Raw genomic sequence first — 53,209 nt, 5'->3', positions numbered from 1 at the left:
GACCAGTCGCGACATCAGGAGGGCCCGCTTCGGCGGGCCCTCTTTTTTTTGGCCGCGGCGCCCCGTTCGCTTCCGCTATAGTGCCGCCGGATGGAACTCTTCCTGGGGCGGCCGCGCGGCCGCCGTGACCACCTCGATGCGCTCGACGGCCTGCGCGGCCTGGCCGTGCTGGTCGTGCTGGCCTCGCACCTGTCCAACCGCGGCCTGCACCTGCTGCCGGGCCTGGACCTGTCGGGCATCGGCAAGAGCGGGGTCTATCTGTTCTTCGTGCTCAGCGCGTTCCTGCTTACCCGCATCCTGATGGACCGCCCGGCCGGCGATTACCGGCAGGCACGGCTGTGGCTCGACTACGCGCTGCGACGGGTGCTGCGCATCTGGCCGGTCTACCTCGTGCTGCTGCTGGTCAGCTGGGGGCTGACCCGGGCCGGGGTGCAGGCCTGGCACTACCAGATCGACGATGCCTCGCTGGTCAATCACCTGCTGCTGCGGGAGGGCCAGAGCGTGCTGTGGTCGATCCCCGTCGAGTTCAGCTACTACCTGTGGCTGCCGCTGCTGGCGCTGGTGCTGGCCGCCCTGCGCGCCTGGCGTCCGGGCGTGGTCTTCGAATGGCTGTTCGGCGCGGTCCTGCTGGCAGCGGCGCTGTGGGCCTGGCCGCCTTCGCAATCGGTGCCCAACGACATCCGCCTGGGGCCGTACCTGGTGCTGTTCTTCTGCGGCGCGCTGGCGGCGCGGGCCGACCTGGCCCTGCGCTCGGGCACGCAGCCGCTGCCCCGGGGCGCCTGGGCGGCACTGGCGGTCCTGGTCCTGGCCGGGCTCGTCCTCACCATCCCGGCGGTCTGGGCGGCGATCCGCGGCACGGCCATGAACCCGGCCCTGAACCACACCTGGTTCCTGTTCTTCGGGCTGGCCTGGTCCGCCCTGCTGCTGGCGGTACTGCACGGCCCCAACGGGCTGCGAAAGCCTTTTGCCGCCTGGCCGATGCGGCTGGTGGGCGTGGTCAGTTTCAGCCTCTACCTGTGGCACATGCCGGTGCTGGACGGATTGCGGGTGCTCGGGGCGGACGATTGGCCGCTGGCACCGGTCTGGCCCCTGGCCGCGGCGATGGCGGCGGCCATGCTGTCCTACCTGGCGTTTGAACGCCCCTGGCGCGATGTTCGCCTGCGCCGGCCCCGTCCTGGCGCCTGAGCCGGGGCTGCTAAACTTGCGCGCTGCCGGCCGCCCGGGCCAGGCCCCGGGCGCGGAGATCGCCAAGGTATGCAAGACAACATGGAAAGGCTCAATTTCCGCCTCGAGCTGTTGGCGGGCATGGTCCGCCGCGAAGTGCTAGGCCGCTACCGGGGCTCGCTGTTCGGGGCGGCCTGGTCGCTGGTGTCGCCGCTGCTGCTGCTCGCGGTGTTCACCTTCGCCTTCCACGAGCTGCTGGGGGCACGCTGGCCCGGCGTCCAGGGCCGCGCCGGCTTCGCGATGATGGTGTTCGCGGGCATGGTGCTGCACGGCATGCTGGCCGAAATTCTCATCCGCTCGCCCATGGCGATCGCCGGGCAGCCGAACTTCGTCAAGAAGCTGGTGTTCCCCCTGACCGTCCTGCCCCTGGTCACCGTCGGCGCGGCATTGGTGCACGCCACGGTCGCCCTGGTGGTGCTGGTGCTGGCCTGCCTGGTGCTGGGCCCGGCGCTGCACTGGACGGCCCTGCTGCTGCCCCTGGTGCTGATGCCCTACCTGGTGCTGCTGTGCGGGCTGGCCTGGATCCTGGCGGCCCTGGGCGTGTACGTGCGCGACATCGCCCAGCTCGGCGGACTGGTCGCCACCGCCATGCTGTTCCTGAGCCCGATTTTCTACCCGCTGTCTTCGGTGCCGCCGTCCTACGCCGGCATCGTGGCCATCAATCCACTGACCTTCGTGGTCGAGGCTACACGCGGCCTGCTGTTCGACGGGCGCTTGCCCGACATGGCGCTGGCCGGCGGCCATTCGCTGGCGGCGCTGCTGGTGGCCCTGGGCGGCCTGATGCTGTTCCGCCGCCTGCGGCCGGGCTTCGGGGACGTGCTGTGAGCGCGCCGGTCATCAGCGCCCGCGGCCTGGGCAAGGACTTCCGGGTCTATGCCAAGCCGGGCGACCGGCTGGTCGAACTGCTCACCGGGCGGCCGCGGCACCAGGTGTTCCGGGCCCTGGGTGAAGTGGACCTGCAGATCCACGCCGGCGAAACCGTCGGCATCGTCGGTCGCAACGGCTCGGGCAAGTCGACGCTGCTGCAGCTCATCGCCGGGGTCCTGCAGCCCAACCGCGGTTCGGTCGCGGTGCAGGGCAGGGTGGCGGCACTGCTGGAGCTGGGCAGCGGTTTCAGCCCGGACTTCACCGGCCGCGAAAACGTCATGCTCAACGCCCAGGTCATGGGCCTGCGCCGCAGCGAGGTCGAGGCGCGTTTCGACCGCATCGAGCGCTTCGCCGACATCGGCAGCTTCATCGACCAGCCGGTGCGCACCTATTCGAGCGGCATGATGGTGCGACTGGCGTTCGCGGTCGCGATCAACGCCGACCCGGACGTGCTGATCATCGACGAAGCGCTCGCCGTGGGCGACGAAGCCTTCCAGCGCAAGTGTTTCGCCCGCATCGAGGAAATCCGCGAAGCCGGCGCCACCATTCTTTTCGTTTCCCACTCGGCCGCCAGCGTGGTCAACCTGTGCGACCGGGCCCTGTTGCTGGACGAAGGCGATTTGCTGATGGCCGGCCGGCCCAAGGACGTGGTGGCCCGCTACCAGCGCCTGGTGCATGCGCCACTGGAGCAGCGGCAGGCGCTTCGCGAGGAAATCCGCAGCTTCAAGCCGGTGTGGGATTCCGAACGCGAGGCCGCCGGCGAGCTGGCGCAGGACGTCGGTGGCAAGCACGAACCCGCCGCCACCCCGGAAGGCAAGCACGCCGCTGCCGACATCCGCGAATGGCCGATGGAGGCGCAGGAGCGCTTCGAGCCTGGCCTGGTGCCGGAATCGACGGTGGACTTCGTGCCGTCCGGGGCCCGCATCCACGACCTGCAGCTCGAGACCGCCGACGGCCGCCGGGTGAACGTGCTGGTGCCGGGCCACGCCTACGTGCTGCGCTACCGCGTGCACTTCGAGCGCGATGCGCACGCGGTCGAGATGGGCATGGCGATCAAATCGGTCGACGGCATCACCCTGTTCGGGCAATCGAGCCACGGCCGCAGCGGCTTCCTGGCCGGGGTCACGGCCGGCACCGACCTCGAGGTTGAATTCCGGTTCCTGACCCGGCTGCGTCCCGGTACCTATTTCCTGAACGTCGGCTGCCAGGGCCTGGACGACGCCAGCAACGAGCGGGTGTTCCTGCACCGCATCCTGGACGCCGCCTGCTTCCGTATCGAAGGCATGCCCACGGACCGCTACAAGGTGGGGTATTTCGACCTCAGCGACGAACCCGCCTGCCGCTGGCGGACGCTGCCGGGCTGATTTTTTCAGCGCCCGGCCGGCCCGGGTCGGGCCAGGCCACCGGACGCCATCGGGTATCATGGCGGCCTTGCCCGCACGCCCAGGACGCCCCCGTGACCCATCGCCCCGGCACCCTCGCCATCCACGCCGGCCAATCGCCAGACCCCTCCACCGGGGCGGTGATGACGCCGATCTACGCCACCTCGACCTACGTGCAGGAAAGCCCCGGCGTGCACCAGGGCTACGAGTACTCGCGCAGCCACAATCCCACCCGCTTCGCCTACGAACGCTGCGTCGCGGCGCTGGAAGGCGGCAGCCGCGGCTTCGCCTTCGCCTCGGGCCTGGCGGCCAGCTCGACCATCCTCGAGCTGCTCGACAGCGGCAGCCACGTGCTGTGCATGGACGACGTCTATGGCGGCACCTACCGCCTGTTCGAAGGCGTGCGCCGGCGCAGCGCCGGCCTGGACTTCAGCTGGGTCGACCTCAACGACGACGCGGCCTTCGAGGCCGGCATCACCCCGAACACGAAGATGGTCTGGATCGAGACCCCGACCAACCCGACGCTCCGGCTGGTGGACATCGAAGCCGTCGCCGCCAAGGCGCGGGCGCGCGGTCTGATCGTGGTCGTGGACAACACCTTCTGCTCGCCCATGCTGCAGCAGCCCTTGGCGCTGGGCGCGCACATCGTCATGCACTCGGCCACCAAGTACCTCAACGGCCACTCCGACATCGTCGGCGGCATGGTCGTGGTGGGCGACGACACCGAGCTGGCGGAAAAAATGGCCTACCTGCAAAACGCCATCGGTGGCGTGCAGGGGCCGTTCGACAGCTTCCTGGCGCTGCGCGGCCTCAAGACCCTGCACCTGCGCATGAAGGCGCACTGCGAGAACGCCCAGGCGATCGCGGAGTGGCTGGAAAAGCACCCCAAGGTCGAACGCGTCGCCTACCCGGGCCTGGCTTCGCACCCGCAGCAGGCGCTGGCGCAGCGGCAGATGAAGGGCGCCGGCGGCATGGTCAGCGTCTGGCTCAAGGGCGGCTTCGAAGCGGCCAAGGATTTCATGGGCAAGCTCGAACTCTTCGCCTGCGCCGAGTCGCTGGGCGGCGTGGAAAGCCTGGCCAACCACCCGGCGGTGATGACCCACGCCTCGGTGCCGGCCGAGCGCCGCGCGGCGCTGGGCGTGACCGACAACCTGGTGCGCCTGAGCGTCGGCGTCGAGGACGTCCAGGACTTGCTGGCTGAACTCGAGGCCGCGCTGGGATGAGCACGGCCGCCAAGAAGGCGGGTGCCGGTGTCCTGGTGCTGGGCATGCATCGCAGCGGCACCTCGGCCCTGGCCCGGGTGCTGGGCCTGTGCGGCGCCGACCTGGGCGCCCGCGTGCTGGGCGCCAGTGCCGGCAACCAGACCGGTCACTGGGAAGACGCCGTTGCCGTGGAGATCCACGAGCGCCTGCTGGCCGCCCTGGGACTGCGGTGGGACGACCCGGTGTCGCTCCCGGCCGACTGGCTCACCGGCGAAGCCGGCCGTCGCGCCGCCGCGGCCGTACACGATTACCTGCGCGACGATCGCGCCCGCACCTCGCTTTGGGCCGCCAAGGACCCGCGCCTGGGCCTGTTCGCCGAGGCCTGGGAGCGCGGCGCCGCCGGCCTGGGCCTGCCGCTTTCGGCCGTGGTGCTGCTGCGGCATCCCGCCGAAGTGGCGCGCTCATTGTCGGTGCGCGACGGCATCGCGCCCGGCCGCGGGCTGCTGCTGTGGCTCGAATACACCCTGGCTTCGCTCGAAACCGCGGCGCGCCTGCCGCATCGGGTCATCGGCTACGACCAGCTGCTGGCCGACTGGCGCGGCGTGCTCGCGACGATCGCCAAACTGCCCGGCTGCGACTCGCTGGCAACGCCGGGCCCGGAGGCCAGCGCCGAGGTGTCGGCCTTCCTTGACCCGGCGCTGCGCCACCACCGCGAGGCCGACGACGCGTCCCTGCCCGAACCCGTGCGCGAGGTTTGGCAGCAGCTGCGCGCCTGTGCGCAGGGTGCCGGTTCGATCACCGAGCTGCTGCCGATGCTGCGTGCCCGCCTGGCCCCCGTGCGCGAGCTGCTGCAGCCGGTCCTGGAAGAATCCCGGCTCGAGCGCAGGTTGCTCTGGGAGCGCATCGGTCGCGCCGAGGCGCCGATGGCCGCGGCAGCGCTGTCGCTGCCGGACAAGGTCGGGCAACTGCGCGAGCTGGTGCAGATCCAGCACGGCGGTTTGATCGAAGCCATCTCCGGCGACCTGCGTCGCATGCAGGACACCTGCGCCGCGGCCCAGGACCACGCGCTGCAGCTTTCCGAAGCCCTGCGTGCCCGCGAGGCCGAGCTCGCCGAGGCCCGTCGCGAGCTCTCGGTGCAGCAATACAGCATCGACCAGCTGTCGGAGCAGGCGCGCCAGCTTGAGCTGGTCAAGGCCTCACGGACCTGGCGCTGGACGCGACCGCTGCGCGTGCTGGGCCGCCTGCTGCGCGGCCAGCTCGGCGCCGACGACCAGGCCCGGCTGCGCACCCGCGTACGGGGCGCGATCGCCAAGGCGCCCCTGATCAGCGACAAGGCGCGTGCGTCCCTGGTGGGCCGGAACCTCGCCGAGGGCAGCCGGGCGCCGTCGGAGCTGCCGGGCCAGGGCGAGCTTGCGGGCGTCACGCTGGCCGCGGCCAAGGAAGGGCTGCCCGATGTGTTCGTCTGGTCCGTGATCGACTGGCATTTCCGCATCCAGCGTCCCCAGCACCTGGCGCGCGCGCTGGCCGGCAAGGGCCATCGGGTGTTTTATGTTTCCAACCATTTCCACGACGCCGCCGAGCCCGGGTTCCGCGTCGAACCGCTCGACGACAGCGGGCGCCTGTTCCAGGTGCACCTCAATCTCGCCGGGCGGCCGCCGATCTACTTCGGCATGCCCGCCGACGACCAGGTCGAAGCGCTCCGGGCGGATCTGGCGAGGCTGCTGGCCTGGACCGGTACGCAGGCGGGCGTGTCGCTGGTGCAGCACCCGTACTGGCTGTCGCTGGCGCGCGCCGTGCCGGCCGCACGCGTCGTCTACGACTGCATGGACCACCACGGCGGCTTCGAGAACAACGCCCCGGCCATCCTCGACGCCGAAGCCCGGCTGGTGGCCGACGCCGACCTGGTGGTCGTGACCTCGGGCTGGCTGGAAGCCGAACTCGGCCCGCGCGCCCGCGCCGTGGCGATGGTGAGGAACGCCGGGGAATATGCGTTCTTCCACCAGCGCCCGGACAAGGTGTTCGCCGACGGGCAGGGCCGCCGGGTCATCGGCTATTACGGCGCCATCGCCGAGTGGTTCGACCTGGACCTGGTGCGCGCGGTCGCACAGGCACAACCCGATGCGCTGGTGCTGCTGGTCGGCAACGACACCGCGGGCGCCGGCGAGGCCCTGGCCGACCTGGCCAACGTGCGCCTGACCGGCGAGGTGCCCTACGCCGACCTGCCGTACTGGCTGCATGGCTTCGACGTCTGCCTGCTGCCGTTCAAGGTGATTCCGCTGACCCTGGCCACCAACCCGGTGAAGGTCTACGAATACCTGGCCGCCGGCAAACCGGTGGTGTCGGTGGACCTGCCGGAGATGGCGCAGTTCGACGGCCTGGTGCGCGTCGCCGGCGACCCGGCGGCCTTCGTCGCCGCCGTCGGCGCGGCCCTGGCCGACGGCCCGGGCGAGGGTGCCGCGGCCCGCCAGGCTTTCGCCGCCAGCCAGACCTGGGAGCATCGTGCCGAAACCTTCGACCGTGCCCTGGCCGAGTTGAACGAGCCGCTGGTGAGCGTCGTCGTGCTGACCTACAACAACCTCGCTTTCACCCAGGCCTGCCTGGCCAGCATCGAAGCACACAGCGACTACGGCAATCTCGAGGTCATCGTCGTCGACAATGCATCTTCCGACGGCTCACCCGAATGGCTGCGGCAATGGGCCGAAGCGCCGTCGCCGGCCGGCCACCAGCGCCGGCTGATCCTCAACGAAGACAACCTGGGCTTCTCGGCGGGCAATAACGTCGGCCTGCGCGCCGCCCGCGGCGAGTTCCTGGTGCTGCTCAACAACGACACCTACGTCACCCCGGGCTGGGTGCGCGGCCTGTGCAACCACCTGCGCGCCGACCCGGGCCTGGGGCTGCTGGGGCCGGTGACGAACAACATCGGCAACGAAGCCAAGCTCGACATCGGTTACGACGGCATGGACGAGATGCTGGAAAAGGCCGCGCTGCACACCCGGGCCCACCCGGGCCAGCGCCGGCCGCTGCGCACCGCCGCGTTCTTCTGCGTGGCGATGCGACGCGACGTCTACCAGCGCGTGGGCGACATGGACGAAGACTTCGGCGTCGGCTTCTTCGAGGACGACGACTACTGCCGTCGGGTCGAACAGGCCGGACTGTCGGTCGCCTGCGCCGAAGACGTGTTCGTGCACCACCACCTGTCGGCCAGCTTCGACGCGCTCAAGGCCGAGACCAAGCGCGAACTGTTCGACGCCAACCGCGCCATCTACGAAAAGAAATGGGGGCCCTGGACTCCGCATGTCTACCGCTGAAGATCGCGGGACGACGCTGGCATCCGGGGGCCACCGGGACCACGGGGTGGGTTGGCGACACGTCGCCTGGGCCGCTGCGGTACCGCTTGCGGCGGCCTGGCTGGCGGCGGCGGCATTGGGCACGCGCTATTCGCCGTGGGGTTTGGCGCTCGATGGGTTGGTGCTGCTGACCCTGCTGGTCGCACTCCGGCTGTCCGCACGCGGGCCAATCGCGCTGTGGATGACGGGCGTGCTTTACGCGCTGCTGCTGGTCGCCGCGCCGGCGTTCAAGGTGGCACAGCTGCAGCAGCCGGTGCTGGCGGCCGACGCCACGGCGCTGGTGGCGTTGCTGCAGGTACTTTCCGGCTGGCGCCTGTGGCTGGCGGCGGCGCTGCTGGCCGGCGTCGCGCTGCTGGCGGCCTGGGCCTGGTGGCCCCGGCGCGGTGGCTGGCTCGGGCTGCTGCTGGCCGCTGGCGTGGCCGCCGGCTGGCTGCTCGGCGCCGCCTGGTTAGACGGCCAGCTTGACCGCGCCGCGCCGCTGGCCTCGCCCGACAACCTGATCGAACGCCTGGAACGACGGGGCGGCGGACTGTTCCTGATGGCCGACTTCGCCCACTACCGGCGCGAAAAGGCCAGCGTCCCCGGCGCGGCGGCGGTCGCCCGGGCACTCGACGGCCTGTCGCGCCCGCGCATGCTGGCCGGCCCCGGCTTCCGCCCGCGCAACGTGCACGTGGTCTTGATCGAAACCGCCTGGGACCCGCTGCAGCTGGGTCATTTCCGGTTCTCCCGCGATCCCTTCGATCCGCGCTTTCGCCGCGCGATGGAGCAGTCGAAGGATTCGGCCGTGCTGGTCCCGGGATTCGGCGGGGCGACCGCGAACGCGGAATTCGAGGCTCTCTGCGGCCTGCCGGCGACCCGCGACCAGGTCGCGTTCGAACACACCCTGGCCAAGCCCATGCCCTGCCTGCCGCGCCTGCTTCGCCAGGCCGGTTACCTGGCCACCGCCAGCCATCCCTACCATGCGGGTTTCTGGAGCCGCGACCAGGCCTACCCGCTGCTGGGTTTCGAACGCTACTACCCAGTCAACGCCTTCGAGCTCGACGACCTGGACGGCATGTTCCTGGCCGATGCCAGCACCTACCGGCAGGTACTGGCGCGGCTGGAGCAGGAAAGCGACCCGCGGCCGCAGTTCAACTACGTCGTCAGCCTGAGCTCGCACTATCCCTACGAGCGCGCGGCGCATCGTCCCGACCGCATCGCGGTGACCCCGCAGGCGCCTTTGCTGGAGGCCTACGCCAATGCCATCGCGTATTCGACGCAGGCGTTCATGGACTACGTCCAGGAAGTGCAGGCGCGCGATCCCGATGCCCTGGTGGTCGGCTTCGGCGACCACGCGCCGGTGCTGGGGCAGGCGCCGGATCCCTACGAGCTCTCGGGCATCGTCCTGCCGACCCGACGCGACTCGGTCGCGGAACCGCCGCTGATGGCCTTGCCGGCGCTGGCGCGCGTGCCCTTGCTGGTGTTCGATGGCCGCAAGGGCGTCGTGCCGGTGGGGGAAATCCCGATGTTCGCGATCTCCGACCTGGTGCTTTCGCGTCTGGGCGAAGACGCCCCGCGCACCTGGCTTTCGGCCTTCCGCGAAGCCGGCCTGCACGCCGATCGCACGCGGCTGTTCCTGGGCCATACGACGGTCCGCCGTGGCGGCCACTGGCAGCTGTGCCGGGGTCCGCACCCCGATTGCGAAGCGGCGCGGTCGCTGCGCGAGCGGCTGGTGACGCTGCGCCAGGACCTGGCGCGCGGCGACCAGCACGCCCTGTCCTGGCTGCAGATCGCCGGGCTGTCGGCACCTACCGGGATGCAGGTGGAAAAACGATTCGCCGACTGCGACCTGCAGGTCGATGCCTGGGGGCCGGACAGCCTGGTGCAGGGCCAGGACTTCAATCCCCAGGCCGACGGCAGCAACACCTTCTGGTTCAGGCTCGCCAGCGCGCGCGGACAGCCGCGGCTGCGCATCGGCCAGGACCTGGACGTGCCGCTCACCATCGCCGGTCTCAATGGGTCGGCCAGCCTGGACCCTGGCCAGCGTGACCGCCTGCGAGATGGCGATGCCCTGGCCTGGGTGTGCCCGGACGGTCGCCAGGGCCAGATCGGTCGTCTGTCGATGCAACCGGCCAACGTCACCGCATCGGCGCAGGCGGGTTGCGCCGCCGGCATCAAGGACTTTGGCCCACGCGAACTGCGCGCCGGCGAACCGTTCAACGTCCAGCCCGACGGCCGGCCGGCGGGCTGGCTGGCGCTGTCGCCGGGCTCGCAGGGGTTCGAACTGACGGTGGCGGGCCAGGTGGTCGATTATTCAATTTCAGACCAGGTGGCCAGCTTCACCGTGGACGAGGCCCTGGCGCCGGCGTTTGCGCAGCCGGGCCACATCCCCGTGGCGCTGGCCTGCGCCGGCAAGGTGGTCGCGCGCGCCCGGATCACGGTGCTCGACCCGGCGCCGCGCTAGGTCCTGCGCCTAGTCGCGAACCGCGTCCCAGCGATCCACCCGCAGCCAGCTGCGGTCCCGGCCGCAGCCGGGCCGGGCGCAGACAGCGTCCCAGATCATGTGGAAGCGCTCCGTTTCCGCGGTGGGATCGCGGCGAAGGTTGGCCCGGGCATGCCGCAGGGCAACCGGCAAGCCCTGGCCTTCCGGCAGGGCCCGTGCGCCGACGCGCAGCGAGTCGGCGCCGGCGAGTGCGGCGAAATACATGCGCGCCTGCGCCGTGCCGTCCTGGCAGGGGGCCTGGGTCCAGCGTTGGATCGCAGGACGGCCCGGGCGGTCCAGTTCCCAGGCCAGGCTGACCGCCGACATGTCAGGGGTGCACGCAAGCTGCAGCTCCAGCCAGCCGGTGGAGGCGTGCGTGGCGGCAAGCGGCAGCGCCAGGGCGATCTCGCCTTTCGCCGCGGGCAGCGACCGTGGCGTCAGGATCGCGGGCGCCAGCCGGTAGAGCGTGGCCGGGCCCGCCCGGGTGACCACGCTGGCCTGCTCGAGAACGCTGGCCAGGCCGGGCAGTTCCTCCGGATGCCGCACGACCAGGTGGGTGGCGCCACTGGCCTCGAGCATCGCCGGCCAGTCCCAGCCCTGCAGCCGGATGTCCCAGATGAACTGGCTATGCCAGCTGACGGCCGCCGACTGGCGTGGCAGCTCGGCCATGACCGCGTTGGTTGAATGGGCGTAGAGCAGGAAGTCGCCGGGTTCGGCGGTGTTGCGGAAATGGCGCGCCAACAGCCGTTCCGGCACGGTGCGCACGAGCACCGCGTCCCGGCCCTGGGTGGCCAGCACGCGGATCTCGCGCGTCATCAGCAGCCACGAACTGGTTGGCAGCAAGAGCACCTGGATGGCCACCAGGGTCGTCATGACCCCGGCCAGCAGCCGCTCGCGCCCGGCGGCCGGCGTGCCCGCCAGGCCGGCGAGCATCAGCACCGCCATCATCGGCATCAGCGGGTGCAGGTAGCGCAGGTACTGGATCTGGCTCAGCAGCAGGGCCGCCGACGCCAGCGTCGCCAGGGCCAGGGCGCGGCTGCGCAGGGGCTGCACCGCCAGCAGCAAGCCGCCCAGCAGTGCGATGGGCAGTACGCCCGCGGCACCGATGCGTCCGCCTTCGTGGAAAGTCGGCGTCTGGAAAACCCAGCGCCAGGGCAGGTCCCAGCCCAGGCCGCTGGTCCAGGTTGGGTCGATGAAATTTTCAGGAAGAAACCACGGCGAACCAAAATAGGCGTTCATCAGTGGCAGCACCGGGTTGCCGGCCAGGCCCCAGGCATAGGCATAGCTGGACCCGCCGGCCAGCACGCCCAGGCCGATCGCCACGGGCAGGTCGCGCCAGGGCAGGGCGGCTCGCCACTGCAGCAGCCACCAGACGAAAAACGGCAGCAGCAGCAAGCCGTTGCTGACCTTGCTGCCCATCAGGGTGCCGGCCAGGGTGGCGAGCAGCCAGAGCGGCGCGCGCCCCGGCGGCACACGCGCGACCAGCAGGCTGGCCACGCAGGCCATCATGGCCGGCGTGGCCGATTCCACCTGCAGGCTGCCCACCAGCATGTAGCTCATCGGCAGGCTGAGGTAGGCCGCCGCGGCCAGCCAGGACAGCCGCGGCGACAAACCCAGCGAACGCGCCAGGCCGCGGACCAGCCACGCCGCCATCAACAGCCAGGCGCAATTGAGGAAGCTGGTGCTCTCGTCGCCCGCCAGCAGCGAAACCAGCGCATGCAGTACGTCGGTGGACCAGGGCGCCAACGCCCAGACCTGGGTGCCGACGTCGAAGCGTGCATGGCCGAACTGCATCAGTTCCCAGACCAGGCCCAGGTGGTAGGCGATATCGTCGGCCATCTGCACCGGCAGCCAGGCGGGCGCGGACACGACGAAGGCCAGCAGGCAGACGGCGAAGGCCGTTCCCGGCGCCTCGTCGACGCCCTGGCGGAACTCGCTGGCCAGGGCCTGCAGGTCGTGTTTCACCTGTCGCCGGCGCCACAGCAGCAGGATCGCAAGCGCCAGCGCCCAGCTGCCGGCGTGGTGCACGGGGAAGGGCAGCAGCCAGCCCGCCACGCCCGCCAGCAGGCCCAGGCCGGCAACGACGCGCAGCAGCGGCGACGTGCCTGCCACCGGCGGCAGCAGCGTGCCCATGGCGACCGCGCCCAGCAGCAGCAGGGTCATGGCTGCCGCGTCGGGCAGTCCGGCCAGGGCCACGCCCGCCACCGGCAGGCTGGCCAGCAACACGGCGCTTGCCGCCCGGATACGCAGCCGCCAGGCCAGCAGGCCCGCCAGTCCGCCGGCGAGCAGGGCCAGCACCAGCGAATCCTGCAGGCGAGGGGCCAGGTCCCGGTAGTCGAAGGGATACACGACCATGCCCGCGGCCAGGGCAAGCAGGCCAGCGGCGAGTGCGAGCGTTCGGAGCAATGGCATACGGCAGGAGCCAGGGCGGCGGCGTTGCGCGATACTCTCAAATCGGACTGCACGGCAACAAGACAGGTACCTGCCTTGGCGACAAATGACGCAAGCACGAACATCGTTTCGCAAGCCCCGGGCAAGCGGCCCCGGGTGGCGGTGGTGATTCCCTGTTACCGGGTCCGTGCCCACGTGCTGGGCGTGATCGAGGCCATTGGCCCGGACGTCACCCGCATTTACTGCGTTGACGACGCCTGCCCCGAGGCCAGCGCCGACCACATCGAAGCCGGAACCCACGACCCCCGCGTCAGGGTGCTGCGCCACGACCAGAACCAGGGGGTCGGCGGCGCCACGATCACCGGCTATCGCCAGGCCATCGCCGACGGCATGGACGTCGTGGTCAAGCTCGATGGCGACGGCCAGATGGACCCTGCCCTGCTGCCGGAGCTGGTGGCGCCGATCCTTCGCGGCGAAGCGGACTACACCAAGGGCAATCGTTTCTGGGACCTGCGCCAGATCGGCCGCATGCCGCTGCTGCGGCGGCTGGGCAATCTCGGGCTGTCGTTCCTGGCCAAGGTTTCCAGCGGTTACTGGGACATCTTCGATCCCACCAACGGTTACACCGCGCTGCATGTCGCCGTCGCCGAACGTTTGCCCCTGGACCAGGTGAGCCGCCGGTATTTTTTCGAGACCGACCTGCTGTTCCGGCTGGGCACCCTGCGCGCGGTGGTGGTGGACGTGCCGATGGACGCGCGCTACGGCGACGAAAAGAGCAACCTCAGGGTCTCGCGCGTGCTGGGCGAGTTCGCCTTCAAGCACCTTCGCAATGCCGGCAAGCGCCTGGTCTACAACTATTACCTGCGCGACCTGCCGGCGGCGTCGCTGGAGCTGCTCGCGGGCGTGCTTCTCCTGGGGTTTTCGCTGGTTTTCGGGGGGTGGCACTGGTGGCTTTCGGCCAGCACCGGCCAGGCCGCGGCCACCGGCACCGTGATGGTGGCGGTGGTGACCTTCGTCAGCGGCCTGCAGTTCGTGCTGGCCTTCCTCAACCACGATATCGCCAACGTGCCGCGGCGGCCCCTGCATACGCTGCTGCATCGCCACCGGCGGATGTGACTAAAATCGGGCTCCCCCCGACCATGGTGTTCCTATGGACCCGCACGTGAGCGTCGTCGCCCCGCCGGACCCGACGGTGCGTTTTCGCTGCAATATCTGCGGCAACGATTGCCAATGCCCGCGCGACCGGCTCGAGCGGGAAACCGCCAGCTGCGATCGCTGTGGTTCGACCCTGCGCATGCGTTCGATCATCGGCCTGCTGACCCGCGAACTGTTCGGCGATTTGCGGCCGCTCGAGGAACAGCCGGTGCGCAAGGACATCCGCGGTGTCGGCCTGAGCGACTGGGTGGAATACGCCACGCGCCTGGCCCGGGTGGTGGACTACGACAACACGTTCTATCACCAGGAACCGCGGCTGGACATCACGCAGATCGGCGACGACATCGCCGGCAGCTGCGACTTCATCATTTCCACCGACGTCTTCGAACACGTGCTGCCGCCGGTGTCCAAGGCCTTCGAAGGGGCGCGCCGGCTGCTCAAGCCCGGCGGTTTGCTGGTGATGACCGTGCCCTACGCGCTGGAGGTCTCGCACACGGTCGAACACTTCCCGGACCTGCACGAATGGTGCCTGGAAGGCGATGCCGTCAGCGGCTTCCGGCTGCGCAACAGGCGCCGGGACGGCGTCGAGGAAGTCTTCGAAAACCTCGTTTTCCACGGCGGCCCCGGCAGTACCCTGGAAATGCGGCTGTTCTCGCGTGACTCGCTGTTGGCGGAACTGCGCGCGGCCGGCTTCAGCGAGGTCCGCATCGCCGACGAAGACCTGCCCGAGATCGGCGTGCACTGGCCCTGCCAGTGGTCGCTGCCGGTTTTGGCCCGGGCCTGATCGGATGACCGGCATGACACCGCGCGAATTCGTGCTCGACGAAGGTGGCGACGCCCGGCTCGAAACGGTGATGGAGCTGTCGCCCCGGTGGCGGGAACTGGCGCATGCGGGCGAGCGTTCGCGCGCGGTGGTACTGGTGCCCGGCGAGTTGTTGCGCAGCCCCTGGCTGGAGGCCGAGGTCGAAACCCAGGTCAGCCTGGTGGTGGCCCGCGGCCTGCCGCAGATCAGTGCCGATGGGCTGACGGCGGAACTGTGGCTGCTCTCCGACGCTGGCCCGGCGCGAAAACTGCTGTGCTGGACCCTGGACAACGAGGCCGACAACAACGGCGAGGCCGCGCTGCTGGTCACCCTGCCCCTGGCCGAGGGCCAGCGCTACGCGCTGGAACTTCGCTGTGGTCCAGGCCCCCAGGGCATTCCGGACGCGGACTGGCTGGCGGTGATCGAATGGGTGGTGGGGCGTTTCGACCGCGTGCCCCTGCTGCGGGCCCGGACCCACGCGGCCTGGCGCCTGGAAAACGAGTTGGCGCATTTCAGCGGCTCCTACGACGCCGCGTTCTACGCCAATCGCCAGAACCCGGCCGCCGTCGCACGACCCGAGGCGGCCCCGCTGCGGGAACTGCCGGCGCAGGCCAGCGAACGGCCGGCGCCGGACCTGGCCATCTGGGACGAACGATTGCGCGATTTGGCGCCGCAGCCGGCGGAAAACGCCTTCCACTACGCGCATCGCCTGCTGCGCCATTTGCTGCCGGTGCCGGCACCCGACTTTGCGGCGCGCTTGCGCATGCTGCAGGAACGCCGGCCGGGGCAGCCGCTGCGCATGCTGTCGCTGTGCGCCGGCAACGCCGCCGTCGAGCGTTCCCTGCTCGAACGCGCCGACGTGCCAGTGCGCCTGTGCCTGGTGGACGTGAACCCCGCGCTGCTCGAGCGCGCCGCGAACGGCATGCCGGCGTGCGTCGAGGTCGACCGGGTGCTCGGCAACGTCGACCAGGTCGGCCCGGACCTGGGCGAATTCGACGTGGTCAACATCACCTCCGGCCTGCACCACTTGGTCGAACTCGAACGGGTGCTCGCCGGCATCGCCGCGACGCTGGCGCCCGAGGGCGAGTTCTGGCTCATCGGCGAACAGATCGGACGCAATGGCAACCGGCTCTGGCCGGACGCCGCCGAGGCGGCCGACGCCGTCTTCTGCGCCTGGCCCGAGCAAAAACGGCGCAACGCCGGCACCGGCCAGGTGGATGCCCGTATTCCCAAGCAGGATTTTTCACGCGCCTGTTTCGAGGGCATTCGCAGCCAGGACATCGAAGGCCTGCTGGGCCGCTACTTCCTGCCGGTGGACGTGCACGTGCGCGACTGTTTCCTCTGGCGGCTGGTCGATCCGGCCTATGCCGGCAACTTCGACCTGGCCGACCCGGCCGACCTGGCGCTGGTCCGGGACGCGACCCGGGCCGAGGCCCTTCATTGGCTCGAAGGCGGGCGGGGCACGTCGGTCAACGGTGTCTGGCGATCCAAGCGCGATGTCCTGCGCGCGCCGCCGCTGCCCAGGGACTGAGCCGCCGGCCGGCCGGCGGTCCTAAAGTACGATCCCGGCCCTGGCGCCGCAGCCGGTAGAATGGCGGTTTCCAGACCTCCCGAGGACTCCCATGACGCGTGCTTCCAAGCTTTACCCGGACGCCCGGTCCGCGCTCGACGGCCTGGTGGCCGACGGGCAGACGCTGGCCGTCGGCGGTTTCGGCCTGTGCGGCATTCCCGAGGCCCTGATCGGCGCGCTGCGCGATTCGGGCGTGAAAGGGCTGACCGCCATTTCCAACAACGCCGGCGTCGATGGCTTCGGCCTGGGCCAGCTGCTGGAAACCCGGCAGATCAGCAAGATGATTTCGTCCTACGTGGGCGAGAACAAGGAATTCGCCCGCCAGTTCCTGGCCAACGAGCTCGAGCTCGAGTTCAACCCGCAGGGCACCCTGGCCGAGCGCCTGCGCGCCGGCGGCGCCGGCATCCCGGCCTTCTTCACCGCCACCGGCTACGGCACGGTCGTGGCCGAGGGCAAGGAAACCCGTGAGTTCAACGGCAAGCACTACGTGCTCGAGACCGCCCTGGTCGCCGACGTGTCGCTGGTGAAGGCCTGGAAGGCCGACAAGGCCGGCAACCTGGTGTTCCGCAAGACCGCGCGCAACTTCAACCCGGCCTGCGCCATGGCCGGCAAGGTCTGCGTGGCCGAAGTCGAGGAAGTGGTGGAGGTCGGCGCCATCGATCCAGACCACGTGCACCTGCCCGGCATCTACGTCGACCGCATCGTGCACAACCCCACCCCCGAGAAGCGCATCGAGCAGCGCACCGTGCAAGGAGCGAACTGATGGCCTGGACCCGCGATGAAATGGCGCAGCGCGCCGCCGCCGAACTCACCGACGGCGCCTACGTGAACCTGGGCATCGGCCTGCCGACCCTGGTCGCCAACCACATCCCCGACGGCGTCGACGTCTGGCTGCAGTCGGAAAACGGACTGCTCGGCATCGGCCCGTTCCCGACCGAAGAGGAAGTGGACGCCGACCTGATCAACGCCGGCAAGCAGACCGTCACTGCCCGCGAGGGCGCCAGCTACTTCGGCAGCCACGACAGCTTCGCGATGATCCGCGGCGGCCACATCGACCTGGCGATCCTGGGCGCGATGGAAGTCACCGACCAGGGCGACCTGGCCAACTGGATGGTGCCCGGCAAGATGGTCAAGGGCATGGGCGGCGCCATGGACCTGGTGGCCGGCGTCAAGCGCGTGGTGGTGCTGATGGAGCACTGCACCAAGACCGGCGAGCCGAAGATCCTGCCGCAGTGCACGCTGCCGCTGACCGGCGTCGGCGTGGTCGACCGCATCATCACCGACCTGGCCGTGATGGACGTCACCGCCGATGGCCTGGTGCTGGTGGAAACCGCGCCCGGCGTCAGCGAGGACGAACTGCGCGGCAAGACCGGCGTGCCCTTCCGCACGGCGGCCTGAGCCAGCCATGATCCGCCAGGTCGTCGGCTTCGGCCTGGTCGGCGGCCTGCAGCTGCTGCTGGACTGGGCCTGCTTCGTGGCCCTGACCGCGCTGGGCGTGGCGGTGCTGCCGGCCAACCTGGTCGGCCGCGTCGCAGGCGCCAGCCTGGGCTTCTGGGCCAATGGCCGCTTCACCTTCGCCAATCCGGGTGAACCGCCGCGCCTGGGCCGGCGTCGCCTGCTGCGCTACGTGATCTTCTGGCTGGCGATGAGCGCACTCAGCACGCTGGCGGTGATGGGCCTGGACCAGCTGCACGGCCTGCACGCGGCCTGGCTGGGCAAGCCGCTGGTGGATGCCGTGCTGGCGGCCATCGGATTCCTGGCCGCGAAATATTGGATCTACAGGTAACATCCGGATGGCCGGCAGGGGAGCCGGGATTTTCGGGGAAACCATGTCAGCTGAAGATTTCGTGGTGCCGGTGGATTCGGCGCCTGTCGAGCCGCCGGCGCAGCCGCCGGCCTTGCCGACCCAGCCGCCGCCGCACGAGCCGCGGCGCCTGCCGGTGCAGTTCCACGGCCGGGCCGGGGAATATTTCGGCATCTGGATCGTCAATGTCGTCTTGACCCTGCTGACCCTGGGCATTTATTCGGCCTGGGCCAAGGTGCGCACCGAGCGCTATTTCTACGGCAATACCCGCATCGACGGTTCGGCCTTCGAGTACCTGGCCACGCCGATCCAGATCCTCAAGGGCCGGCTGATCGCCTACGCGGTGGTCATCGCCCTGGGCATCACTGCCCACTTTGGTTTCCTGGTGGTCTATTTCCCGCTGGTCATCGCCATCCTGCTGCTGCTGCCCTGGCTGCTGCAGCGGGCGCTGCGGTTCCGGGCGCGCTATTCGGCCTGGCGCGGGCTGCGCTTTCGTTTCGTCAACGGCGTCGACGATGCCTACCTGAACTTCATGTTCCGGCCGCTGCTGATGATCCCGACGATGTACATGCTGCTGCCCTGGGTGCGAAAGCACCAGCAGGAATACATCGTCACCGGGCATCGTTTCGGCGGCCTGCGGTTCGGGTTCCAGGGCGAGCTCGGGCCTTATTACATCCCGTTCGCGATCACCCTGGGCGCGGGTTTCGCGGCGTACATGGTGATGATGGTGGCTATTTTCGGGATCGCATTCTTCATGGAAGGCGCGGGCACGGGCGGCGAGCCGTCCAGCGAAGCCCTGGTGGCGATGTTCGTTCCGATCATCTTCGTGTACCTGGCCCTGCTGGTGCTGCCGGTGTTCCTGCGCACGCGCTACACCAACCTGATGTGGGGCAATACCCGGCTGGGGCCGCATCGCTTCGCCTGCACGCTGCGGGCGCGCGACATCATCTGGATCTACCTCAGCAACGGCCTCGCCATCGTCTTCAGCCTGGGCCTGGCCGTGCCTTGGGCGATGGTGCGGCTGGCGAAGTATCGCGCCGCGCATTTCGAGCTGCTGGCGCTGGGCGACCTGGACGACTTCGTGGCCGAAGCCGAACGCGCCGAGAGCGCTGCCAGTGCCGAGCTCGTTGACGCGCTCGACCTGGACGTGGGCATCGGCCTGTGACCGAACTGCCGGGCACCTGGTACGACGGCCGCAGCAGCCGGGGCCAGCCGGCCCGGCTGCGTTCGCCGGCTCCGGGGCGGCTGGTGTTGGCCATCGCCGAGGGCGAGCGCGAATTCGACGCCGGCGAGGTGACGCTCAGCCCGCGCCTGGGCCAGCTGGCGCGCGAACTGCGTTTCGTTGGCGGCGGCCATATGGAACTCGAACACTCACCGCTGCTCGACCAGTGGCTGCCCGGCCGCAGCCGCATCGAAGCCGCGGTGGACTGGCTCGAACGCCGCCGCGCCGCGGTGCTGTCGGCGACGGCGGCACTGGTGGTTGGCGTCATCGCTTTTTTCCAGCTCGGCCTGCCCTGGATGGCGCGCGAAGTTGCCCCCCTGGTGCCGCCGCCGATCGAGCGCACCATTTCGAACCAGGCCCTGGCCCTGCTCGATGGCCACCTGCTGGAACCGACCCGCCTGCCGGCACCGCGTCGGGAATCGCTGCAGCAAAGTTTCTTCGACATGACCCGCGGCCTGCCGCGCGCCGACGGGCTGCGCCTGGACTTCCGGCACGCCCCGGGCATCGGCCCGAACGCCTTCGTGCTGCCCGACGGTCAGGTGGTGATGACCGACCAGCTGGTCACGCTGGCCAAGGATGATGAAGAGTTGCTGGCCGTGCTGGCCCACGAGGCCGGCCACCACGAACACCGCCACGGCCTGCGCCGGGCGCTGGAGAAGTCGGCGATGCTGGTGGTGGTGGGCTTCCTGTTCGGCGACGTGTCGGGCACCGGCGCGCTGTCGGTGTCGCTGCCGGTGCTGCTGGTCGAAAGCGGCTACAGCCGCCAGCACGAGCGCGAGGCCGACGAGTTCGCTTTCCGGCAGCTGGCGGCGAAAGGTTATTCGCCCGATGCCTTCGCCCGGATCATGGGGCGCATGAGCTTCGACGGGAAAATCGATTCCGGCCTCGGCCCCATCGGCTACCTGTCTTCGCACCCGCCCAGTGCAGAACGCATCGAGGCGGCGCGCGCCGCCGCGGCTTCAGGGTCCGCGGCGGACGAGGCCGTCGGCAGCGACCAGGCCGGCGAGTAGCGCCGACAATCGTGCGGTGATTGCGTCCCAGTGGTAGTCGGCCACCGCTTCGGGCGAAAGGTCGAAGCGCGCGCCGAGTTCGCCGCCGCGCTTGAGCGCGAGCAATTCGCGCAGGGTCGTGGCCAGCGCATCGGCGCGCGCCGGGCAGGCCAGGCCGCGGCCGGTGGACTGCACCAGGGCCGGGGCCGGGTCGCCGTCGTCATGGAAAACATGCAGCAGCGGCCGCGCGGCGCCGAAATATTCCTGCACCTTGCCCGGTGACTGCGCCGTGCCGGCGTTGCCGACGCTGACCAGCACGTCGGCGGTCATCTGCAGCGCCAGGGCGTCGCGGTGGCCCAGTTCACCCGCCAGGACGATGGCCTGCGGATGCCGCGTGGCGGCGGCGAGCACGGCCTCGGGCATTTCCGGTCCGGCGATCACCAGCTCGACGCCCGGCGTGGCGGCGACGGCTTCGAGCAGCGCGGCCGGATCGCGGAAGGGGTAAAAGCGGCCGGTGTAGACCAGGCGCAGGCCATTGCCGGCCGGCATCGGCACCGCGGCCTGCGGCGTGAAGCCCTGCGGCAGCACCGCGATGGCATGGGGCAGGGGGCCGTGGCGCTGGGCCAGCAGCGCGGCGGTGGCCGGGTTGGTGGCGCTGGCGGCGCCGGCTTCCCGCAGCGCGGCCGCTTCCAACCGGGCCGCAGGTCCGCGCCAGTGCCAGGGCGTGTACGGCGCCAGCACCGGGTCGGCAAGATCGGCCAGCCAGGGAATGCCGAGCCGGGTGAGCTGGCGGCCGACCAGCAACGAGGCGGCGGGTTCGTGCATCACCAGGGCGACGTTGGGACGCTGCGCCGCGCACAGCGCCTCGAGCTGGCGCCGGGCGTCGCGCACCCACAGCGCGCGGCCGTCGGGGAAACACAGCGCATCCATCGTGCGGCGCAGCCGGTTGATGGCGCGGCCTTTCCAGTTCAGTGCTGCTGGCGAGGCATTGACGCTGCCGTCGGCGGTGGGCTGCGCCTCGTCATCCACTTCCGAATGTCGACGACGCGCAACCAGGCGGTCGATACGTTCTTCCAGCCAGCCGGGCGAAGCCCGCAGCACGCGCACGTTGGCCGGCAGCGCCGGTTCGGCGAAGCCGGGCAGGCGGCTGCGGGTCAGCACCCACACCTGGTCGGCTTCGTCGGCCAGGCGCCGGGTGAAGGCCATCGCCCGGATCGCCTGCGGGCTGCGCGCCGGCGGGAAATCATGGCTGACCACGAGGACGGTGCGTCCGCGCAGGCTGGGTTGGCTTGGCGACACGCTGTCCGTGGCCAGACTCCCGCTCAGAGGGCCGGGACGTTCCCGGTGCCGGTGATGATGCCAGCGATCCGGGCCGCGGCGTGGCCGTCGCCGTAAGGATTATGGGCCCGCGCCATCTCGGCCCGGGCCGCAGGGTCGTCGAGCAGGCGGCTGGCTTCGGCGACGATGCGGGCGCGGTCGGTGCCGACCAGGCGCACGGTGCCGGCTTCGACGGCCTCGGGGCGTTCGGTGGTGTCGCGCATCACCAGCACCGGCTTGCCCAGCGAGGGCGCTTCTTCCTGGATGCCGCCCGAGTCGGTGAGGATCAGGTGGGCGCGGGTCATCAGGTAGACGAAGGGCAGGTAGTCCTGGGGCTCGACCAGCACCACGCCGGGCACGTCGCCCAGGATGCGTTTCACCGGGGCCTGCACCTGCGGGTTCAGGTGCACCGGATAGAGCACCTGGGTATCGCCGCGTTCGGCCAGGTCGCGGATGGCCAGGCACATCTGCTCGAAGCCGTCGCCGAAGTTCTCCCGGCGGTGGCCGGTGACCAGCACCAGGCGTTTTTCGGCGTCGAGGAAGGGAAAACGCGCGGCCAGCGACGCGGCCAGCTCCGGCTCGGCTTCGATGCGGCCGACCACGGCCAGCAGCGCGTCGATGACGGTGTTGCCGGTGACGTGGATCGACGCCGCCGGCAGGTTCTCCGCCAGCAGGTTGTCGCGCGAACGGGTCGTCGGCGCGAAATGCAGCGCTGTGATCGGCGCGGTCAGGCGGCGGTTGGCTTCTTCCGGCCAGGGTGCCTGCAGGTTGCCGGTGCGCAGGCCGGCCTCGACGTGGCCGACGGGTACGCGGGCGTAAAACGCCGCCAGCGCCGTCGCCAGCGTCGTCGAGGTATCGCCGTGCACCAGCACCAGGTCGGGCCGGCGATTTTCCAGCACCGTGGTCATGCCGGTGAGGATGCGCGCGAACAGGTCGGGCAGGGACTGCCCGGGGGCCATCAGGTCGAGGTCGTCGTCGGGCACCAGGCCAAACAGCTCGAGCACCTGGTCGAGCATCTGCCGGTGCTGGGCGGTGACGCAGACCAGGGTCTCGACGCCCGGCGTGGCCTTCAACGCGGCCACCACCGGCGCCATCTTGATGGCTTCGGGACGCGTCCCGAACACCACCATGATCCGCCGCGGGGCCGCGTCAGCGGCGTTCGTCAAAGCGCCTTCTCCAGCTCCGGCACGATCTGGAACAGGTCGCCGACCAGGCCGATGTCGGCGATCTCGAAGATCGGCGCTTCCGGGTCCTTGTTGATCGCGACGATGGTGCCCGCGTCCTTGATGCCGGTCAGGTGCTGGATGGCGCCGGAGATGCCGATGGCGACGTACAGGTCGGGCGCGATGATCTTGCCGGTCTGGCCGACCTGCAGTTCATTGGGCACGTAGCCGGCGTCGACCGCGGCGCGCGAGGCACCGACGGCGGCACCCATCTTGTCGGCCAGCGAGTAGATGATCTTGAACGCGTCCGGCGAACCCATCGCGCGGCCGCCGGAGATCACCTTGGCGGCGCCCTGCAGGTCGGGGCGGTCGGACTTGCCCTGCTTGAGTTCGACGAAGCGGGTGTGCTCGGGCAGGGTGGCGGTGACGCTGGTCGGTTCGACGCTGGCGCTGCCGCCTTCGCCGGCCTGCGGCCAGGAGGCGGTGCGCACGGTGGCGACCACGGTCATCGACGACGGTGCTTCGACGGTGATGATGGCGTTGCCGGCGTAGATCGGCCGCTTGAACACGTGCGAGGACTCGACCGCCATGATGTCCGAGACCTGGGCCACGCCCAGCAGGGCCGCGACGCAGGGCATCAGGTCCTTGCCGAAAGTGGTGGAGGGGCCGAACACGTGCGAATAACCCTCGGCCAGCTTGGCGACCTGGGGCGCCAGCACCTGGGCCACCGGGTGGGCGTTGGCGGCGTTGGCAACGGCCAGCACTTTGGCGACGCCGTCGATCTTCGCGGCTTCCGCGGCAACCGCGTCGGGCGAATCGGACAGCACGGCGACGTGGATCTCGGCGCCGTCGATGGCCTGGGCGCAGCTGACGCAGCGCGCGGTGGAGGGGTTCAGCTTGCCGTCGAGGTGTTCGGCAACGATAAGGATCTTGCTCATGTCTGGGTCTCCTTAGGCCAGGCCCTTGGCCTTGAGGGCCGAGACCAGCTCGGCGACGTCCTTCACCATCACGCCGCGGCTGCGCTTGGCCGGCGGGGCGTAGGTGCTGGTCTTGAGATGGTTGCCGTCCTCGACGCCGAGGTCGGCGAAGTTGATGGTTTCCATGGGCTTGGACTTGGCCTTCATGATGTCGGGCAGCTTGATGAAGCGCGGCTCGTTCAGGCGCAGGTCGGTGGTGATCACCGCCGGCAGCTGCACTTCCAGGGTTTCCAGGCCGGCGTCGACCTCGCGGATGACCAGGGCGGTGCTGTCGGTGGCGTCGACCTTGCTGGCGAAGGTGGCCTGCGGGCGGCCCCAGAGGGTGGCCAGCATCTGGCCGGTCTGGTTGGCGTCGTCGTCGATGGCCTGCTTGCCCAGCAGCACGATCTGCGGCTCTTCCTTTTCGACCAGCTTGAGCAGCGCCCGGGCGGCGGTGAGCGGCTGCACCGGCTGGTCGGTGACCACGTGGATGGCGCGGTTGGCGCCCATGGCCAGGCCATTGCGCAGGTGCGCCTGGCAGTCGGCCGGGCCCAGGGTGACGACCACGACTTCGGTGGCGATGCCCTTGTCGCGCAGGCGCAGGGCTTCTTCCAGGGCGATGTCGTCGAAGGGGTTGGCGGAGAGCTTGACGCCGTCCGTGACCACCCCTGACCCATCGGGCTTGACCTGGATGCGGACGTTGTAGTCCACGACCCGCTTGTAACCGACCAGAATCTTCATGTTCGATGCGCTCCGTTCCGGTGGGCGCCCGTGGGGAGCGCCCGCAAGTAGAATCGGCAATTCTACCTTGGCCGCTGGTGCCGGGGGCGTGCACGGAGCGGGCAACCGTATGGTGATGGGCTTGGGCTGGCAGGCGTGGCTGACGATCGGCGTGGTCCTGGCCACGCTGGGCCTGCTGTGGTGGGGTCGCCTGGGCCCGGACAAGGTGCTGGCGGGCGCGGCCGCCCTGCTGGTCCTGGGCGGCGTGCTCACCCCGGTCCAGGCGCTGGCCGGCTTCTGGAACCCGGGCGTGCTGACCGTGGCGGTGCTGTTCGTGCTGGTGGCGGCCCTGCGCAGCACCGGCGCCATCGCCTGGATCGGCCGGGGCGTGCTGGGGCCGCCGCGCGGCGAACTGCGGGCCCGGCTGCGGCTGTCCGGCCTGGCCGGGGCGCTGAGCGCCTTCGTGAACAACACCCCGATCGTGGCCACGCTGACCTCGGCGGTCGAGCACTGGAGCCGGGCCAGCGGCGTCGCGCCCTCGAAGCTGCTGCTGCCGATGAACTACGCCACCATCCTGGGCGGCATGTGTTCGCTGCTGGGCACCAGCACCAACCTGATCGTGGCCGGCCTGGTGATCGCCAGCGGCCTGCCGGCGATGGCCATGTTCGACCCCTTCCCGGTCGCCTTCCCGGTGCTGCTGGCGGGGCTGCTGTACCTGGGCGTGGCCAGCCGCTGGCTGCTGCCGGTGCGCCTGTCCGCGTTCGACCAGGCGGCCAAGGACGCCCGCGAATATGCGGTCGAGATGCTGGTCACCGAAGGCGGCGGCCTGGCCGGCAAGTCGGTGGCCGCGGCCGGGCTGCGCCACCTCAAGGGCAGCTTCCTGATCGAACTCTCGCGCGAACGCGACCTGCTCTCGGCCGTGGCCCCGGCCACCGTGCTGCGCGCGGGCGACCGCCTGGTCTTCGTCGGCGGCACCGACGCGGTGCGCGAACTGCGCCGCATCCCGGGCCTTCGGCCGGCCACCGACCAGTGGTTCAAGCTCGATACGGTCAGCTCCAAGCGCCACCTGGCCGAACTGGTGCTGTCGCGGTTCTCGCCGGCGGTGGGCCACACGCTGCGCGAGTCGACCTTTCGCGATCGTTACGGCGCGGTGGTGATCGCGGTCAACCGCCACGGCCAGCGCCTGCACCAGAAGCCCGGCGACGTCGTGCTGCAGGCCGGCGACACCCTGCTGGTGGAAACCGACCCGGAGTTCACGGTGCGCTTCGCCACGGCCTCGGATTTCCTCACGGTGACCCTGCTCGACGGCGAGCGGCCGGTGGACCGGCGCCGCGCGCTGACCACCCTGGGCATCCTGGGCCTGATGGTGCTGGCCAATTCGGTGCTGGGCCTGCCCATCCTGTGGTCGGCGGTGGGCGCGGCGCTGGCGGTGGTGCTGGCGCGCTGCGTGAAGCTGGTCGAACTGTGGCGCAGCCTGGACCTGCGCCTGCTGCTGGTGATCGCCTGTTCGTTCGCGCTGGGCGCGGCGGTGGACCGCACCGGCGTCGCTGCCGCCGTCGCCTCGGGCCTGGGCGGGCTGGCCGGTGCCGATCCCTTCGCCAGCCTGGTGCTGGTGTACGTGATGGCGGTGGCGTTCACCGAATTGCTGACCAACAACGCCGCGGCGATCCTGGTGTTCCCCATCGCGATGGGCGTGGCCGAGCAGCTGGGGGTGAGCCCGATGCCCTTCGTGATCGCGCTGATGATCGGCGCCTCGGCCGGCTTCATGACGCCCATCGGCTACCAGACCAACCTGATGGTCTACGGTCCCGGCGGCTACCGCTTCACCGACTACGTGCGCCTGGGCGGGCCGCTGTCGCTGGTGGTCGGCACGGTGGCGCTGTGGCTGATTCCACGGTTCTTCCCGTTCTGAACCCCGGCGACTGCCTGTCTATACTGCCCCTGACCCCGACGAAGCCGCCGAGATGATTGCCGCCGACACCCTGTCCCACCTCGACCGCCTCGAGGCCGAATCGATCCACATCCTGCGCGAGGTCGCGGCCGAGTTCCGCAACCCGGTGATGATGTATTCGGTCGGCAAGGACAGCTCGGTGCTGCTGCACCTGCTGGTGAAGGCCTTCGCGCCGGCCCGGCCGCCGATCCCGCTGCTGCACGTGGACACCGGCTGGAAGTTCCGCGAGATGATCGCCTTCCGCGACCGCCGCGCCGCCGAAACCGGCGTGCAACTGCACACCCATACCAATCCCGAGGGCAAGGCCCAGGGCGTGAACCCCTTCAGCCACGGCGCCACCGTGCACACCGACGTGATGAAGACCCAGGCCCTGAAGCAGGCGCTGGACAAGTGGGGCTTCGACGCGGCCATCGGCGGCGCCCGCCGCGACGAGGAAAAGTCCCGGGCCAAGGAGCGCGTGTTCTCCTTCCGCAGTGCCCAGCACCGCTGGGATCCCAAAACCCAGCGCCCGGAGCTGTGGAACCTCTACAACGCCCGCATCCACAAGGGCGAAAGCGTGCGCGTGTTCCCGATCTCGAACTGGACCGAGCTCGACGTCTGGCTCTACATCTACCGCGAGAAGATCCCGGTGCCTTCGCTCTATTTCGCCGCCGAGCGGCCGGTGGTCGAGCGCGACGGCAGCCTGATCATGGTCGACGACGCGCGCATGCCGCTGCGCGACGGCGAGACGCCGCAGATGCGCAAGGTGCGCTTCCGCACGCTGGGCTGCTACCCGCTGACCGGTGCGATCGAATCGCAGGCCGATACGCTCGAGGCGATCATCGCCGAGATGCTGGTCGCCACCACCTCCGAACGCCAGGGCCGGGTAATCGACCACGACCCGTCGGCGTCGATGGAAAAGAAGAAGCAGGAGGGCTATTTCTGATGGCCACCGACAAGCCCGTCACCCCTGTAGGAGCGCCTTCAGGCGCGAATCCTTCCTTTGCCGAAGACAAAGGCTTCGCGCCTGAAGGCGCTCCTACAAAAGCCTCGTTGGTTGCTGATTACCTGCGCCAGCACGAAACCAAGGGCCTGCTGCGCTTCATCACCTGCGGCAGCGTCGACGACGGCAAGTCGACGTTGATTGGCCGGCTGCTGCACGACACCAAGCGCCTGTTCGACGACCAGGTTGCGGCGCTGGAAGCCGACAGCCGCCGCCACGGCACCCAGGGCGAGGGCATCGACTTCGCCTTGCTGGTCGACGGCCTGTCGGCCGAGCGCGAGCAGGGAATCACCATCGACGTCGCTTACCGCTTCTTCGACACCGACCGGCGCAAGTTCATCGTCGCCGACTGCCCGGGCCACGAACAGTACACCCGCAACATGGCCACCGGCGCCTCCACGGCCGACCTTGCCGTGGTGCTGGTGGACGCGCGCAAGGGCCTGCTGACGCAGACGCGCCGGCATAGCTACATCGTTTCGCTGCTGGGCATCCGCCACGTGCTGCTGGCGGTGAACAAGATGGACCTGGTGGGCTACGACCAGGCGGTATTCGACGATATCGTCGCCGGCTACGCCGACCTGGCGAAACAGCTCGACATCCCGCACGTGCAGGCGATTGCGCTGTCGGCGCTGCGGGGCGACAACATGACCGGCGCCTCGGCGGCGATGCCCTGGTACACCGGCCCCAGCCTGCTTGAACACCTGGAAACCGTGGACGCGCGCCGGGACGGCAGCGAAGTCGGTTTCCGGCTGCCGGTGCAGTGGGTCTGCCGGCCGAACCAGGACTTCCGCGGCTTCGCCGGCTCCATCGCCGCCGGCGAGGTGCGCCCGGGCGACGCGGTGGTGGTGCTGCCCTCGGGGCGGCGTTCGACCGTGGCGCGCATCGTCACCGCCGACGGCGACCTGCCACGGGCCGGCGCCGGCCAGGCCATCACCCTGGCCCTGGCCGACGAAGTGGACGTGAGCCGCGGTGACGTCATCGCCGCCGCCGACGCCGCGCCGCAGGTGGCCGACCAGTTCGCCGCCCACCTGCTGTGGATGGGCGACGCGCCGCTGCTGCCGGGTCGGCCGTACTGGCTCAAGATCGGCGCGCGCACCGTCAGCGCTCAGGTCACCGAGATCAAGCACAAGGTCGACGTGAACACCCAGGCGCAGCTGGCGGCCAAGTCGCTCGAGCTCAATGAAGTCGCCTACTGCAACCTGGGCCTGGACCAGGCCATCCCCTTCGAGGCCTATCGCGACAATCGCGCGCTGGGTGGTTTCATCCTGATCGACCGGCAGTCCAATGCCACGGTCGGCGCCGGCACGCTTGAATTCGCCCTGCGACGCTCGGCCAACATCCACTGGCAGCCGCTGGAAGTGGACAAGGCGGCGCGCTCGCGCATCAAGGGCCAGTCGCCGCGCTGCCTGTGGTTCACCGGCCTGTCCGGCGCCGGCAAGTCCACGGTCGCCAACCTGGTCGAAAAGCAGCTGCTGGCCAAGGGTTACCACACGTACCTGCTCGACGGCGACAACGTGCGCCACGGGCTGAACAAGGACCTGGGTTTCACCGACGAGGATCGCGTCGAGAACATCCGCCGCGTCGCCGAAGTGGCGCGACTGATGACCGACGCCGGCCTGATCGTGCTGGTGAGCTTCATCTCGCCGTTCCGGGCCGAGCGGCGCATGGCCCGCGAACTGTTCCCCCAGGACGAATTCCTCGAGGTGTTCGTGGACACGCCGCTGGCGGACGCCGAACGCCGCGACGTCAAGGGCCTCTACGCCAAGGCGCGCGCCGGCAAGATCAAGAACTTCACCGGCATCGATTCGCCCTACGAGGCGCCGGAGCATCCGGAGATCCACCTCGCCGGCGGCGAGGAGTCGGCCGAAGCGATGGCGGCGCGCGTCATCACCCGTCTCCTCGGCTAGGCGGCAAATGTAGGAGCGCCTTCAGGCGCGAATCTTTTGACTTCGCCTTTGGCAAAGAAGGGATTCGCGCCTGAAGGCGCTCCTACAGGTCACCCAGGCGGGCGGCGAGGACCTGGGCGAATCGGGCGGCGGCGCCTTCGCCGTAGGGCAGGAAGACCGAGGGCTCGGTGAGTTCCAGTTCCAGCAGCTGCGGGCCGGTGGGCGAGGGCAGCAGGTCGACGCGGGCGTAGGCCAGGGTGTCGAAGGGCAGGCTGGCCAGCACGCTGGCCGCCAGCGCGTGTTCGGCATCGGAGGGTTCACGCGCCTGGATGTGTTCTTCCTTGAACAGCGCGCGGGTCGGGCCTTCGCCGCGCCGCAGCAGGGGCGCCTTGCGGATGGCGTGGCTGTACTGGCCTTCGAAGAAAAGCAGCGCGGTTTCGCCGTGCTCGTCCACCGCGTGCAGGTAGGGCTGCACCAGCACGTGGCGGCCGGAATCGAGCAGGCGCCTGGCGTGGGCGAGGGCGGCTTCGCGCTCGCTGCGCTGGTAGCGCTGGGCATCGCGCGAGCCGGCACCGACGGTGGGCTTGACCACGAATTCCTCGAGGTCGGGCAGGGATGCAGGGTCTTCGCCGGGTGCCAGGAAGTGGCTTTCGATCACCGGCAGGCCACGCTGGGCGAGGTCGCCGAGGTAGCGTTTGTCGGTGTTCCAGCGCACCACCTCGGGCGGGTTCCACAGCCGCGACACCGACTGCACGCGGTCGCACCAGGCCAGGAATTCCGGCAGCCGGTCCATGTAGTCCCAGGTCGAGCGCAGCAGCACGGCGTCGAATCGCGCCCAGCTGACCGTCGGGTCGTCCCAGGCCATCACCTGGGCGTCGATGCCCGCGGCCAGGCAGGCCTGGTGCAGCGGCACCAGGTCCTCGTCCAGCGAAAGCGCAGCGATGGCGGTTGCAAGCGCGAGTTTCATCATTTCCAGTCTTGTGGGAGGGACTTCAGTCCCGATGCTTTTGCCGCGATGGGATCGGGACTGAAGTCCCTCCCACAGGAGGGCTCACAGGTTCTGGTAGTTCGGGCCCGAGCCGCCTTCCGGCGTCACCCAGTTGATGATCTGGTAGGGGTCCTTGATGTCGCAGGTCTTGCAGTGCACGCAGTTGGCGGCGTTGATCTGCAGGCGCTTGCCCTTTTCATCCTCGACGATCTCGTAGACCGACGCCGGACAGAAGCGCTGGCAGGGATTGCCGTACTCCTCGGCGCAGCGGGTGACGCAGATGTCGGGGTCGGCCACGTGCAGGTGCACGGGCTGGTCTTCGTCGTGCTCGGTGGCGGCGAAATAGACGCCCGCCAGGCGATCGCGCGGCGCCAGCGTGCGCTCGACGTAATCGCGCTCCGGCTTTTCGGCTTCGTCGAGCTTTTGCAGCGCGCTCCAGTCCGGATGGCAGCGCCAGGTCCAGGGCGACAGGCCCGCGGTGACGGTTTCCCAGGCCGAGTTGGCCAGGCCGAACCACAGTCCTTTCTTGAAGCCGGGCTTGATGTTGCGGACCTTGCGCAGTTCGGCCATCGCCGGCGACGCGCGCAGTTTGGCATCGAAGCCGGCGGCGGCCGGTGCATCCTGGCCGGCCAGGTGTTCGGCCGCCAGCATGCCGCTGCGGATCGCCTGGTGCGTGCCCTTGACCTTGGGCACGTTGAGCAGGCCGGCGGTGTCGCCGATCAGCAGGGCGCCGGGCATCTCGACCTTGGGCAGCGACTGCCAGCCGCCGGTGACGATGGCGCGGGCACCGGCGCTGAGGATTTCGCCGCCTTCGAGCAGCGGCTTGACCATCGGGTGGTGCTTGAACTGCTGGAAGGCTTCGTAGGGCTGGTAGTTCGGATCGCGGTAGTCCAGGCCCGACACGTAGCCGATGGCCACGCGGTCCTTGTCCAGGTGGTAGATGAAGCTGCCGCCGTAGGTCTTGCTGTCGGCGGGCCAGCCGAAACTGTGGAAGATCTTGCCGGGCTGGGCGCGGCCCGACGGCAGCTGCCAGAGTTCCTTGATGCCGATCGAGTAGTTCTGCGGGTCGGACTCGGCGTCCAGGCCGAACTTGCGGACCAGCTGCTTGGTGAGGTGGCCTCGTGCGCCTTCGGCAAGCACGGTCACCTTCGCCCGGATGTCGATGCCCTGGGTGTAGCCGGCCTTGTGCGAACCGTCCTTGGCCACGCCCATGTCGCCGATGCGCACGCCGCAAACCGCGCCCGCCTCGTCGAACAGCGTTTCGGCCGCGGCGAAACCCGGGTAGATCTCGACGCCCAGGGCCTCGGCCTGGGGCGCCAGCCAGGCGCACAGGGCGCCCAGCGAAACGATGAAGTTGCCGTGGTTGGCCATGCCCGGCGGGATGACCGGGAACTTGGTGCCGCCGGTCTTGGTGAGGTACCAGAATTCATCCTCGGTGGCCGGCACGCAGACCGGCGGCGGATTGTCGCGCCAGCCCGGGAGCAGGTCGTCCAGCGGACCCGGCTCGATGACCGCGCCGGACAGGATGTGGGCGCCGATGGTCGAGGATTTCTCGATGACGCAGACCGAAAGCTCGGGCTTGAGCTGCTTGAGCCGGATCGCGAACGACAGGCCGGCCGGGCCGGCGCCCACCGCCACGACGTCGTATTCCATCACGTCACGCTCACTCATCCGGTTCGCCTCCATCCATGCCTGGCCCGATTGTCCCGGTTTGCCCACGGGCGGGCAATCAAGGACACTGCGGAGCCAGCCAAGCCACGGAACATGTCGCGCATGACCGCCAGCCCCGACGACCTGCGCCAGGCCCCGCTGTATCGCGTGCTGCACGCGCTGGCGCGGGGTGAAACCACCAGCGAGGCGCTCACCGGCGCCTGCCTCGCCGCGATCGCGCGCGACGGCCATCTCAATGCCTGGACCTGGGTCGATTCCGCCGGGGCGATCGCGGCGGCGCGGGCCAGCGACGACCGCCGCGCCGAAGGCAAGCCCCTGGGTCGCCTGGACGGCGTGCCCATCGCGGTCACCGACGCCTTCGACATCGCAGGCATGCCGACCAGCCTGGGCCTGCCCGGCCATCCCGGCCTGGCCGCGGAAGACGCCCAGGTCGTGCGCCGCCTGCGCGGCGCCGGCGCGGTGTTCCTGGGCAAGACCAACCTGGACGAAGCCGCCTTCGGCACTGTCGGACGCAATCCGCACTTCGGCGACGTGCGCAATCCGCGCCTGCCCGACCGGGCCGCGGGCGGCGCCTCCGGCGGTTCGGCCGCGGCGCTGGCCGCCGGCCACGCGGTGGTCGGCCTGGGCGTGGACACCCTGGGCGCCACCCGCATCCCGGCGGCCTTCTGCGGCCTGGTCGGGCACAAGCCGACCACGGGCGAACTCAGCGCCCGCGGCATGGCCGCGGCCCTGCGGCGGCTGGACTGCCCCGGCCTGTTCACGCGCGCCGTGCAGGACGTCGGCCTGGTCCTGCCGGTGCTCGCCGGCTACGACGCCGGCGACCCGCGTTCGCGCAAGCGCCGCGTGCCGCTGGCGCCGCCGGACTGGGTGCCGGGTGAACTCAAGGCGGGCGTCGTCTCCGACCTGTCGGCCATGGGCGCCGATGCCGCGGTGGCCGAGAACTTCAGCGCGCTGATGGCCAAGGTGGCACCGGTCTTTGGCAGCGCCCTGCCGGTCGCGCTGGAAGTGGCGCCGCTGGACGTCGCCGACACCCGCCGCGCGGCGCTGCTGCTGATGGAAGCGGAAATCCTGGCCGCGCACGAAGGCCGGCTCGGCGCCGCCTCGGCGCGCCTGAAAGGCTTGCTGGACTTTGCCCAGCGCAAGTCCGCCGCCGACGCCGCCCGCGCGCACCGGCGCCTGGACGGCCACGTGGTGAAGGTGCGCCGGATGTTCGAACAGTTCGACGTGCTGCTGCTGCCAACGGTCTCCACGGCGCCACCGGCCTGGGGCGCCGACGAACCGGCGCACCTGGCCGATTTCACCGCCCTGGCCTCGCTGGCCGGCTGCCCGGCGCTGAGCCTGCCCCTGCCCGACGGCCAGGGCCTGCAGCTGGTGGGTGCCCCGGGCAGCGACCTGCGCCTGCTCGAACTCGGCGGCGTGCTCGCCTCCGTGGCCGATACCGGCGAATAGGGTCCCGCCGCGTCACGCCGTGGCGGAAACGAACTTCCCCGAAGCGAGCCTGATCCCCGGATGGCTGGCGGCCGACGAGGCGGACGCGCTGTTGGTCGCGCTGCGTGGGCAGGTGCCGTGGGAGGTGCATCGGATACGCCTGTTCGGGCGCTGGGTGGACTCGCCGCGGCTGAGCTGCTGGATCGGCGATGCCGGCACCGGCTACGTGTATTCGGGGGCGCGGTTCGAGCCTCGCCCCTGGCCGGACGCGCTGGCCGCGCTGCGGCCGCGGATCGACGAAGCGGCGGGCGTGGCGATGAACAGCGTGCTGGCCAACCTCTACCGGGACGGCCGCGATGCGATGGGCTGGCATAGCGACGACGAACCCGAGCTGGGCGTGCGGCCGGTCATCGCGTCGCTGAGCCTGGGCGGCACGCGGCGCTTCGTGTTCCGGCACCGGCGCGATCCGGCCCGGAAGCACGAGTTCGCGCTCGGGCACGGCAGCCTGCTGCTGATGGCCGGCGATACGCAGGCCGACTGGAAGCACGCCCTGCCGCGCACCGCGCGACCGGTGGCGCCGAGGATCAACCTGACGTTTCGTCGGATCCTTCCGCGTCCGCGCTGAGTGCGCGGTCGCCCTCGGCCAGGGTCCAGCCGACGATGTCGGCATTGACCCGGGCCATCGCGTCACCGAAGGCAGCGACGACGGCTTCGACCCCGGCGTCGGCCGGCGCGACCTCGGTGCGGAAACGGCGGGCCGCGACCAGGCCGGTGCCGTCGCGGAACTTCACCAGCCGCGCCTGGATCTCCACCACGACCTTGGGCTGGCCGCCGTCGTAGATGGTTTCGAAGGCGCGCAGGTCGGTGTACAGGCCGAAGTCGCCGCGACCGCCGCCCCAGCGGCTGACCGAGCTGATCTTGCCGGAGTCTTCGAAAGCCTCGACCAGCGCCAGCTGCACCATCTCCGGCGCGGTGTCGGCCCAGCGCGCACCCTTGTAGGTCTGCAGCCGGTCCGGCGTCGGGCGCACGGCAATGCGCTGGGAATCGAGCAGGGCATGGGCCTCGGGCGTACCGATGGTGAGCTGCCAGTCGGCCACGGGCCAGGCGGCATCGGCCTGGATGCGGGTCTGCGGCGCGTAGATGCTGACTTCGGTCTTGGGGCCGCCGATGGCGGCGCAGCCGGCCAGCAGCACCAGCCCGGCGAGCGGGATGAAACGCAGGGCAGGGGTCATGGTTCGAACTCCTCGGGTTCTTCGCGGCCCAGCAGGTAGCCGGCCGGGTTGTTTTCGAGCTTGTTGGCCAGGTCGTCGATCTCGCGGATCAGGCCGCGCAGCTGGCGCATGGTCGGGCCGACCTGGCCCAGGCCGTCCTGGCTGAACTCGGCCCAGGAGTCGCGGTTCTCGTTGAGGATGCCGTTGGCGTTCTTGCTGGCCGACTCGAGCTGGCTGAGCGTGGCGTCGAGTTTCTCCACCAGGGGCGGCAGCTGCTGCACCAGGCCCTGGTCGAGGTTGGTGATGGCCTGGTTGGCATTGGCCAGGGTGGCGTCGAGCTTCTCGCTGGCGGACTTGGCGTTGCGGATCAGCGCGGCGATTTCCTCGCGCTCGGCGGCGATCGAACCGGTCACCTGGTCGAGCTGGTCCAGGGTGCGGGTGATGCGTTCGACGTTGGCGTCGCTAAGCAGGCGGTTGATGCGTTCGACGATTTCATTGGCGGTGGCGGCGATGTTCTGCAGGGCCGAGGGTTCGGTCTGGATCACCGGCACGTCGTCGTTGCCGTTGCCGCCCTCGAGCCGCGGCGCGCCCGGGCTGCCGCCGCTGAGCTGGATCACCGCGACGCCGGTGAGGCCGGTCATGGTGAGCTTGGCGCGGGTGTCGGTGCGCACCGGCGTGTCGGCCGAGAGGCGCACGCGGGCGACGACCTTGCGCGGGTCGTCGCGCATCAGGGAGAGCTCGCGGACTTCGCCGACGCTGATGCCCGAATACAGCACCTGGCTGCCGGTGCTCAGGCCGGTCACGGCCTCCTGGAAGACGACGTCGTATTCGGCATAGGCCTTCTCGGTGGTGTACTTGACCATCCACAGTGCGAACAGCACTGCCAGGACGCACACGCCGAGGGTGAAGGCGCCGATCAACACATGGTTGGCGCGGGTTTCCATCTCAAGCCTCCTTGGCCAGGGCAGCCTGCGCGGCGCGTCCGCGCGGGCCGTGGAAATATTCCTGCACCCACGGGTGGTCGAAGGTTTCGACCTCGGCCAGGGGTGCATTGACCAGGACCCGCTTGTCGGCGAGCACGGCGACGCGGTCGCAGATGGCGTAGAGCGTGTCCAGGTCGTGGGTGATGAGGAAGACGGTCAGGCCCAGTGCGCGCTGCAGGGTCTTGATCAGTTCGTCGAAGGCCGCGGCGCCGATGGGGTCGAGGCCGGCGGTGGGTTCGTCCAGGAACAGCAGGGCCGGGTCCAGGGCCAGCGCACGCGCCAGCGCCGCGCGCTTGCGCATGCCGCCGGAAAGCTGGGACGGCAGCTTGGCGCCGGCGTCCTCGCCCAGGCCGGACATGCGGATCTTGAGCATGGCCAGGTCGTGGATCATGTCCTCGGGCAGCTCGGGGTAGTGCTCCTTGAGCGGCACCGAGACGTTTTCGGCCACCGAAAGCGAGGAGAACAGGGCGCCGTTCTGGTAGAGCACGCCGGTATTGCGTTCGATCAGGCCGGCTTCGCGGGCGCGGTCGGACAGCGCGTCGACGCCGAGCACCTCAATCGTCCCGGCCTGCGGCGGGCGCAGGCCCAGGATGGCGCGCATCAGCACCGACTTGCCGGTGCCGGAGCCGCCGACCACGCCGATGATCTCGCCGCGCCCGACGTCCAGGTCCAGGTTGTCGTGCACGACCTGTTCGCCGAACGAATTGCGCAGCCCGCGCACGCGGATGGCCGGGGCATCGGAATCGATGTAGTCGTCGGTCACCAGTTCATCTCCATGAAGAACAGGGCGGCGAAGGCATCGAGCAGGATGACCAGCGAAATCGTCTGCACCACGCTGGACGTGGTGCGTTCGCCGACCGACTGGGCCGTGCCCTGGACCTGGAAACCCTCCAGGCAGCCGATCAGGGCGATGACCGCGGCGAAGATCGGCGCCTTGGCGACACCGACCCAGAAGTGGCGCATTTCGATGGTGTCCTGCAGGCGCTGCATGAAGATGTCCGGGCTCATGCCCAGGCTGGCCACGCTCACCGACATGCCCCCGGCGATGCCCGCGATCATCGCCAGGAAGGTCAGCAGCGGCAGCATCACCAGCAGGGCGGTGAGCCGGGGCAGCACCAGCAGTTCGATCGGGTCCAGGCCCAGGGTGCGGATGGCGTCGATTTCCTCGCCGCTTTGCATGGCGCCGATTTGCGCGGTGAAGGCGCTGGCGGTCCGGCCGGCCAGCAGGATGGCGGTGAGCAGCACGCCGAACTCACGCAGGAAGGCGATGCCGACCAGTTCGACCACGAAGATCTCGGCACCAAAGTCGCGCAGCACCGTCGCGCCCAGGAAGGCGATGACCGCGCCGACCATGAAGCTCAGCAGCAGCACCAGCGGCACGGCGTCCAGGCCGACCTGTTCCATGTGGTGCACGGTGGGGGTGAGGCGGAAGCGGGCCGGGCGCAGGATCACGCCCAGGGCGGTCTTGAGCGTCAGGCCCAGGAAACCGACCAGGGCCAGCACCTCGCGGGTGTAGTCCTCCACCGCGAACCCCATGCGCGCCAGCATCTGGTGCACGCCGAAATCCTTTTGCTTCACCCGGGGCGGGTTTTCGCAGATCGAACGAACGGTTTCGGTGAGCGGCTGGTGCTGGGGTTTGACTTCGACCGTCGCCAGGCCCAGGCCGACTTTCACCGCGTAACGCGAGAGCATCATGGCGCCCGCGGAATCGATGCGGCCGATGTCGCGGCCGTCGATGTCCTCGGCCGAGGCGGGGGCGCGGTCGATGAGGTCGAGCATGTCCCCGGCATGGGCCAGGGTCCAGTCGCCGCGGGCGATGAGGATGCCCGGGTGGCGTTCACTGGTTTCGATGCGGGGAGCCTGGCTCATCAACTCTTTGGGGGGCGGCGGGTGGGTCTCAGGATAGCCGAAACATGCCATGCTTCCCCGTCATGAACGCCCCGGTCCTCACCAGCCAGGCCAACTACGAGGCCCAGGCCGATTTCGTGGCCGAACTGGCCATGCGCCTGCATGTCTACGGCACCACCGCCCAGCGCCTGGAAGCGGCGGTCGAAGGCGTGGCCAACCGCCTGGGCCTGGACCTGGAGATCTGGTCGAATCCGACCGGCATGATCCTGAGCTTCGCCGACCCGGTGCGCGGCCAGCAAAACGGCATCACCCGCGTCATCCGGCTCGAGCCGGGCGAACAGAACCTGGCCAAGCTGACGGCCACCGACGCGATCACCGAAGGCGTGCTGGCCGGCCGCTGCGACCTGGCCGCCGGCGTCGCGGCGCTGCGGGCGCTGGACCGGCCGGAACCCGCCCGGGCCCGGTTCCTGGCGGCCCTGAGTTTCGGTCTCTCGGCCGGTGCCGTCGCCGCCCTGCTGGGCGCGGCGTTGCCGGGCGTGCTGACCGGCGGCGCGATCGGCCTGGTGACCGGCGCGCTGGCCGTGTCGGCCAAGGACCGCCCGCGCCTGAACGAGGCGCTGGAAGCCATCGCTGCCCTGGTCGCGACCCTGCTGGCCGCCGTGGTGGCGACCTTCATCGTCCCGATCGCGTTCAAGACCGTCATCGTCGCTTCGCTGATCGTGCTGATGCCCGGCCTGATGCTGACCAATGCGGTCAGCGAACTGTCGGCACAGCACCTGGTCTCGGGCACGGCGCGTTTCGCCGGCGCGCTGATGATCCTGCTCAAGCTGACCTTCGGCACCGTGGCCGGCATGCAGCTGGTGCGGGTGCTGGGCTGGATGCCGCAGGACGCGCTGCCGGTGCCCTTGTCGCCGGCGGGCGAGCTGGCGGCCCTGGGCGTGGCGGCGTTCGCCTTCGCGGTCCTGTTCCAGGCGGCCAGGCGCGACTACCTGCTGGTGATGGCCTCGGTGTTCCTGGGTTATGGCCTCACCCGCCTGGGCGGCGAAGTGCTGGGCCTGGCTTCGGAGAACTTCGCCGGCGGCGCCTTTTTCGCCGGCATGGGCGTGGCGGCGATCAGCAATGCCTACGGCCGCTGGCGCAACCGGCCCGGCGCCCTGATCCGGGTGCCGGGCATCATCCTGCTGGTGCCGGGCAGCATGGGTTTTCGCAGCCTGAACTTCGTCATGGAACGCGACGTGTTCCTTGGCCTGGACACCACCTTCGCGCTGCTCTCGGCCCTGGTGGCGCTGGTCGCCGGCCTGCTGTTCGGCAACCTGCTGGTGCCTTCGCGCCGGAATATCTAGCGCTTATTTGTTGATCGCGAAGTCTTCGAGCTTCTTGCCGCGGGCCAGTTCGGCCGAGAGCCACTTGGGCGGCATGCCGCGGCCGGCCCAGGTCTGGCTGGTGTCGGCGGGATTGCGGTACTTGGGCGGAACCTTGGTGCCCTTGGCGCTGGACCTGCGCGCGCTGGCGGATTTTTTCGCCGCGGTGCCGGCTTTTTCGCGGACCTGGCGGCTGGTGCCGAACAGTTCGTCCACGGTGTAACCCTCGGCCTTGGCCATGGAAACCAGCTTCTTGCGCACCGAGGCCACCGGCTTGCGCTTGGCCAGGGTTTTCTTGCGCTTGTTGGCCTTGGCGATCAGGGCCTGGAGTTCCTTGGCCGAAAGGCCTTCGATATTGATGCTCATGGGATTCCTTGGGTTTCCTGAGAGGAAAGGCTGAAACCCGGGAAACGTCCCGGGAAACCCCATGGTAATCCTTTCGCCACGCCCTGATGAACCCCGCAGGGGGTTTCCCAAGGGGATTCCTACGGCCTTGCGGGCGGAATTCTCAGGCCAGGCCCAGGCGCGCGCGCAGGGTCGCCATGTCCAGGTTTTCGCTGTCGGGCGAACGGCGGGCACGGTATTCGAAGGTGCCGGCTTCCAGGCCGCGGCCCGAAACCACCACGCGATGCGGGATGCCGATCAGTTCGATGTCGCCGAACATGACGCCCGGGCGCAGGCCGCGGTCGTCGAGCACCACCTCCAGGCCGGCCGACTGCAGCTGGTCGTACAGGGCGACCGCCGCCTCGACCACGGCCGGGTCGTTCTTCGGGTTGATGATGCACACCGCCACCTGCCAGGGCGCCATCGGCTCGGGCCAGAGGATGCCGTTGGCGTCGTTGTTCTGTTCGATGGCCGCGGCGACGATGCGCGAAACGCCGATGCCGTAGCAGCCCATGTGCATCACCTGGGCCTTGCCGTTTTCGTCGAGCACCGTGGCCTTCATCGCCTCGGCGTATTTCTGGCCCAGCTGGAACACATGGCCCACCTCGATGCCGCGGGCGATGCCGAGCCGGCCGATGCCGTCGGGCGAGGCGTCGCCCTGGACGACGTTGCGGATGTCGGCGACCTGGTCGGGTTCGGGCAGGTCCCGGCCCCAGTTCACGCCGCCCAGGTGGAAACCCTTGCGGTTGGCGCCGACCACGAAGTCGGCCATGGCGGCGACGCTGCGGTCGGCGATGACGGTGATGGCCCTGGCCGGCTTCACCGGGCCGATGAAGCCGGGCTCGCAGCCCAGGGCATCGACGATCTCGGCTTCGGTCGCCAGGCGGTAGTCGCCCAGGCCGGGCAGCTTGGCCAGCTTGATCTCGTTGACCGAATGGTCGCCGCGCACCAGCGCCAGCACGAAACCCGGTTCGCCCACCAGCGCCACCGACTTGACGGTGCGCACCAGCGGGATGTCCAGCAGCGCGGCCACGTCCTCGCAGGTCTTCTGGGTCGGCGTCTGGACCTCGTGCATGGCCTCGGTGGGCGCCGGCCGCGGGCCGGGCGACACGGCCTCGGCCATCTCGACGTTGGCGGCGTAATCGCCGGTGTCGGAGAAGGCGATGGCGTCTTCACCCGAGTCGGCCAGCACGTGGAACTCGTGCGACGCGCTGCCGCCGATGGCGCCGGTGTCGGCGTTCACCGCCCGGAAGTGCAGGCCCAGGCGGGAGAAGATGCGCGCGTAGGCGTCGTACATCGCCTGGTAGGTTTCCGCCAGGCTGTCGGCGCCGACGTGGAAGGAGTAGGCGTCCTTCATCAGGAATTCGCGCGCGCGCATCACGCCGAAGCGCGGGCGGATCTCGTCGCGGAACTTGGTCTGGATCTGGTAGACGTTCAGCGGCAGCTGCTTGTAGCTGCGCAACTCGCTGCGGGCGAAGTCGGTGACCACTTCCTCGTGGGTCGGGCCGTAGCAGAACTCGCCGTCCTTGCGGTCCTTGATCTTGAGCAGCTGGCCGCCGAACTTCTGCCAGCGCCCGGTTTCCTCCCACAGCTCGCGCGGCTGGATGGAAGGCATCAGCATCTCGATGGCGCCGGCGCGGTTCATTTCCTCGCGCACGACCGCCTCGACCTTGCGCAGCACGCGCAGGCCCAGCGGGCTCCAGGTATACAGACCGGCGGCCAGCTTGCGGATCATGCCGGCGCGCAGCATCAGCTGGTGGCTGACGACCTCGGCGTCGGCGGGAGTTTCCTTGCTGGTGTGCAGGTGGAACTGGGAGAGGCGCATGCGGGGACCGGGCAATGAATCGGGTCGGCCATTGTAGCGGTCACCCGGCTCCTTTGGCGGCCCCCGTGGCGGCCTTTATTCGCCGGCGGCGACGGGCTCGCAGTAGGCGGTGACCTGGCGCTGCGCGGCTTCGCGGTTGGCGGCCCGCTCCTCGTCGGTCATCACTTCGGTTTCGCCGTCACCGTCGCGGTCGAACTTCACCTGCTGGGGCGAGTTGAGCACGGCCAGGTTGGCCTGCGCGCGTTCACAGGCCACCTCGGACTGGGTCTTGGCCGGGGCCTGGGCTTCGGCCGGGGCCTCGTCGGGTTCGTTGATGCCGACCTGGTGGCGCTGCGAGTCCTTTACCTCGAGCTGGGTGTAGACGGTTTCGCCCGAGGCGCCCTTGGACTTGTAGACCGTGGTCTTCTCGTCGGCGTGGGCCAGCCCGGCGCACAGGGCGGCGGCAGCGAGTATCGGCAGCAGAAGGCGGTTCATGGCGGGGCTCCGGGGGCGATCGTGCGACCGTGATACCACCGCCGACGGCCCCCCGCAAGGCAGGCTATGGGCGGCCGGGGCGAGCCGCTACACTGCCGGTCATGGACCTGAACGACGAATCCGCCGCCCCGCGCGGCCGCGGCATCTACCTGCTCCCGAACCTGCTGACCACCGGCGGGCTGTTCGCCGGTTTCTACGCGATCCTGGCCGCGGCCAGCGGCAACTTCGAGAACGCCTGCATCGCGGTCTTCGTGGCCGGTCTTTTCGACGGCATCGATGGCCGGGTGGCGCGCCTGACCGGCACCACGAGCGAATTCGGCGTCCAGTACGACTCGCTGGCCGACCTGGTCAGCTTCGGCATGGCGCCTTCGCTGGTGATGTACCACTGGGCCCTGGTGGGTTTCCGGGCCGACGGCCCGGTGCTGGCCAAGGTGGGCTGGGCGGCGGCCTTCCTTTATGCCGCCTGTGCGGCGCTGCGCCTGGCCCGCTTCAATACCCAGGTCGGTTCGACCGACAAGCGCTGGTTCATCGGCCTGGCCAGCCCGGCGGCCGCGGGCTTCGTGGTGTCCTTCGTCTGGGCCATGAACACCTTCGGCTACAGCGGGCAGGGCCTGCGCTGGCTGGCGCTGGTGGTGACGGTGGTGGCCGGCCTGCTGATGGTCAGCCGCATCCGCTTCTACAGCTTCAAGGGGCTTCCCAAGGGCGACCGGGTGCCGTTTTTCGTGATGGCACTGGTGGTGGTGACCATCGCGGTGCTGTTCATCGCCCAGGCCAAGGGCTTGTTCGCGCTGGCGCTGCTGTACGTGGCGTCGGGGCCGGCGTTGTGGCTGTGGAGCCGGATGCGCCGAAGGAAAGCGGCCGAATGAGCTGGAGCGCCGACCAGCAAACGCTGCTGGGGGCGATGGGCTACGTGCTCTATCGCCAGGCCGGGCCAGGTGCGGAGCCGGTCGCGACGCAAGCCGGGGCGGACACGCCGCTGCCGGAAGGCCGGCTGCTGCAGGCGCTGCGAAGGGCGGCGCGGCGCGAGGACCTGTCGGGCCTGGGCGTGCCGCCGTACGAACGGCTTCGCGCCGATGCCGGCGCCAAACGCGCGCTCTGGGCCCGTCTGCGGGCGGCCCGCCGCCTGCGCTGACCGGCCATGAACGCGCGTCCTTCCGACGCCAGCCAGGTCCGGCCGATGACGCCGGAGGATATCGAGGCGGTGTCGTCGATCGAGAAGCGCGCCTACCCGTTCCCGTGGTCGCCGGGCATTTTCCGGGACTGCCTGCGGGCGGGACACCATTGCTGGGTGCTGGAGTCGCCGGGGGTGCTGCTGGGCTACGGGGTGCTCAGCGCCGCGGCGGGCGAGGCGCACCTGCTGAACCTGTGCATCGCGCCGGAACACCAAGGGCACGGGCACGGCCGGCGCCTGCTGGCCAGGATGGTCGACCTGGCGCGCTGGCACCGTGCGGCGCAGGTGTTCCTGGAGGTCCGGCCTTCGAATCCGCGCGCCGTGCGCATGTACCTGGACTACGGCTTCAACGAAATCGGGCTGCGGCCGAACTACTACCCGGCGGCGAAGGGTCGCGAGGACGCGATCGTGATGGCGATGGAGCTGTTGCCGCCCGGCGGGTGAGGGCGGCCCCACCCGGGCAACATCAGCCCAGCTTGGACCGTTGCGACTGCAGCGCCGAATGCTGGCGGGTCCAGTCGGCGAGGCGGCCGCGTTCGGTGTCGACGATTGCGGGCGGGGCGTTGTCCACGAAGGTCGTGTTGCCGAGCTTGGCTTCGCACTTGGCGATTTCGCCGGCGATGCGCTTGAGTTCCTTGTCCAGGCGCGTGCGTTCGGCGTCCAGGTCGATCAGGCCTTCCAACGGGATCAGCAGCTTCAGGTCGCCCAGCACCGCGGCCGCGGCGGCGGGTGCGTCGCCGTCGAGCCAGTCGATCGATTCCAGGCGCGCCAGGAACTTCAGCGACGCGGCGTGGCGCTTCGTGCGCGCCTGGTCGCTGGCATCGCCACCCTGGAGCAGCAGCGGCACGGCCTTCGAGGGCGCGATGTTCATCTGGCTGCGGATCGAGCGCAGCTGGGTCACGGCGGACTTGAGCCACTCGATGTCCGCCGCGGCGTCGGGGGCGTCGAAGCCGGCCTTGGCTTCCGGCCAGGCCTGGGTGCTGATCGTGTCGGCGGTGATGCCCAGCTTCGGGGCGACCGCGTGCCAGATTTCCTCGGTGACGAACGGGATCACCGGGTGCAGCGCCCGCAGCAGGCCCTCGAGCACGAACAGCAGGGTGTGGCGCGTGCTGTCGGCGGCCGCGGCATCGGCGTCGGCGTTTTGCAGCGCCGGCTTGGCCAGCTCGAGGAACCAGTCGCAGAATTCGTTCCAGGCGAACTCGTACAGCGCCTGCGACGCCTGGTCGAAGCGGTAGTCGGCATAGGCCTTCTCGACCTCGCGCAGCATCGCGTTGAAGCGGTGCAGGATCCAGCGCTCGGCGTCGGTGCTGGGTTTCGGGGCTGAAGTCCCTCCCACGAAGCCCTCGCAGTTCATCAGCGTGAAGCGGGCGGCGTTCCACAGTTTGTTGCAGAAGTTCTTGTAGCCCTCGCAGCGCGCCAGGTCGAACTTGATGTCGCGGCCGTGGGTGGCCAGCGACGCGAAGGTGAAGCGCAGCGCGTCGGCGCCGAAGGCCGGGATGCCTTCCGGGAATTCCTTGCGCGTCGCCTTTTCGATCTTCGGCGCGTCGGTCGGCTTCATCAGGCCGCTGGTGCGCTTGGCCACCAGGTCGTCGAGCGAGATGCCGTCGATCAGGTCGATCGGGTCGAGCACGTTGCCCTTGGACTTGGACATCTTCTGGCCGTCCTTGTCGCGCACCAGGCCGGTGATGTAGACGTCCTTGAACGGGACTTCGCCGGTGAAGTGGTCGGTCATCATGATCATCCGGGCCACCCAGAAGAAGATGATGTCGAAACCCGTCACCAGCACCGAGGTCGGCAGTCGCTTGGCGTAGCCGTATTTCTCCATGTCGGCGGCGTCGGGCCAGCCCAGGGTGCTGTGCGACCACAGCGAGGACGAGAACCAGGTCTCGAGCACGTCGCTGTCGCGGGTCAGCGCCACGTCGGCGCCGAGTGCGTGCTTCGCGCGCACCTCGGCTTCGTCGCGGCCGACGTAGGCCTTGCCGGCGGCGTCGTACCAGGCCGGAATGCGGTGGCCCCACCAGAGCTGGCGGCTGATGCACCAGTCCTGGATGTTGCCCATCCAGTGACGGTAGGTGTTGATCCAGTTCTCGGGCACGAAGCGCACGCTGCCGTTTTCGACCAGTTCCAGGCCGCGCGCCGCCAGCGTGTCCATCTTCACGAACCACTGGTCGGTCAGGTAGGGCTCGATCACCTGACCGGTGCGGTCACCGCGCGGCACCTGCAGCTTGTGCTTCTTCTCCTCGACCAGCAGGCCCTGGGCTTCCAGGTCGGCCAGCACGGCCTTGCGCGCGGCGTAACGATCCAGGCCGCGGTATTTTTCCGGGGCGTTGTCGTTGATCGCCGCGTCGGGCGTGAGGATGTTGATCATCGGCAGGCCGTGGCGCTGGCCGACGGCGTAGTCGTTGAAGTCGTGCGCCGGGGTCACCTTCACCACGCCGGTGCCGAACTCGCGGTCGACGTAGTCATCCGCGATGACCGGGATCTCGCGGTCGGACAGCGGCAGTTTCACGCGCTTGCCGACCAGGTGGGTGTAGCGCTCGTCTTCCGGGTGCACCATCAGGGCGGTGTCGCCGAGCATGGTTTCCGGGCGGGTGGTGGCCACGACCACTTCGCCGCCGTCGGGCAGCGGGTAGCGGATCGACCAGAGCTTGCCGTCTTCTTCCTCGCTGACGACCTCGAGGTCGGAAATGGCGGTCTTGAGCACCGGGTCCCAGTTGACCAGGCGCTGGCCGCGGTAGATCAGGCCTTCCTCATGAAGGCGCACGAAGGTTTCGACGACGGCCTTGCTCAGACCCTCGTCCATCGTGAAGCGCTCGCGGCTCCAGTCGCCCGAGGCGCCCATGCGACGCATCTGCCGGGCGATGGTGTCGCCGGATTCCTGCTTCCAGGCCCAGACCTTCTCGATGAACTTGTCGCGGCCGAGCGAGTCGCGGGTTTCGCCCTTGCCCTCGAGCGCGAGGTTGCGGGAAACGACCATCTCGGTGGCGATGCCGGCGTGGTCCGCGCCCACCTGCCAGAGCGTGTCGTGGCCGCGCATGCGGTGGTAGCGCACGAGCGCGTCCATCAGCGTGTGCTGGAAGGCGTGGCCCATGTGCAGGGTGCCCGTCACATTCGGCGGGGGCAGCATGATGGTGTAGGGCTGGCCCTTCCCGGAAGGCATGAAGCAGCCGGTGGACTCCCAATGGGCGTACCACTTGGTCTCGAAGGTGCTGGGCTCGAAGCTCTTGTCCATGGGGAAGGGTCGCTGCCCCGGCTTTTTGCCGGGTTTTCCGGGCTGAAAGGACGCGAATCCTATCAAGAATCAGGGGGTTGGTGCCTCCGCGAACGCATCCCGGGTCAGGTTTTCGGGCGCGCCGTCGGTGCAATGCACTTCATCCTCGATGCGCACGCCACCCCAGGGCATCAGCTGTTCGACCCGGTTCCAGTTCACGGATTTGCCTTCCGGACGCGCGCGCAGCTTCTTGAGCAAGGTCGGGATGAAATACAGCCCCGGCTCGATCGTCACCACCATGCCCGGCTCCAGCGTGCGGGTCATGCGCAGGTAGGGGTGGCCGTCCGGCCGCGGGATCACCTGGCCGTCCTCGTCGGTGAAGCCGGCGACGTCGTGCACCTGCAGTCCGATCGGATGGCCCAGCCCGTGCGGGAAGAACGTGGAGGTCAGGCCGCTCGACAGCATCTGCCCCGGGTCCATGTCGACGATGCCCAGGTTGCGCAGCACGCCGCCCAGGCGCAGGTGGCATTCGAGGTGGATGTCCCGGTAGTCCTTGCCTGGGCGGACCATGTCGCACAACGCCAGCTGTTCGTTTTCCACGGCGTTGAGCAAGGCCGCGAAATCCGCGTCGCCGTCACCCCAGGTACGCGTGATGTCCGAGGCATAGCCGTCCACCTCGGCGCCCGCGTCGATCAGCAGCGACCGGTGCCGTCCCGGCGCCTGCGTGTCCTTATACTGGTAGTGCAGGGTCGCGCCGTGCTCGTTGAGGCCAACGATGCTGTTGTAGGGCGCGTCCAGGTCGGTGTGGCCGGTGGCGGCCAGGTAGGCCGCGTGGATGCCGGCTTCGGAGGCCCCCGCCTGGAAGGCGGCGCGGGCCGCCAGGTGGCCAGGCACCGCGCGGCGCTGGGCCGCGCGCATGCGCTCGAGCTCGTAAGGGGTTTTCCAGGTCCGGTGGTAGTGCAGGTAGTCGATCACGGCCTTCGGGTTGTTGGGCTCGAAGCCGGGCAGGGCCGCATCGGCCTCGCCCAGGATCGCCGCCTTGCCGCCGGTGGGCAGGTGCGCCGCCGCGTCGGCCGGGTCGGTGATGACCCTGATGTCGAACTCATCGACCCAGACCCCCTCGGGCGCGGTCGGGGGCACGTGCCAGTAGTCGTCCGGCTGGTAGTAGGCCAGCACGGGCTTGCGGCCCGGGGTGTAGGCGATCCAACAGGACGGGTGGCGTGTCAGCGGCAGCCAGGCCTTGAAATGGGCATTGGTTTTGAACGGATAGGGGCGGTCGTCCAGGAACTCGAACTTCTCGACACCGGAGGCGACCAAAAGGTGATCGAAGCCACCCTTTTCCAGGGCCCGGTCGACGCGCGCCTTGATTGCGGACAGGTGTGCACGATATAGATGACTGGGGTCCTGGCTGTTCATGGATGGCTTCCGGTTGCGGGGTCAGGACGGGGATTCTGCCGCAAACCAGGGTAGGGACGCAGGAGAAGGGCTTGCAGATGCACCGCAAAGACGGCGGATTCCTGGGCCAGCCCGCGTGGCTCTGGAGCTTGGGTGCCTTGCTGGTGGGCCTTGCGCTGAGCACCCTGGCGGCCGCCCTCCACCACGATGCCCTGGCCCGGTCCGAGGCCTTGCGCCTGGAGCGGCTGGCTGAGCGCAGCTTCGAGTCCGTCGAAGGGCAGCTGCAGACCTGCGGCTTGCTGGTGCGCTCGGTGCAGGCGCTGTTCCTGGCGTCCGACAGCGTCACGCCCGAGGAATTCGAAACCGTCTACGCCAACCTGCGGCCGCGGGAGCAATTCCCCAGCCTGCAGGCGATGGCCTACGCCGAACGCTCCGCCCGCCCGGCCCCGGACGCCGCGCCCGACGGGCGCGAACACTACCTGACCACCCTGGTGGCACCGCGCAGCGGCAATGAACTGCTGCTGGGCCTGGACGTCGCCACCCAGCCCGCCAACCTGGCCGCGGCGCGCTTCGCCCGCGACGCCGACCGGCCGGTGATGTCGGGTCCTTTCCAGCTCATCCAGCGCAGCGGCATGCCGGGGCCGAACGACGGCATCACCATCCGGCTGCCGATCTACAGCGCGGGCGACCCGCCGCGCGACCTGGCGGCGCGCCGCAGCCGTGAAATCGGCACGCTCGCGGCGTCCTTCCGGGTCAGCCGGCTCATCGCCGATTCCCTGCCGGCGGAGACGCGCGAACGGTTCCGGGTGCGCGTGCTGGACGTCACCGACAGTGGCCGGGCGCTGCTGTTCGAGCAAGGTGACCCGAACGAAGCCGCCGGCATGGTCGACCCGGGCAGTCGCCCGCAGGCGACCTATGTCCGCGAACTGGCCTTCGGCGGCCGCACCTGGCGCTTCGAAGCCGAGCCGCTCCCGGATGCCGACCCGGCGACCTGGTTGCCGGCCCTGACCTTCGGCATCGGCGTGCTGGCCAGCCTGCTGCTCGCCACCCTGGCCTGGTCGATTGCCGGCACGCGGGGACGGGCCCTGGCCCTGGCCGGGGAAATGACCTCGCAGTTCCAGCAAAGCGAGGCCCGCTTCCGTGCGCTCAACGACCTGCTTCCGGCGCTGGTGATGCTGGCCCGTGCCGACGACGCGCAGCTGGTCTACGTCAACCAGGCCTGCCGGGACCGCTTCGGCATCGGTGACCAGGTCGAATCGACGCGCCTGGTCGAATTGGTCGAAGACCCGGAACTGCGTGAGCGCATCCTCCGCCTGCCCGGTGCTCCCGACGGCATCATCAACGAGTCGGCGCGGCTGCAGGGGCCACAGCAGCCGGCGTTCTGGGCCACGCTGTCGGTGTCGTGCATCATGCTCGGCGACCAGCCGCACCTGCTGGCGGTCGCCAACGACATCACCGAACTGCGGGTGCTCAGCGAAGAACTGAGCTACCAGGCCAAGCACGACTCCCTTACAGGCCTGTACAACCGTCGCGAGTTCGAACGCCGGCTTGATGCGGCGATCACGTCGCTCGACGCCGGCGGCCCGCCCTGGGCCCTGCTGTACATGGACCTGGACCAGTTCAAGCTGGTCAACGACACCTCCGGTCACTATGCCGGCGACCAGTTGCTGGCCCAGCTGGCGACGCTGTTGTCCGGCATGTTGCCCGAGGGGGCCGTGGTCGCCAGGCTCGGCGGCGACGAGTTCGCGATGCTGGTCGAAGGCAGCGACGAGAATACGGCCGTCGCCCTGGCCGAAACCCTGCGCACCGAGATCGACGGCTATTCGTTCGGCTGGGAACAGCGCAACTACACCATCAGCACGAGCATCGGCGTGGTGATGCTGCGGGGACCGGGCCTGAGCCAGCGCGCGCTCATGGCCCACGCCGACACCGCCTGCTACATGGCCAAGGAACGTGGGCGCAACCGCGTCCACCTGTTTTCCGAGCAGGACTCGGAAACCAGCCAGCGGCGCAGCGAGATGGAATGGGCCGGGCGCATCCGCCAGGCGCTGGCCGACGGCCGGTTCCTGCTGCACTTCCAGGAGCTGGCGCCGCTGTGGGAGGGCGAACAGTCGGCTGGCGTACACATGGAAATGCTGGTGCGGCTGCGCGACGAGAAGGGCACGCTGGTCCCGCCCGGCGCGTTCATCCCGGCCGCCGAACGGTTTGGCCTGATGCCCCAGCTCGACCGCTGGGTCGTCGAGACCACCCTGGCCAACTTCAACCGCCTGCATCCCTCCGGCAAACCGGTGTCGATGTGCGCGATCAATCTTTCCGGCCCGACCTTCGAGGACGGCGCCTTCGCCGACTTCGTGCTCGACGCCCTGGAACGCCACGGCGTATCGCCGCGCCGCATCTGCTTCGAGATCACCGAAACGGCGGCGGTCAGCAGCATGGCCCGGGCGGTGGAGTTCATGCAGCGCCTGCGTGCGGCCGGCTGCAAGTTCTCGCTCGATGACTTCGGCTCGGGCATGGCCTCGTTCGGTTACCTCAAGAACCTGCCGGTGGACTACATCAAGATCGACGGCAGCTTCATCCGCAACATCGAAACCGATCCGGTCAGTTATTCCATCGTGCGCGCGGTCACCGACATCGGCCACCAGCTGGGCCTGCAGGTGGTCGGCGAGTGGGTGGCGGACGAGCGTGCGCGCGACCTGCTGCGCGGCCTGAGCGTGGATTACGCCCAGGGGTTCGCGATCCACAAGCCCGAAGCCGCGCTTTGTTTCAGGGACCCGCCGCGCACCTGAGCCAGGAGCGAGGCCGGGCAGGGATCAGCCGGCGGAGGGCCGTGCGCAGTCCGGGCCCAGGTCCAGCGGGGGACCCAGCGGCACCGGATCGCGGGCGAGGGTGACCCGGGCCTTCATCGCGACGGTGACCAGGATTTCGTTTTCGTCGGTCAGCAGCAGCGCGCAGCCCAGGCCCAGGCGCCGGGCCATGGCCTGGAAACCCGAGGGGCCGGCCACGAACAGGGCCGAGGCGGCCACGTCGGCGAGCAGCGGATCCGGGTGCAGCACCACCGCCGACGCGGAGCCGCGGGCCGGGTGCCCGGTGCGGGGGTCGAGGATGTGCGCCTGGCGTGCGCCGGCGGCGGAATAGCGGAATTTGTTGTAGTTGCCGGAACTGAACAGCGATTCGCCGTCATCGAGGTCGACCGTGCCCAACACGCCACCGAAAGGGTCGCGCAGGGCCACCCGCCAGGGCCGCGAGCCGCCGCCCACCATGGCGGTCACGTCACCGCCGAGGTTGACCAGGGCGTCTTCGATGCCATGCCGCTGCAAGGTGGCGACGACCTCGGAGGCGGCGACGCCTTCGGCCATCGCCGCGAAATCGAGCTGGATGCGGGGGTTGTCGGCGGTCAGTTGCTGGCCCTGGATCCGGACGCCGGTGATGCGCGGCCGGTGTTCGCGCCATTGGGCCAGGGTGGCCTCGTCCGGGACCGGCGTGAGAATCGGATAGACCGACGTATGGAATCCCCAGGCCTCGACCAGGCCGCCGATCGCCGGGTCGAACAGGCCGTCGGTGGCGATCGACAGCGGCTGGGCCCGACGCACCAGGTCAAGCACGGATTCGGGGGCCTGCGCGGACTCGCCTTCGGCGAACGCCTGGTTGATGCGGGTGACGTCAGACGGCTCCCAGGCATGCCACTGGCGATGGCGCGCGTTGAGTTCGGCGGAGACTTCGGCCAGGGCCGCTTGGACGGCAGCGGGGTCACCGCCACGCAGCCGGACTTCTGCCGTGGAACCGAAGACGAGCAGCTGTTCCACCCGCTCGGTCGGTGGTGTGCAGCCGGCCAGCGCCAGCAGCGCCAGCAGCGCCAGCGCCCGCCGGGGATCAGACGTACTGGCTGCCCGGGGCATCCACCCACCCGCGGATGAAGGCCACGTCTTCCGGCGCCACGTCTATGAAGCGAAAACCGGTCCAGACCTGGCCCGGCGCAGCGGCTTCGTCGGCCCAGAGCTCGTGGGCGCCCAATTCGACTTCGCGGCCATTGCCGGCCTCGTCGTCGAGCGTGAAACGCAGCTGGAACAGCGCGTCGCTGGTGACCGGTTCACCCAGGATGAGCAGCATGCCGGTTTCCGAAAGGTTGCTCAGCTTGCCGATGACGTGGCCGGTCATGGTGTCGGTCACTTCGACATCGAAGCCGACCTTGCGGCGCTTGGCGCGACGGTATTCGGTGTTCATCGGGCGGGCGCCTCCTTGGCCGGGGCGGACTGGCCCGCGAACGAACGCAATGCGCTCATGACGGTGTTCCAGGCGCGGTCGATCAGGGTGCCCTTTTCTTCCTCGACCACCTTCACCTGGCCCTGCGCCATGGCCCTGGCCAGCCCTTCGAGGGTGTGGTCGCCGACCTTCTGGCCGCGGTGGTTCACGAACAGGACGTGGCCGGTGACCGTCGAGAACCAGGACAGGCGCCGGCGAACCTTCTCACCCTGCTGGTTGAGCGTGAACTCGAACCAACTGCCGAACGGCAGGTGTTTGATCTGCTCGAGCCGCGCCTGTTCCTCGGGGCTCAGGGCGACCTTCTTCTTCTTTTTCGACTCCTGCATGTCCTCGCCCAGGCGGGCGCGGGCCTTGAGGCGCATGGTGAGTTCGGTGCGGCTGGCGGCCGAGTCGTCGTCGGCGGCGCTGCCGCCCTGCGGGTCCACCAGACGCTGGGCGATCGCGGCGGCTTCCTCGTCGTGGTAGCCGACCTGGGTGAGCGCGCCCTGGATGTCCTGCTGGAGCGCCTGGGCCTCGCTGCTGGGGATGCCCGCGGCGCCGGGGCCGGCCTTGGCGACGCCCACCAGGCGCTCGGCGATTTCCAGCTGCTGGCGCCAGGCGTCCGAATCCTCGCCCTGGCGCAGCGCCGTCAGGGCCATGACGTCGGTCCAGGCCTGGCTGAGCAGGGTGTGGGTGAAGCGTGGCAGGTTCTGCTTCTTGAGCATGCCCTCGACCACCGTCGCCGCGCGGTCGCGGGCCAGGGCCAGACGCTCCTTGCCGCGCGCCGCCTCGACGTGGCGCTTTTCAGCGACCTCGGCCTTGCGGGACACGGTATGCAGGTGCGAACTGAGGTCTTCGAGCAGGTTCGAGAACACGCCCATGTCGCCGTCGAACTCGCGCACGGTGCGGTCGACCACGGACTGCATCTTGCCCACGAGCTGCTGGTCGGCGTCGTCCTCGCCCAGCCAGTAGGCGCCGGTTTCGGCGATGGCGTTGAGCATCTGCCGGGCCGGGTGCTGCTGGCGAGTGAAAAAACCCTTGTCGGTCAGGGCGACGCGCAGCAGCGGAACCTGCAGCTTCGCCAGCAGGTTCGAGGCCGGGCTGTTGGGCCGGACGTCCTTCATCAGGTGGTCGAACAGCATGCCGACCAGGTCGATCGCGTCGCTGTCCTCTTCCGGCAGCGACGGTGGTCGCCCGTCCGGCGTGGTCTGGCGAAGTTGGGCCAGCAGGTCCTGCTTGACGTGGTTGACGGTGCGCACGGCGGGCTTGCCGTTGACCATCACCGGGGCCGGGGGCTTCTTCTGCAGCAGGCCCAGGGCATCCTGCACCAGGGCGGGCTCGACCACGACGGCATTGCCCGGTGTGCTGCGCGGCGCACCGCCGACCAGCTTGCCCAGCAGCTGGCGGCGGCCGGCGAGCAGGTGCCGCATTTGCTGGAAGCTGTCGTCGCCGGCGCTTGACGTGCCGGCGCCCGGGCCTGGGCCCGTCGGGCCGCCGCCGCCGCCGGCATCGGCACCAGCGCCAGTGCCTGCAGCTGCACCCACACCTACGCTGCCGCCACTGCCACCCGGCCCGCCACCCGACCCGCCGCGTGCCGTGCCGGCGCCGGCGGCGCCCTGCGCGGTATCC

The 53,209-nt window shown here is 69.7% G+C and carries 43 protein-coding genes; 24 read left to right on the top strand and 19 right to left on the bottom strand.

What is annotated here, in order from left to right:
- Window positions 1–90: 90 nt before the first annotated feature.
- The 6 genes from N788_RS12275 to N788_RS12250 all read left to right on the top strand — a co-directional run bounded on the left by N788_RS12275 (window position 91) and on the right by N788_RS12250 (window position 10,465).
- Complete coding sequence (locus N788_RS12275; RefSeq protein ID WP_034225530.1) at window positions 91–1,185, top strand: acyltransferase family protein; 1,095 nt, start codon at window positions 91–93, stop codon at window positions 1,183–1,185.
- 69 nt (window positions 1,186–1,254) lie between these two features.
- Window positions 1,255–2,049, top strand: coding sequence for an ABC transporter permease (locus tag N788_RS12270; RefSeq protein ID WP_084696039.1), 795 nt, complete (start codon window positions 1,255–1,257; stop codon window positions 2,047–2,049).
- Entirely contained in the window at window positions 2,046–3,455 is a 1,410-nt protein-coding gene (locus tag N788_RS12265) for an ABC transporter ATP-binding protein (RefSeq protein WP_034225528.1), read from the top strand. The genes N788_RS12270 and N788_RS12265 overlap by 4 nt, the downstream gene beginning before the upstream one ends.
- Before the next feature lie 92 nt (window positions 3,456–3,547).
- Window positions 3,548–4,696, top strand: coding sequence for a cystathionine gamma-synthase (locus N788_RS12260; protein WP_034225525.1), 1,149 nt, complete (start codon window positions 3,548–3,550; stop codon window positions 4,694–4,696).
- The gene (locus N788_RS14080) at window positions 4,693–7,983 is read left to right on the top strand and encodes a glycosyltransferase (RefSeq protein WP_051924634.1); all 3,291 of its coding nucleotides are present in this window, start codon (window positions 4,693–4,695) and stop codon (window positions 7,981–7,983) included. The genes N788_RS12260 and N788_RS14080 overlap by 4 nt, the downstream gene beginning before the upstream one ends.
- On the top strand, window positions 7,970–10,465 hold the full coding sequence (locus tag N788_RS12250) for an LTA synthase family protein (RefSeq protein ID WP_152560485.1): 2,496 nt from the start codon (window positions 7,970–7,972) through the stop codon (window positions 10,463–10,465). Before N788_RS14080 ends, N788_RS12250 begins: the two co-directional genes overlap by 14 nt.
- Before the next feature lie 9 nt (window positions 10,466–10,474).
- On the opposite strand, the gene N788_RS12245 is transcribed toward N788_RS12250, so the two are convergent.
- Window positions 10,475–12,895: a hypothetical protein gene (locus tag N788_RS12245; RefSeq protein WP_034225521.1), complete on the bottom strand. Its 2,421-nt coding sequence runs from the start codon at window positions 12,893–12,895 to the stop codon at window positions 10,475–10,477.
- Between the two features lie 75 nt (window positions 12,896–12,970).
- On the opposite strand from N788_RS12245, the gene N788_RS15110 reads away from it, so the two are divergent.
- From N788_RS15110 to N788_RS12205, 8 genes are all read left to right on the top strand, one after another.
- The gene (locus tag N788_RS15110) at window positions 12,971–13,990 is read left to right on the top strand and encodes a glycosyltransferase family 2 protein (RefSeq protein ID WP_244444135.1); all 1,020 of its coding nucleotides are present in this window, start codon (window positions 12,971–12,973) and stop codon (window positions 13,988–13,990) included.
- Between the two features lie 46 nt (window positions 13,991–14,036).
- Window positions 14,037–14,813: a methyltransferase domain-containing protein gene (locus N788_RS12235; RefSeq protein ID WP_160171931.1), complete on the top strand. Its 777-nt coding sequence runs from the start codon at window positions 14,037–14,039 to the stop codon at window positions 14,811–14,813.
- A gap of 13 nt (window positions 14,814–14,826) precedes the next feature.
- Window positions 14,827–16,362, top strand: coding sequence for a class I SAM-dependent methyltransferase (locus N788_RS12230; protein WP_160171930.1), 1,536 nt, complete (start codon window positions 14,827–14,829; stop codon window positions 16,360–16,362).
- Between the two features lie 91 nt (window positions 16,363–16,453).
- Window positions 16,454–17,164 (top strand): CoA transferase subunit A, encoded by a 711-nt coding sequence (locus N788_RS12225; RefSeq protein ID WP_034225515.1) that lies wholly within the window; start codon window positions 16,454–16,456, stop codon window positions 17,162–17,164.
- Window positions 17,164–17,799, top strand: coding sequence for a CoA transferase subunit B (locus N788_RS12220; protein ID WP_034225513.1), 636 nt, complete (start codon window positions 17,164–17,166; stop codon window positions 17,797–17,799). Before N788_RS12225 ends, N788_RS12220 begins: the two co-directional genes overlap by 1 nt.
- Window positions 17,800–17,806: 7 nt before the next feature.
- On the top strand, window positions 17,807–18,187 hold the full coding sequence (locus N788_RS12215) for a GtrA family protein (RefSeq protein ID WP_034225511.1): 381 nt from the start codon (window positions 17,807–17,809) through the stop codon (window positions 18,185–18,187).
- Window positions 18,188–18,230: 43 nt separating this feature from the next.
- Entirely contained in the window at window positions 18,231–19,370 is a 1,140-nt protein-coding gene (locus N788_RS12210) for a YjgN family protein (protein WP_160171929.1), read from the top strand.
- A complete protein-coding gene (locus N788_RS12205; protein ID WP_051924632.1) occupies window positions 19,367–20,437 on the top strand; it encodes a M48 family metallopeptidase in 1,071 nt (356 codons plus the stop codon). Before N788_RS12210 ends, N788_RS12205 begins: the two co-directional genes overlap by 4 nt.
- On the opposite strand, the gene N788_RS12200 is transcribed toward N788_RS12205, so the two are convergent.
- From N788_RS12200 to N788_RS12185, 4 genes are read right to left on the bottom strand one after another with little or no spacing between them, the layout of a single operon-like run.
- The gene (locus tag N788_RS12200; protein WP_152560482.1) at window positions 20,387–21,715 is read right to left on the bottom strand and encodes a glycosyltransferase family protein; all 1,329 of its coding nucleotides are present in this window, start codon (window positions 21,713–21,715) and stop codon (window positions 20,387–20,389) included. The two genes, N788_RS12205 and N788_RS12200, sit on opposite strands and share 51 nt — an antisense overlap.
- A 23-nt stretch (window positions 21,716–21,738) precedes the next feature.
- Window positions 21,739–22,899: a non-hydrolyzing UDP-N-acetylglucosamine 2-epimerase gene (gene wecB / locus N788_RS12195; RefSeq protein ID WP_338022636.1), complete on the bottom strand. Its 1,161-nt coding sequence runs from the start codon at window positions 22,897–22,899 to the stop codon at window positions 21,739–21,741.
- On the bottom strand, window positions 22,896–23,834 hold the full coding sequence (locus N788_RS12190) for an electron transfer flavoprotein subunit alpha/FixB family protein (protein WP_034225507.1): 939 nt from the start codon (window positions 23,832–23,834) through the stop codon (window positions 22,896–22,898). The genes wecB and N788_RS12190 overlap by 4 nt, the downstream gene beginning before the upstream one ends.
- Before the next feature lie 12 nt (window positions 23,835–23,846).
- The gene (locus N788_RS12185) at window positions 23,847–24,593 is read right to left on the bottom strand and encodes an electron transfer flavoprotein subunit beta/FixA family protein (protein ID WP_034225505.1); all 747 of its coding nucleotides are present in this window, start codon (window positions 24,591–24,593) and stop codon (window positions 23,847–23,849) included.
- A 109-nt stretch (window positions 24,594–24,702) separates the two neighbouring features.
- Here N788_RS12185 and N788_RS12180 point away from each other — a divergent pair, with 109 nt between their 5' ends.
- From N788_RS12180 to cysN, 3 genes are all read left to right on the top strand, one after another.
- On the top strand, window positions 24,703–26,484 hold the full coding sequence (locus N788_RS12180; protein ID WP_160171928.1) for an SLC13 family permease: 1,782 nt from the start codon (window positions 24,703–24,705) through the stop codon (window positions 26,482–26,484).
- A 52-nt stretch (window positions 26,485–26,536) separates the two neighbouring features.
- A complete protein-coding gene (gene cysD, locus N788_RS12175; RefSeq protein ID WP_034225502.1) occupies window positions 26,537–27,448 on the top strand; it encodes a sulfate adenylyltransferase subunit CysD in 912 nt (303 codons plus the stop codon).
- Between the two features lie 107 nt (window positions 27,449–27,555).
- A complete protein-coding gene (gene cysN, locus N788_RS12170; RefSeq protein ID WP_034225501.1) occupies window positions 27,556–29,412 on the top strand; it encodes a sulfate adenylyltransferase subunit CysN in 1,857 nt (618 codons plus the stop codon).
- 82 nt (window positions 29,413–29,494) lie between these two features.
- Here the strand turns inward: cysN and N788_RS12165 are convergent, their stop codons facing one another.
- Both N788_RS12165 and N788_RS12160 read right to left on the bottom strand, forming a co-directional pair.
- Complete coding sequence (locus tag N788_RS12165; protein WP_211250726.1) at window positions 29,495–30,358, bottom strand: ATP-grasp domain-containing protein; 864 nt, start codon at window positions 30,356–30,358, stop codon at window positions 29,495–29,497.
- 84 nt (window positions 30,359–30,442) lie between these two features.
- Window positions 30,443–32,050 carry an electron transfer flavoprotein-ubiquinone oxidoreductase gene (locus N788_RS12160; protein ID WP_034225497.1) on the bottom strand — a complete coding sequence of 536 codons (1,608 nt, stop codon included), beginning with the start codon at window positions 32,048–32,050 and terminating at the stop codon, window positions 30,443–30,445.
- A 102-nt stretch (window positions 32,051–32,152) separates the two neighbouring features.
- On the opposite strand from N788_RS12160, the gene N788_RS12155 reads away from it, so the two are divergent.
- Window positions 32,153–33,499 (top strand): amidase, encoded by a 1,347-nt coding sequence (locus N788_RS12155; protein ID WP_051924636.1) that lies wholly within the window; start codon window positions 32,153–32,155, stop codon window positions 33,497–33,499.
- Between the two features lie 19 nt (window positions 33,500–33,518).
- Window positions 33,519–34,103, top strand: coding sequence for an alpha-ketoglutarate-dependent dioxygenase AlkB family protein (locus tag N788_RS12150; RefSeq protein ID WP_034225493.1), 585 nt, complete (start codon window positions 33,519–33,521; stop codon window positions 34,101–34,103).
- Here N788_RS12150 and N788_RS12145 read toward each other — a convergent pair.
- Genes N788_RS12145 through N788_RS12130 form a run of 4 tightly spaced genes read right to left on the bottom strand, consistent with a single transcriptional unit; the run spans window position 34,063 to window position 37,541 of the window.
- The gene (locus N788_RS12145; protein WP_034225491.1) at window positions 34,063–34,710 is read right to left on the bottom strand and encodes an ABC-type transport auxiliary lipoprotein family protein; all 648 of its coding nucleotides are present in this window, start codon (window positions 34,708–34,710) and stop codon (window positions 34,063–34,065) included. The two genes, N788_RS12150 and N788_RS12145, sit on opposite strands and share 41 nt — an antisense overlap.
- The gene (locus tag N788_RS12140) at window positions 34,707–35,633 is read right to left on the bottom strand and encodes an MlaD family protein (RefSeq protein ID WP_034225489.1); all 927 of its coding nucleotides are present in this window, start codon (window positions 35,631–35,633) and stop codon (window positions 34,707–34,709) included. Before N788_RS12140 ends, N788_RS12145 begins: the two co-directional genes overlap by 4 nt.
- A gap of 1 nt (window position 35,634) precedes the next feature.
- Complete coding sequence (locus N788_RS12135; RefSeq protein ID WP_051924629.1) at window positions 35,635–36,438, bottom strand: ABC transporter ATP-binding protein; 804 nt, start codon at window positions 36,436–36,438, stop codon at window positions 35,635–35,637.
- Window positions 36,432–37,541, bottom strand: a complete 1,110-nt coding sequence (locus N788_RS12130; protein ID WP_034225485.1) for an MlaE family ABC transporter permease — start codon at window positions 37,539–37,541, stop codon at window positions 36,432–36,434. The genes N788_RS12135 and N788_RS12130 overlap by 7 nt, the downstream gene beginning before the upstream one ends.
- Before the next feature lie 62 nt (window positions 37,542–37,603).
- On the opposite strand from N788_RS12130, the gene N788_RS12125 reads away from it, so the two are divergent.
- A complete protein-coding gene (locus N788_RS12125) occupies window positions 37,604–38,863 on the top strand; it encodes a threonine/serine exporter family protein (protein WP_034225483.1) in 1,260 nt (419 codons plus the stop codon).
- Between the two features lie 3 nt (window positions 38,864–38,866).
- On the opposite strand, the gene N788_RS12120 is transcribed toward N788_RS12125, so the two are convergent.
- The 3 genes from N788_RS12120 to N788_RS14075 form a co-directional block, all read right to left on the bottom strand.
- Window positions 38,867–39,247 carry an H-NS histone family protein gene (locus N788_RS12120; RefSeq protein WP_034225481.1) on the bottom strand — a complete coding sequence of 127 codons (381 nt, stop codon included), beginning with the start codon at window positions 39,245–39,247 and terminating at the stop codon, window positions 38,867–38,869.
- Between the two features lie 142 nt (window positions 39,248–39,389).
- A complete protein-coding gene (locus tag N788_RS12115; RefSeq protein WP_034225479.1) occupies window positions 39,390–41,090 on the bottom strand; it encodes a proline--tRNA ligase in 1,701 nt (566 codons plus the stop codon).
- 75 nt (window positions 41,091–41,165) lie between these two features.
- Window positions 41,166–41,564: a hypothetical protein gene (locus N788_RS14075; protein WP_051924628.1), complete on the bottom strand. Its 399-nt coding sequence runs from the start codon at window positions 41,562–41,564 to the stop codon at window positions 41,166–41,168.
- Between the two features lie 107 nt (window positions 41,565–41,671).
- Between N788_RS14075 and pssA the strand changes: the two genes are divergently transcribed.
- From pssA to rimI, 3 genes are read left to right on the top strand one after another with little or no spacing between them, the layout of a single operon-like run.
- Window positions 41,672–42,430 carry a CDP-diacylglycerol--serine O-phosphatidyltransferase gene (gene pssA, locus N788_RS12105; protein WP_034225535.1) on the top strand — a complete coding sequence of 253 codons (759 nt, stop codon included), beginning with the start codon at window positions 41,672–41,674 and terminating at the stop codon, window positions 42,428–42,430.
- Complete coding sequence (locus N788_RS12100) at window positions 42,427–42,696, top strand: hypothetical protein (protein WP_034225477.1); 270 nt, start codon at window positions 42,427–42,429, stop codon at window positions 42,694–42,696. The genes pssA and N788_RS12100 overlap by 4 nt, the downstream gene beginning before the upstream one ends.
- A gap of 6 nt (window positions 42,697–42,702) precedes the next feature.
- Window positions 42,703–43,179 (top strand): ribosomal protein S18-alanine N-acetyltransferase, encoded by a 477-nt coding sequence (gene rimI / locus N788_RS12095; RefSeq protein ID WP_034225475.1) that lies wholly within the window; start codon window positions 42,703–42,705, stop codon window positions 43,177–43,179.
- 22 nt (window positions 43,180–43,201) lie between these two features.
- Here rimI and N788_RS12090 read toward each other — a convergent pair whose 3' ends face one another.
- On the bottom strand, window positions 43,202–45,967 hold the full coding sequence (locus N788_RS12090; RefSeq protein WP_034225473.1) for a valine--tRNA ligase: 2,766 nt from the start codon (window positions 45,965–45,967) through the stop codon (window positions 43,202–43,204).
- 69 nt (window positions 45,968–46,036) lie between these two features.
- Complete coding sequence (gene pepQ / locus N788_RS12085; protein WP_034225472.1) at window positions 46,037–47,362, bottom strand: Xaa-Pro dipeptidase; 1,326 nt, start codon at window positions 47,360–47,362, stop codon at window positions 46,037–46,039.
- Between the two features lie 77 nt (window positions 47,363–47,439).
- Here pepQ and N788_RS12080 point away from each other — a divergent pair, with 77 nt between their 5' ends.
- A complete protein-coding gene (locus N788_RS12080; RefSeq protein ID WP_084696036.1) occupies window positions 47,440–50,127 on the top strand; it encodes a bifunctional diguanylate cyclase/phosphodiesterase in 2,688 nt (895 codons plus the stop codon).
- A 24-nt stretch (window positions 50,128–50,151) separates the two neighbouring features.
- Here N788_RS12080 and N788_RS12075 read toward each other — a convergent pair whose 3' ends face one another.
- The 3 genes from N788_RS12075 to N788_RS12065 all read right to left on the bottom strand — a co-directional run.
- Window positions 50,152–51,237, bottom strand: a complete 1,086-nt coding sequence (locus N788_RS12075) for an FAD:protein FMN transferase (protein WP_034225471.1) — start codon at window positions 51,235–51,237, stop codon at window positions 50,152–50,154.
- Entirely contained in the window at window positions 51,212–51,562 is a 351-nt protein-coding gene (locus N788_RS12070) for a PilZ domain-containing protein (RefSeq protein ID WP_034225469.1), read from the bottom strand. The genes N788_RS12075 and N788_RS12070 overlap by 26 nt, the downstream gene beginning before the upstream one ends.
- On the bottom strand, window positions 51,559–53,209 hold a 1,651-nt coding region (locus tag N788_RS12065; RefSeq protein ID WP_152560480.1), incomplete at its 5' end, for a DUF1631 family protein. The genes N788_RS12065 and N788_RS12070, both read right to left, overlap by 4 nt.

Source organism: Arenimonas donghaensis DSM 18148 = HO3-R19 (assembly GCF_000743535.1).
GTDB lineage: Bacteria > Pseudomonadota > Gammaproteobacteria > Xanthomonadales > Xanthomonadaceae > Arenimonas > Arenimonas donghaensis.
Note: the sequence above shows the minus strand (reverse complement) of the source record. Positions and strands in the feature narration are given on the sequence as shown.

Bases quoted from the DNA above. Each gene is read 5' to 3' on its own strand.
- N788_RS12275 (WP_034225530.1), top strand. From the start codon at position 91: ATGGAACTCTTCCTGGGGCGGCCGCGCGGCCGCCGTGACCACCTCGAT.
- N788_RS12270 (WP_084696039.1), top strand. From the start codon at position 1,255: ATGCAAGACAACATGGAAAGGCTCAATTTCCGCCTCGAGCTGTTGGCG.
- N788_RS14080 (WP_051924634.1), top strand. From the start codon at position 4,693: ATGAGCACGGCCGCCAAGAAGGCGGGTGCCGGTGTCCTGGTGCTGGGC.
- N788_RS12250 (WP_152560485.1), top strand. From the start codon at position 7,970: ATGTCTACCGCTGAAGATCGCGGGACGACGCTGGCATCCGGGGGCCAC.
- N788_RS12245 (WP_034225521.1), bottom strand. From the start codon at position 12,895: ATGCCATTGCTCCGAACGCTCGCACTCGCCGCTGGCCTGCTTGCCCTG.
- N788_RS12230 (WP_160171930.1), top strand. From the start codon at position 14,827: ATGACACCGCGCGAATTCGTGCTCGACGAAGGTGGCGACGCCCGGCTC.
- N788_RS12225 (WP_034225515.1), top strand. From the start codon at position 16,454: ATGACGCGTGCTTCCAAGCTTTACCCGGACGCCCGGTCCGCGCTCGAC.
- N788_RS12220 (WP_034225513.1), top strand. From the start codon at position 17,164: ATGGCCTGGACCCGCGATGAAATGGCGCAGCGCGCCGCCGCCGAACTC.
- N788_RS12215 (WP_034225511.1), top strand. From the start codon at position 17,807: ATGATCCGCCAGGTCGTCGGCTTCGGCCTGGTCGGCGGCCTGCAGCTG.
- N788_RS12210 (WP_160171929.1), top strand. From the start codon at position 18,231: ATGTCAGCTGAAGATTTCGTGGTGCCGGTGGATTCGGCGCCTGTCGAG.
- N788_RS12190 (WP_034225507.1), bottom strand. From the start codon at position 23,834: ATGAGCAAGATCCTTATCGTTGCCGAACACCTCGACGGCAAGCTGAAC.
- N788_RS12185 (WP_034225505.1), bottom strand. From the start codon at position 24,593: ATGAAGATTCTGGTCGGTTACAAGCGGGTCGTGGACTACAACGTCCGC.
- N788_RS12180 (WP_160171928.1), top strand. From the start codon at position 24,703: ATGGTGATGGGCTTGGGCTGGCAGGCGTGGCTGACGATCGGCGTGGTC.
- cysD (WP_034225502.1), top strand. From the start codon at position 26,537: ATGATTGCCGCCGACACCCTGTCCCACCTCGACCGCCTCGAGGCCGAA.
- N788_RS12165 (WP_211250726.1), bottom strand. From the start codon at position 30,358: ATGAAACTCGCGCTTGCAACCGCCATCGCTGCGCTTTCGCTGGACGAG.
- N788_RS12160 (WP_034225497.1), bottom strand. From the start codon at position 32,050: ATGAGTGAGCGTGACGTGATGGAATACGACGTCGTGGCGGTGGGCGCC.
- N788_RS12155 (WP_051924636.1), top strand. From the start codon at position 32,153: ATGACCGCCAGCCCCGACGACCTGCGCCAGGCCCCGCTGTATCGCGTG.
- N788_RS12145 (WP_034225491.1), bottom strand. From the start codon at position 34,710: ATGACCCCTGCCCTGCGTTTCATCCCGCTCGCCGGGCTGGTGCTGCTG.
- N788_RS12140 (WP_034225489.1), bottom strand. From the start codon at position 35,633: ATGGAAACCCGCGCCAACCATGTGTTGATCGGCGCCTTCACCCTCGGC.
- N788_RS12130 (WP_034225485.1), bottom strand. From the start codon at position 37,541: ATGAGCCAGGCTCCCCGCATCGAAACCAGTGAACGCCACCCGGGCATC.
- N788_RS12125 (WP_034225483.1), top strand. From the start codon at position 37,604: ATGAACGCCCCGGTCCTCACCAGCCAGGCCAACTACGAGGCCCAGGCC.
- N788_RS12120 (WP_034225481.1), bottom strand. From the start codon at position 39,247: ATGAGCATCAATATCGAAGGCCTTTCGGCCAAGGAACTCCAGGCCCTG.
- N788_RS12115 (WP_034225479.1), bottom strand. From the start codon at position 41,090: ATGCGCCTCTCCCAGTTCCACCTGCACACCAGCAAGGAAACTCCCGCC.
- N788_RS14075 (WP_051924628.1), bottom strand. From the start codon at position 41,564: ATGAACCGCCTTCTGCTGCCGATACTCGCTGCCGCCGCCCTGTGCGCC.
- N788_RS12100 (WP_034225477.1), top strand. From the start codon at position 42,427: ATGAGCTGGAGCGCCGACCAGCAAACGCTGCTGGGGGCGATGGGCTAC.
- rimI (WP_034225475.1), top strand. From the start codon at position 42,703: ATGAACGCGCGTCCTTCCGACGCCAGCCAGGTCCGGCCGATGACGCCG.
- N788_RS12090 (WP_034225473.1), bottom strand. From the start codon at position 45,967: ATGGACAAGAGCTTCGAGCCCAGCACCTTCGAGACCAAGTGGTACGCC.
- pepQ (WP_034225472.1), bottom strand. From the start codon at position 47,362: ATGAACAGCCAGGACCCCAGTCATCTATATCGTGCACACCTGTCCGCA.
- N788_RS12080 (WP_084696036.1), top strand. From the start codon at position 47,440: ATGCACCGCAAAGACGGCGGATTCCTGGGCCAGCCCGCGTGGCTCTGG.
- N788_RS12075 (WP_034225471.1), bottom strand. From the start codon at position 51,237: ATGCCCCGGGCAGCCAGTACGTCTGATCCCCGGCGGGCGCTGGCGCTG.
- N788_RS12070 (WP_034225469.1), bottom strand. From the start codon at position 51,562: ATGAACACCGAATACCGTCGCGCCAAGCGCCGCAAGGTCGGCTTCGAT.